The following is a 56,873-nucleotide window of genomic DNA, read 5'->3' on the forward strand; positions in this document are numbered from 1 at the left end:
CGCAAAACAGGTTTCAGGATACGTATTGAGCATTATATTGCTCATGTCACCATTTTTCAGCAAAATGAACGCTTACTGCCTTTCTGATGTGAACTCCTGGAAAAACAATGAACGCAAAACAACGCAGCCTGGCCTCGGTCGTCATCCCCGTGGGCCTGCTGTTGATCGCCATGGTGTCGATACAAAGCGGCGCCTCGCTGGCCAAGTCGCTCTTCCCCGCTGTAGGCGCCCAAGGCACCACCACCTTGCGCCTGGTGTTTGCCAGCATTCTGATGGTCCTGATTCTGCGCCCGTGGCGAACCACGTTCACCGCCAGCTCGATGAAATCGGTGCTTATATATGGCATCGCCCTGGGCGGGATGAACTTCCTCTTCTATATGGCTATTCGCACCATTCCGCTGGGCATCGGCGTGGCGCTGGAATTCACAGGCCCCTTGGCCGTTGCGTTGCTGCATTCACGCAAGATCACCGACTTCATCTGGATCGCCCTGGCCGTTACGGGCCTGGCCTTGCTGATTCCCATGGGCCAGGCAGACAGCCTGGATCTGACAGGCGCCCTGTATGCACTTGGCGCCGGTGTCTGTTGGGCCGCCTACATTCTGTTCGGGCAAAAGGCCGGTGCCGACCACGGCGTACAGACCGCCGCGTTGGGCGTGGTCATCGCTGCGATCTTCATCGCACCGCTGGGCGCTGCCCACGCCGGCATGGCATTGCTGGACCCCGCACTGATTCCCATCGCCTTGGGCGTCGCGATCCTTTCCACCGCGCTGCCCTACACCCTGGAAATGATTGCCCTGACCCGCATGCCGGCCCGCACCTTCGGAACCCTGATGAGCATGGAGCCGGCTATCGGCGCGCTGATGGGCCTGACCTTCCTGCACGAGACGCTGTCGCTGACGCAATGGCTGGCCATCGGCGCAATCATCGTTGCCTCCATTGGCGCGACACTGACGACCAAGCCGGAACCGGCCGCTCTGGTACCTGCAGACTGACCGGGTATTTTGCCTTCGTTACACGATGTCACTAGCATTTGTAACGCCGTTGCGCCATGTTTACACCCGAGCCCTTCTCCACCTTGTGGATTGCACCCGGAAGGGCATGGCTGTTGGCTTCAGGTAAGCTGCGCGAATTCAGGCTAGAGACTGAACGGGAAAAGCCCGGTCAGGTAAGGAAGTGAATGAAGTACATTTCAATAATACTGGCAATGGTGGTCATGACCGGATGCGCGGCCACCTCCAAGCCAGTCAAGAGCAAGCGGGGCCTGCACATCAACTGCTCCGGCCTTTCTTCTTCCTGGGACAAGTGCTATCAGATGGCGACCGACTCCTGTGAGTCGCGCCAGTATCGGGTCATCGCCAAATCGAACGACGTCGATGAGGATCCGGGGGATTTCCCGCTAGGCCTTAATCCTGCCGGCTACACCAGCCGCAGCATGATCATCGTCTGCAAAAAACCGCAGCCCTGATCCGATGAAACAATCCTGACCTGCACTCACGACAGGTCAGGATCACTGCAAGCCGCCACCTTACAGACAGCGGCGATTCTTCATACAGCCGCCGTGCGGGTTTCCAGCCAGGCCAAAGCGGCGCCTTCCACCAGCGGGCTCAGACGGGTTCTGACCTGGGCGTGATAGCCGTTGAGCCACTCGCGCTCTTCCTGCGTCAACAAGCCCGTTTCCAGACAACGCGTGTCGATCGGGCACAAGGTCAGGGTTTCGAATTTGAGAAACTCACCAAACTCGGTCTTGCCCGCGTGCTGGTTGATCACCAGGTTTTCGATGCGCACGCCCCACTGCCCCGGACGGTAGGTACCCGGTTCGATTGAGGTGATCATCCCCGGCTGCATGGCCGTCTGCGGCGTGGCCGGGGCCTGGTAGGCGATCACCTGAGGACCTTCGTGCACGTTGAGAAAATAGCCCACGCCGTGGCCGGTGCCATGCCCGTAGTTCACGCCTTCGGCCCAGATTGGCGCCCGGGCGATGGCGTCCAGCAGCGGCGAGAGAATCCCGCGCGGGAACTGAGCACGGGACAGTGCAATAACACCCTTGAGAACACGGGTGCAGTCGCGCTTCTGCTCGGCGGTCGGCGTGCCCACCGGGACCATCCGCGTGATGTCGGTGGTACCACCCAGGTACTGGCCGCCGGAGTCGATCAGCAACAGCCCGTCGCCTTCGATCTGCGCGTGCTCTTCTTCGGTGGCGCGGTAATGCGGCATGGCGCCGTTGCCATTGAAGCCTGCAATGGTCGCGAAACTCTGGGAAACATAGCCGGGACGTCGGGCCCGTGCGGCGCTCAGTTTGTCATCGATGGTCAGCTCGCTGACCGGCTCATGGCCCAGTGCCGAATCCAGCCAGGCGAAGAATTCGCACAAGGCCGCGCCGTCCTGTTCCATGGCCTGGCGAATGTGCTGTGCATCAGATTCACTTTTCTGCGACTTGAACAGCGTGGTCGGGTTCAGCCCTTCCACCAGCGTCACCTCGCTGGGCAGGTAATCGAGCAGCCCACAGGTCACCCGCGCGGGATCGACCAGCAAGCGCGCATCGCGCGGCACTTCGCGCAGCGCAGCGCCGATGCCGGTGTATTCGCGCAGGGTGATGCCTTCGCCTTCGAGCGTGCTGCGCAGCTCGGCGCTGACCTTCTCGGGTGCAACGAACAGGCTGACGCTGTCAGGCCCGATCAGCGCAAAGGAAATGAACACTGGATTGTAGGAAACGTCTTCGCCTCGCAGGTTGAACAGCCAGGCAATGTCGTCCAGCGTGGCCAGGAAATGCCAGTCGGCGCCCCGCTCCGCCATCACGCTGCGCAGCCGCGCGAGCTTCTCGCCCCGCTCTTGAGTGGCCTGGGGAGCGACGTGCTCATAAATTGCCTGGATCGGCAAGGCCGGGCGATCGGTCCAGAGCTGGGTCAGCGGATCCAGGTCCGTACGCAGCCGCGCACCACGCGCATAGAGATTGCTGGCCAGCGTTCGCGAAGACGCGACCGCCAGTACGGCGCCATCGACAGCCACCACCGAATCGGCCTTCGCCTGATCGGCCAGCCACTCCAGCGGGCCGGGTTGACCGGGCTGCAGCTTGACCAGTTCGATGCCGCTGCCGGCCAGCTCCTTGGTGGCCTGCTCCCAATAGCGGCTGTCTGCCCAGACGCCCGCGAAATCCTGGGTGATGATCAAGGTCCCGACCGAACCATGGAAACCTGACAACCATTGGCGCCCCTGCCAATAACCCGGCAGGTATTCGGAAAGATGAGGGTCGGCCGATGGCACCAGCCAGGCATCGATACCTTCACGACTCATCAGGGTGCGTGCCTGCGCCAGGCGTTGCGCCACCACTGCACTGGTTTTCGACTGCGTATTCATTGGTTCTCCTGCTAACCCGGATTTTTTTCTTTGTACCCGGCAGATGATGGAGCACTGCCAAGGCCGGAGCAACCGTGCAGGCGTGTCGGGCGATGACGGCCAGCGCCCTGCATATCGCGGTCTAAATAACGAACACCAATAGCCAAGTAAGCCGATGCTCACTTGAACTTGTCAGCTTTCGCTGACACCGCTAATTAGCAAGTATCAAACTCCCACTCACTGGCCAACTAACAAAGCTAAAAATACGTTCAATTAATGAGCGCCATAAAATTGTTCGCCCTGATCGCTGCCTGACTTCTGACGCTGGAAAATCGTCTTTATGGGCTCCAGGCCCTGCTCACGGGCCTTACAGCCCATCGCCTGAAAAGCGTCAACGCACCGGATGGGGGCACTGATGTTTTTTTGACTTCCATATAAATCAACAAGTTAAACTACCCAGCACCCCGTTTATCAAAAATTTAACAGAATGTTGGCGAAATCGTTTGACAGGGAAAGCGCTGCCGTCGATATATATGCGTGTCCAATGTTTTCCTGTTTCAGCCGCGTAACCCTAACGCTGCGCGCAGAAGACATTTCGACTTTTCCGGTTCTGTTTTTGCCAACGAAGTTAGTGAACACCACGGTGCGTTTCTTGCGCCGGTGGGCATCTGTTGGCCTGAAGAAACTTTTCTCACGTTACTGAAAGTGCTCGGTAGGGCGGTAGCTTTGCCCGACGATTCCTTGAGCCCTTCGCGTAACCGACAGCGAAACGCGCGGCAGGATCTGCAGATTCGGGCGGTAGCGTGCCTGAACCCCGAACGACAATCCGCCGTGCCCCCTTCCACTTTCAATGGGGCGCAACGCAATGCCTTTATCTTTCGACATGGATGAGCGGCTGGTCCAACGCCTGGCTGACGAAATCGATACCAACGGCTTTGCACAATTGAGTGGCGCGGTCACGCCGACCGATCTTGAGCAACTGCGCAGCTGGACCGACGCCCAGGCGCAAAAGCATCAAGGCGAATACTTTGCGTACCACGGCCAGGACATGCTCGGTGAAAGCCTGCTGGCGCAGTACTGGTCCGATATGCGCTTCAGGCTGTTGCTGGCAGGCCTCTATAAACATGCCGCCGGCAAAGATGCCAGCAGCGACCGGATCTTCCCGGTACTGCGCTGCGTACAAGGCAACCAGGGGACGCGCGAGTCCAATGCATTTCACTACGACGCCAGCCTGGTCACCGCACTTATCCCTGTGTTCATCCCCAGCGAAGGTGAACAACGCGGCGATCTGATGCTGTTTCCCAATATTCGTCGGGTGCGCAACTGGGTGTTCTTCAACGTCATCGAGAAGGCGCTGCTGCAGAACAAGTTCACCCGCAGCTGGATCGTCAAGGGCATGGACCATAGGTGGCTCAAGCCCTACATCCTGCGCCTTGAGCCTGGCAACGTTTATTTCTTCTGGGGCTATCGCACCCTGCACGCCAACAAACCCGTAGGCCCCGAGGTCAAGCGCGCCACCGCGCTGTTTCATTTCGGCGACCCACACACAGGAAGCCTGGCCACTCGGCTGATCCTGCGGATCAACCAGGGCCGGGCACGACGAATGAGCAATAAAGCCGGCAACCGTCCTTCTGCCTCCCCCCGAGGCTAGGCCGCTCTTTCAGGTCAGGCCCGCCAGCCGCTGCAAGCCTTCACCGCATTGCGTCAGACATGGAGATCACGATGATTAACGTAACCAAGACCTACCTGGGCGATATCGACAAGTTCAAGAACTACGTCGAAGGCATCTACGCGCGCGGCTGGCTGACCAACCACGGCCCACTGGTGTGCGAGCTGGAGCAGCGCCTGAAGGATTACCTGGGCGTCAAGCACGTGCTCCTGACCAACAACGGCACCCTGGCCCTGCAAGTGGCCTACCGCGCCCTGGGCATGACCGGCAGCGCCGTGACCACCCCGTTCAGCTTCGTGGCCACCAGCAGCTCGCTGCAGTGGGAAGGCATTCGTCCGATCTTCGCCGACATCGACGCCCAGACCTGGAACATCTCGCCTGAGCACATCGAAAGCCGCATCGTTTCCGACACCACCGGTATCGTCGGCACCCACGTGTTCGGCAACCCCTGCGCAGTCGAGCGCATCGAGGAGATCGCCCGTCGGCGCAATCTGAAAGTGGTGTACGACGGTGCCCACGCCTTCGCCGCACGCCACGCCGGGCAGTCGGTGCTCAACTGGGGCGACATCAGCACCCTGAGCTTCCACGCCACCAAGCTGTTCCACACCATCGAAGGCGGCGCGATCATCACCAACGACGATGACCTGGCCCGCCGCGTCTATCTGCTGTGCAACTTCGGCATCGCCGACGTCGACAAGATCGATGGCATCGGCATCAACGCCAAGCTCAACGAGTTCTCGGCGGCGATGGGCCTGTGCATTCTCGACGACATCGACAACATCCTGGCGCAACGCGCCGAGATTGCCGAGCGCTACACCACCGCCCTGCGCGACTACGTTCAGCTGCAACAGCCCGAAGCGGACAGCCAGTTGAACAACAGCTACTACCCCATCGCCCTGCGCGACGAGCAGCAGCTGCTGAATCTGCGCGGTGCGCTGAACACCAACGGCATCAACCCGCGCCGTTACTTTTATCCGTCGCTGGACACCCTGGAATACCTGCAGCCGCAGGCGGCCCAGACCGCCTCGCGCTCCCTGAGCGAACGGGTGCTGTGCCTGCCGATCTACCCGGGCCTGTCCCGCGAGGATCAGGACCGCGTGATCCAGACCGTGCTCGCCGAGTGCAGCCCAGCCAGCGCCACGTATCAGAGCCCGAACCTGGCCCGTGTCATCTAATGAGACAGGACGTACGGACATGCAAAACAGGCGCTCAGTCATACGCAACACTGCGTTGAGCTACGCGGGACAGGCCTACGCGCTGCTGGTGGGAATCCTGATCATGCCTTTCTACCTCGGCCACATGGGCGCCGAGGCGTATGGCCTGATCGGGTTCTTTTCGGTGCTGCAGGCCTGGTTGCAACTGCTCGATGCCGGCTTGTCACCCAGCCTGGTACGGGCCGTGGCCCATCAGCAGGCGAGCGACAGACTGGATCACTTCTCCGGCCGCCTGCTGCGTTCCTTCGAGTTGATCTTCCTGCCGCTGGCCAGCCTCTGCTGCGTGGCGATGTACCTGGGCAGCGACTGGATCGCAGTGCACTGGCTCAATGCCAAGGAGCTGTCGACCCAGACCCTGGTGCAGTGCATCAGCCTGATGGGCATCGTGGTCGCGCTGCGGTTGTTTTCCACGCTCTACAAGAGCGGGATTCAAGGCCTTGAGCAGCACGCCTGGCTGAACATCGCCAACGTGGTGATCGCCACGCTGCGCTACTTCGGCGGCCTGCTGCTGGTGAGCACGATCTCCAGCGACCCGGTGACGTTCTTCGCGTTTCAGGTGCTGGTCGGCCTGATCGAGACGTTGATCTTCGCGGCGCGCGCCTACAAACAGATGCCGACGCCGAAGTGGCTGACCGGCTTCGACTGGAAACTGGTCAAGCCGATCGTGCCGTTCGCTGCCGGCATGTCAGGCACAGCGGTGTTGTGGATCGTGCTGACCCAGATCGACAAGGTGGCGCTTTCAAAACTGCTGCCGCTCAACGAATACGGTTACTTCTCGCTGGTGGCGCTGATCAGCACCGGCATCCTGATGTTGAGCAACCCGCTGGCGCAGACCCTGTTGCCACGCCTGACGGTGCTGATGGCCGAGGGTCGTCGCGACGACATGCACAACCTGTTTCTGGCGGCCAACCGTTTTGTCTGCACGTTTCTGTTTCCGCTGGCGGCACTGATTGCCCTGCACGCCTACGACATGGTGTACGCCTGGTCCGGCGATCAGGCGGCCGCCCAGTGGAGCCGCTCGATCCTGCCGTGGTACTCGCTGGGCAGCGCGATCATGGCGGTCAGCGCCTTTCAGTTCTACCTGCAGTACGCCTATGGGCAGATGCGTCTGCACGTCTGGTACAGCTTGGTTTCCACGCTGATCACGGTGCCGGTGATGCTGCTGGCGATTCACTACCAGGGCGCGCTGGGCGCTGCCGTCGCCTGGTTCGTGTTGCGCGTGGTGTCGTTCGCCATCTGGCCGGCCATCGTGCATCAGCGTCTGGCACCGGGGATTCACGGCCAATGGCTGCGCGACATCATCCGCATCAGCGTGATGACCGCTGCGGGTCTTGCGATCAGCGAGCCCGTGCTGCGGCTGATCGCCAGCGACAACCGCTTCAACACGTTCATGGGTCTGGCCGTCAGCGGCCTGATCACGCTGATGGTGGTAGCAGCGAGCTACAAGCCACTGGTGACGAAGATTTCCGTCTTGTTCAGCAAACCGAGTATTTGAGCCATGGATGCTTCCAGCAATAAGGCTAACGCCTCGTCAAGCAGTACTCCTCTGGTCAGCATCGTCTGCCCGGCCTACAACCAGGAAGCCTACATCGCACAAGCGCTGGACGGCTTTCTGATGCAACAGACGACGTTCGACTTCGAAATCCTGGTCAACGACGACGCGTCCACCGACGCCACCACCCGCATCATCGCTGACTACGCCGCGCGTTATCCGACGTTGATCCGCACCTTCTTTCACGAGACGAACCAGTTTTCGCAAGGCAAGTCGTCGGTGCCCGGCCTGTTCGGCCAGGCCCGTGGCCGCTACATCGCCTATTGCGAAGGTGACGATTACTGGACCGACCCGCGCAAACTGCAGATCCAGGTGGACTTTCTCGAAAGCCACCCCGATTACGTGCTGACCTACCACGACGCCATCCCCTTCGACACCAACGGCCAGTACGGCATCCAGTTGCAGGGCAAGCTGCGCGCAGACGCCTCGGCGCTGGAGCTGCAGAAGACCCGGCCGATCTCGACGCTGACCACGGTGTTTCGCAACGTCTTCGACTCGCTGCCCAAGGAGCTGGTGGCCGCACCGCTGAACGACCTGGTCTGGTGGTCGCTGCTGGGCGCCTACGGCAAGGGCAAGTTCATGGCCGAGATCAAGCCTGCGGCCTATCGCCTGCACCTGGGCGGGATCTTCTCCATGCGGTCGAGCAAGCGAAAACTGCACATGGCGCTGCAGACGTCCGGCGCCCTGGCCAACTACTACCACCGCCTGGGCAACCAGGAACTCTACGAGCACTTTCTGATGGAAATGGTCGGTTACTCGCTGTCGGCGATCACCCCGCAGCGCAAGATCCTGACGCTGCTGCAAGTGGCGCGCAATTTCAGCTTCAACATCAGCAAGCGGCTGATGTCGACCTTCAGCAAAGGCCATGTTCAGTAACGTCCTGGTGGTCTGCGTCGGCAATATCTGTCGCAGCCCCATGGCCGAAGCGATGCTGCTACAGCGCGTACAGAATCCCAATGTCGCGATCTCGTCGGCAGGCACCCACGCCATGCTCAGCTCAACCATGGATCCTCTCGCCCGCGCCGTGTTGCAAGTCAACGGCGTGGAGGCGCACCGCCATCGTAGCCGGCAAATGGTCCGGCAGATGCTCTACGACGCGGACCTGATTCTGCTGATGGAACACCGGCAGATGCAAAGCGTGCTCAAGCTCGCGCCCGAAGTACGTGGCAAGACGTTTCTGATCGGCAAATGGCAACAGGACATGGAAATAGCCGACCCGTATCGGCGCCCGAAATTAGCCTTTGAACAGACCTACGAGTTGCTCTCGCGTTGTGTCGACGACTGGCTTCCTTATCTTCAGTCAGGAGATCCGAGATAAATGACCGCTATGAACCGCACTTCCCTGGAAGAAGTCCAGGACTCCCGGATCGACCTGGCGACCATCCTGCGCACCCTGTTCGATCACAAGGTCATGATCTGCTCGATCATGGGCGTCTGCATCCTGCTCGGGCTGACCTACGCCATCCTCGCCACGCCGATCTTCCAGGCCAACGCGATGATCCAGATCGAGCCGAAGAAAATCGGCATCGAGGGCCGCACCGAGATCAGCAGCAAACCGCTGTCGGTGTCCCAGGCGACCACCGAAATCGAGCTGATCAAATCCCGCGCGGTGCTGGGCAAAGTGGTCGATGACCTCAAGCTCAACATCATCGCCAAGCCCAAATACGTGCCCGGTATCGGCGGCTACATGGCGCGCCACTTCAAGCCCGACCACGAGGGCGAACTGGCCTCGCCGCTGTTCGGCCTGGACAGCTACGCCTGGGGCGGCGAGAAGATCGACATCTTCCAGCTGGAAGTGCCTGACGCGCTGCTCGGCGACAAGATGACCATGGTGGTGGACAAGCCTGACACCTTCAGCCTGTACGACAGCGACCACAACAAGCTGCTCAGCGGCCCGGTGGCGCAGACCGTCGAAGGCAGCGGCGTGAAGATTCAGGTCGCCGCCCTCAATGGTCGCCCTGGCACCGAGTTCACCGTGATTCGCCAACGCACCCTGACCTCGGCGCTGGACTATCAGGACCGCCTGAAAATCCTCGAAGCGGGCAAGGATTCCGGCATCGTCTACCTGTCGATCCAGGACCCTGATCCGGTCAAGGCCAAGCGCATCCTCAACGAAGTCAGCCGCCTGTACGTGCGCCAGAACGTCGAACGCAGCTCGGCCGAAGCGGCTCAGCGCCTGGAATTCCTGCGCTCGCAACTGCCCGCGGTGCGCAAACAGCTGGAGCAATCGGAAATTGCCCTGAACAATTTCCAGACCAGCGCCAAGTCGGTGGACCTGAGCGTGGAAACCAAATCGGTGCTCGATCAGGTGGTCAAGCTTGAAGGCACGCTGTCGGACCTGAAGATGAAGCGGGTCGACGTCGAACGCCTGTACACCCCGGAACACCCGACCTATCGCGGTTTGATGACGCAGATCAGCCAGGTCGAAGCGCAGAAGGCGGCGCTGCTGAAAAAGATCGAAACCCTGCCCGCCACCCAGCAGGAATTGCTGCGCCTGACCCGCGACATGCAAGTGACTTCGCAGACCTACACCCTGCTGCTGGACAAGAGCCAAGAGCAGGACATTCTGCGTGCCGGCAGCATCGGCAACGTGCGCATCATCGACAACGCCGACGCCAACGTCGAAGAGCCGGTCAAGCCGATGCGCAAAATCATCGTGCTGGTCGCCGCCCTGGCAGGTCTTCTGCTGGCCGTGGGTGCCGTGTTCGTTCGCCAGGCCTTCTATCGCGGGGTGGATAACCCGGACGTGATCGAAAACCTCGGCATGCCGGTCTATGCCTCGCTGCCGTTTTCCCGTCAGCAGGAGCGCATGGACAAGAGCAGCCAGGCCCGCGGCGCCAACAAGGAACCGCGCCTGCTCAGCGTCAGCGCGCCAACGGAACTGGCGATCGAGTCGCTGCGCAGCCTGCGCACCAGCCTGCACTTCGCGATGCTGGAGGCGCGCAACAACGTGCTGATGATTTCCAGCCCGACCCCGGGCGTGGGCAAGTCGTTCGTCTCCAGCAACCTGGCGGTGATCATTGCCCAGACCGGCAAGCGCGTGCTGCTGATCGATGCCGACATGCGCCGTGGCTACCTGCACAAGACGTTCAACCTGACGCCCAAGCACGGGCTGTCGGACACCCTGGCCGCGCGGCTGAAAAGCAAGGAAGTGATCAACCACACCGAAGTGCGCAACCTGGACTTCATCTCCTGTGGTTTCGCGGCGCCCAACCCGTCGGAGCTGTTGATGCACGACAACTTCAACAAGCTGATCACCGACCTGTCGCCGCTGTATGACCTGGTGATCGTCGACACCCCGCCGATCCTGGCGGTCACCGACGCCACGCTGGTGGGGCGTCAGTCAGGCACATGCCTGCTGGTCACCCGCTTCGGCCTCTCCACCGCCAAGGAAATCGAAGCCAGCAAACGTCGCCTGATGCACAACGGCATCCTGATCAAGGGTGCAATTTTCAACGGTGTACTGCGCAAGGCCTCGACCGCCGATTACGACTGCGCAGCCTACGGCTACGACTACACCACCGTGCGCAAGTGAGCCACGGGGCAGACCTCGGCCTTCGATCAATCCGGCCCCAGAGCCAGACAACATGACAGGAGTTAGAGATGGCCCGGACCATAGCAATGATGCAGCCCTACCTGTTTCCTTACCTGGGTTACTTCCAGTTGATAGCCGCCGCAGATGTCTTCGTTCTGGGCGATGACCTGCAATACATCAGGTCCGGTTGGGTCAACCGCAACCGGATCCTGTGCAACGGCGAAGCGAAACTGATCACCTTTCCGCTGAAGAAGGACCGCTTCGAACTGCCGATCAACCAGCGCCAGCTGTGCGACAACTTCACGGCCGAGGGCGAGCGGCTGATCCGGCAGATCTCGCAGAACTACCAGAAGGCGCCCTACTTCGCCCAGGTGATGCCGCTGATCGAACGGCTGATCCGCTTTCCACAGCAGAACATTGCGCTGTACGCCGAGCATGCGATCCGCGAACTGTGCGCCTATCTGCACATCGTCACGCCGATCATGCGCGGCTCGGACCTGAGCGTGGGCACGCCGACCGACAAGCAGGACCGGGTGATCCGCATCGTCCAGACCTTTGCCGCCACCACCTTCATCAACCCTGAAGGTGGCTCGGTGCTGTACGACCGCGAGCTGTTCGCCCAGCACGGCATGAAGGTGCATTTCTTCCGCATGGACCCGGTGGTCTATCGGCAGTTCAAGCATCCCTTCGTCGCAAACCTGTCTATTATCGATGTGCTCATGTTCAACTGCGTCGAGCAGATTCAGCAGATGCTGACCAGTTTCACGCTGGACAAGGGTGACGAGCCACAGGGAAAAGGTTTTCTGTTTGAGATGCTCAAGCACCCGAACGTTGTGTTGACGGGTCAGAACCGGATGGCAGTGGAGTGAAGGATTATGTCTCAGACCGATTGCACCTCAAGCCTGGCACGCTGGTATTTGATCCAGACCAAACCCCGTCAGGAAGCGCGCGCGCAGGAACACCTGCAACGCCAGAGTTTTGAATGCTATCGCCCGGTCAAGCAGGGTGAAAAGAAACGCGGCTCACGGGCTGCGGCCGAGGAAGAGCTGTTTCCCGGTTACCTGTTCATCCGCATGGACCAGACCCACGACAACTGGTACCCGATCCGCTCCACCCGGGGCGTTGCGCGGATCGTGACCTTCGGCGGCATGCCGATCCCGGTCAAGGACCAGCTGATCGAACAGATCCGCGAACGCCTGCTGGCGCCGCCGCCCAAGGAGCCCTTCCAGCACGGCGAAGCGGTGCGCATCACCGCCGAAGGTTTCAACGACGTCGAAGCGATCTTCCTCGCGGCCGACGGCGACGAACGCGCGGTGATCCTGCTCAACCTGCTGCACCGTGAACAGAAAGTGACCTTGCCGGTCAGCAGTTTGTCGCGGATGCAGGTGCAGGCCTGAGTCCAGCGCGAGCCCTGTGTGAATAAACGATCTGTGGGAGTGAGCTTGCTCACGAAGGCTTAGGTCCATTCGCTACGTATTCGTGAGCAAGCTCACTCCCACATTCAATCGCAACCACTCTCACATCCAGGTTCACAACCCAAGACGCTTTCGGGGCTGACGCTTTCAGCCTCTTGACCCCTCTTCGCCCGGAAACTCACCATGACCCGAAAAACGACGCTGGTGACGCTCACCTATGGTGACCGTTTCAACTACCTGCACACGCTGGTCAGCCGTTCGCTGGAAAGCCCGCTGATCGACCGCGTGATCATCGTCAGCAACGCCTCCACCGCGCCGCTGGAAACCCTGCGCCGCACCTGGCCGGACGAAGTCAGCGTGATCTATCTGCACCAGAACACCGGTTCCGCCCGGGGTTACTCGGTGGGCATCCAGGCGGCGCTGGACGCCGGTGCCGAGCACATCTGGCTGATGGACGATGACAACGCGCCGACCATCAACGCCATCGCCACGCTGCATGAAGTGCTCGAAGAGCGCAAACGCGTCGACGGCGAGGAAAAGGCCGCGGTGCTGGGCTTTCGCCCCACCCATCAGGCCGACATCGCCGCCGGTGTGCCCAAGCGCTTCGCCATTCAGCGCCGCTCCAGCTTCTTCGGCTTTCACATCGCCCAGCTGCCGTACAAGATCTGGCGGCGCCTGCCCTGGGGCGCGCCACAACGCTCCCAGGACAAGATGGGCATGGTGCAACTGCCGTTCGCGACCTACGGCGGGCTGCTGGCCCACCGCAACCTGTACCGCAAGATCGGCCTGCCGCTGGACGCCCTGCTGCTTTACGCCGACGACAGCGAGTACACCTGGCGTATCACCGCAGGCGGCGGGCGGATCTTTCTGGTGCCGGACGCGGTGCTCGATGACCTGGAGAACTCCTGGAACATCAAGGCGCGCACCAACAACATCTACGAGAGCTTCCTGTTGGGCGGCTCGGATCTGCGCGCCTACTACGGGGCGCGCAATCAGGCCTGGTTCGACAAGAACGTCTGGGCCAACTCGTCGCTGCTCTACAGCCTCAACCGTTGGGTGTTCTTCCGCCTGTTGCGGCTGATCGCCAAACGGCGCGGCGCGCAAGAGCGCCTGAGCCTGATCGAAAAAGCCATCCGTGACGGTGAGTCCGGCGTCCTGGGCCTGAATCAGTCGTATCCATTATGAAAATCCTGTTCATCAGCAGCCTGTATTCACCTCACGTCGGCGGCGGCGCGGAGATCATTCTCCAGCGCACCGTCGAAGGCCTGCAACAACGCGGCTGCCAGGTCAGCGTGCTGGTGACCGGACCCGATGCGGGCCTTAACGCCGAGACTGTCAATGGCGTGAAGGTCTACCGCGCAGGGCTTCATAACTTCTACTGGCACTTCGGCGCCAAGCGTCCCGGCCGCCTGCTGCGTCTGGGCTGGCACCTGCGCGACCGCTACAACGGCGCGATGCGCAGCTATGTGCGGGACGTGATCAAAAGCGAAGAGCCGCAACTGGTGGTCTGCCACAATCTGGCCGGCTGGTCGGTGTCGGTGTGGGACGAAATCAGCGCCGCCCGCCTGCCCATCGTCCAGGTGCTGCACGACATGTACCTGATGTGCCCGAGCAGCAGCATGTTCAAGCGCGGCGTCTGCTGCCAGCAGCAATGCAGCAGTTGCCAGTCGTTTCGCAAGGGTCACGACGCCCGCTCCGCGCAGGTGTCGGCGGTGGTCGGGGTGAGCCAGTTCATTCTGGAAAAACTGCAGAAGCGCGGTTACTTCAGCGCGGCCAAAGGCTACGTGGTGCACAACGCCAGCCCCTACGCGCCGGCACGCACTTCACGCAGCAAACAGCGTGAGCTGGACCCGTCGATGAAGAACACGCCGCTGCGTTTCGGATATATGGGCACCTTGTCCGAGCAGAAAGGCGTACGCTGGCTCATCGAACAGTTTCAGCGTCTGCCGTTCAACGCCACCCTGCAGATCGCCGGGCGCGGGCAAGCGGACGACGAAGCTGCGTTCAAGGCGCTGGCCACGTCGCCCAACATCAGTTTCGTCGGCTACCAGAAGCCCGAGGCCTTCTACAGCCAGATCGACGTCGCGGTGGTGCCGTCGCTGTGGAACGAACCTTTCGGCATGGTCGCCGTCGAGGCCTGCGCCCACTCGGTGCCGGTGATCGCCAGCCGCATGGGCGGTTTGCCGGAAATCATCCAGGACCCGCTCAACGGCCTGCTGTGCCGGCCCGACGATCCTGATTCGCTGGGCCACGCGATGCTCCGGCTGCACCAGCAACCGGACCTGCTGGCCCGGCTGAGCAGCCAGGCGCGCGTCAGCGTCGCGGCGCTGTTGAACCTGGAGCTGATGCTCGACAGCTACGAGAGCATCTTCGACCAGACCCTGCTCGATAACATTGCGCACCGTGATACGACGGTCTTGCCTCATACAGTTTGAAGACGTGCGGCCCAGGCGTGGAAGGGGCCGCTTTCATTTGCCAACGGCCCGAGACCAAACTGAGCGAGCGCTCCGGACCGTGCCTCTTCACTGAGACAAGCCATGCCCATCACGCGCCTGACGAGGTTACGACGACCCTTATCGGTCCTGCTGCTGGGTCTGTTGATCAGCAGCTCAGGCTTTGCCGACGAGTCGTTCATCATCGGGGTCGACACCCACCTGATGAACAAGAATTCGACGTCGGCCAAGGCGCTGCAATTGCTGGAGGCAGCCGGCGTGGATTCAGTACGCGATGACGCCTACTGGTCCAGCGCCGAGCCCCGACGGGGCTTGATGAGAATCGAACCGGCCTGGCAGGCCTATCTGAGCAAGGCGCAGGAGCATCATCTGCGCCCGCTGCTGGTGCTCGGCTACGGCAACCCGTTCTACGACAACTACGCCAAACCGCGTAAACCCAACGTTCGCGATGCCTATTCGAACTACGTGAGCTTCGTCACGCGCCAGCTCACCGACAGCGTGGACTTCTACGAAATCTGGAACGAGTGGGACAAGGAAAATCCGGTCGACCCGGCCTTCGCCAAGGACTACAGCACACTGGTCGAAGAAGCCGCCCGACGGATTCGCGCCAACCAGCGGCCCATGGTGATCCTGGCAGGCGCCGTGACCAGCCAGGGCATGGACCTGGGGTTCGCCGACCGGCTGGTGGAGTCCGGCATTCTCAACCATGTCGACGGTCTGTCGTTGCACCCTTACGTGCACTGCCGCTCGGACGAACGCAACACGCCGGAAAACTGGATCGCGTGGCTAAGAAGGATCAACGAGGATCTCAAGGACAAGACCCGAAACAAGACCGAGGTTCCGCTGTACCTGACCGAGATGGGCTGGCCCAGCAATGACGGGCGCTGCGGCGGTGACGAGAAGACCCAGGCGGCGTTTCTGGCGCGCAGTTTCTTTCTCGCCCAGACCATGCCCAACATCAAGGGCATGTGGTGGAACGGCCTGCTCAACGACGGCCCCGACCGCACCGACCCGGAACAGAACTTCGGGCTGCTCGATCAGGACCTCACGATCAAGCAGGCGTACCTGACGCTCAAGGCCATCAGCCCGACGCTGCATCAGTTTCGTTATGACGCCGAGAAGAGTCGTGAAATCGACTCGCAGTACCTGCTGCGCTTCGCCCGTGGCTCGGACCAGATCATGGTCGCCTGGACCGCCGGGCTGCCGCGCTCGATCAAGATCGACTCCAGCAGCGTGCTGCGCGGCAACGTGCAATACATCGACACACGGGAGCCTGCCAACGGCCAGGTCGACAGCGGCATCCCGTGGAATTGCAACGAGGGCCGCTGCTCGGCGCAAGTGCCGATCGACGAGTTCCCGAAAATCATCAGCCTGGGCACCCGCCCGGCGCTGTTTGCCTTGCCCTGATTAACGTTCACCGCTCGCCCCGTAGCAGCACGGCTTGCCGGCGGGACGGTGTGTCTGTGACAGATGTATCGGCTGACACACCGCTCCCGCCGGCAAGCCGTGCTGCTACGTGAGAACGGATTGGATTCGAAACCCCGGACTTCACGACCCCCTCATCTCTTCAACAGGTCGCCCACAATGATTGTGATCAATGCACGTTTTCTCACCCAGGAATTGCGTGGCGTTCAGCGCTTCGCGGAACAGACGTGTCTGGCCCTCAAACAGCTGCGCGACGATGTGGTGTTCGTCGCGCCCCACGGCATCAAGATGCACGACTCGGCCCGCGCGCTGGACGTGCAATGCATCGGTCGCCACTCGGGCCATCTGTGGGAGCAACTGGATCTGCCGCTGTACCTGCGCAGCCAGGGCAATCCGCTTCTGGTGTCGCTGTGCAGCACCGCGCCACTGCTCTACGGCAATCAGATCGCGACCCACCACGACGTCACCTACGTGCGCCATCCGGAAAGCTACACCCGCCTGTTTCGTCTGCTGTACCGGACCATGACGCCGATCATGCTCTCGCGGATCAAGGCGCTGCTGACGGTCAGCAACTTTTCCCGGGGCGAGATTTCGCAGTTCTACAACTACCCGGAAAAGAAGATTTTCGTGGTGCCCAACGCAGTCAGCGGCGAGTTCCAGCCGGGGCCGCCGCTCAAAGATGAAGCGCAATACCTGCTGGCGGTGTCCTCCCCCAGCGCGCACAAGAATTTCAGCCGGATGATTCAGGCCTTCCTGATGCTGCGCAATCACGACGATTTGCAACTGCACATTGTCGGCGGCGCCAGCGACGTGTTCGCCGATGACAACCTGCAGCGCCTGGCCAGCCGCGATTCGCGCATCAAGTTTCTCGGCCGGCTCAGCGACGACGAGCTGATCGCCCAGTACCAGGGCGCCACCGCGTTCGTGTTTCCGTCGCTGTACGAAGGCTTCGGCATTCCGCCCCTTGAAGCCCAGGCCTGCGGATGCCCGGTGCTGGCGGCCAACGCGGCGTCGATTCCGGAAGTGCTGCAAGCCAGCGCGCTGTACTTCGACCCGCTGGACATCACCCACATGGCCTCGGCCATGGAACGCATTCTCACCGATCTGCCGCTGCGCCAGTCCCTGCGCCGGCGCGGCCTGAATAACGTGGCGCGGTTTTCCTGGGAAGAGTCGGCACGGCGGGTGTCGCACCGCATCGATGTCTTGCTCAACCAGCCCCGCGACCGTCGCGCCAGCCCGCCTGCGGGCACCGACGGCCTGCGGCGTGAATCGTCCAGCAAGCTGTGAGGCACGCCCATGAAACGTCTGGCCTATCTCGACGCGCTGCGTGGCATCGCCGCCTTGATGGTGGTGTTCACGCACCTGTATCTGCCGGTCATCGGGCATGTCTGGGTGTTCGATGCGCTGATCGACCCGGGCAAGCTCGGCGTCCTGTGGTTCTTCATGATCAGCGGCGTGGTGATTCCTTACAGCCTCAAGCCTGTTCCCGACGGCGCGCGGCGCTTTCTGATCTCGCGTTTCATGCGCCTGTATCCGGCGTACTGGCTGTCGCTGCTGGTGTTCGTGCTGCTGCTCAAGCTGACCGGCGCGCCGCTGCCGTCACTGGCCCAGTTCGTCGCAAACCTGAGCATGGTCCAGGCCGCACTGGGGTTCGATGACGTGATCGGGCTGTACTGGACGCTGTTCATCGAGCTGGTGTTCTACGGGCTGTGCCTGGTGCTGTTCATCGGCGGCAAGCTGTACGACCAGACCTTTCGCGCGCGCTGCTCGCTGGGGTTTCTGCTGGTGGCGCTGGCGATGAGCATCGTGCGCGCGGTGACTGACCGCAAGTTGCCGGTGGCACTGCCGCTGGCCCTGTCGCTGATGTTCTTCGGTTCGATCTGGCGCCAGTGGCTGCTGGCCGAACACAGCCAGGAGCTGACGCGCAATCTCAAGATGCTGCTGATCGCCTTCGCTGTAGTCCTGCCACCGACGCTGATCATGGCCTACAGCAAGGACATGGGCACCGGGGAAACCTGGGGGCGCTACTGCTTCACCTACGCAGTGGCCATCGCAAGCTTCCTGCTGCTGACCCGCAGCGTTCGCCTGGACCACCCGGCGCTGGTGTGGCTGGGCGCGGTGAGCTACTCGCTGTACCTGCTGCACCCGACCATGGGCATGCTCGCCCAATGGTTGCTGGAACCGACCGGCGCCCCGGCGCTGGTGGTCGCGGTATTCGCCACGGTGCTGACGCTGGGCGCGGCGCACCTGTGCTTTCACTGCATCGAACACCCGTTCATCGAGCTGGGCAAACGGCTCAACAATCGCAAGGCAAGGACGCAGCCAGTCAGTATTTGAAGTCGGCCTGCGCAAATGAAACCGCTTGGGGCCCGCGCGAGCTTCGCTCGACGTGCGGGGTCTTTCAAAGCCGTTAATGCAGAGAACTCCAATGAAAATCGCAATTGTCCACGACTGGCTGGTGACGTACGCCGGTGCCGAAAGGGTTCTGGCATCGTTGATCAATATCTGGCCCGAGGCGGATCTGTTTTCCGTCATTGATTTCCTCAGCGATCAGGACCGCGCGCAACTGGGCGGCAAAGTGGCGACCACCACTTTCATTCAACGCCTGCCCCAGGCCAGGACCCGCTATCAGCGTTATCTGCCGCTGATGCCGATGGCCATCGAACAGCTGGATCTGTCCGGCTACGACCTGATCATCAGCAGCAGCCACGCGGTGGCCAAAGGCGTGCTGTGCGGCCCTGACCAGCTGCACATCAGCTACGTGCACTCGCCGATCCGCTACGCCTGGGACCTGCAGCACCAGTACCTGCGCGAAGCCAACCTGAGCCGCGGGCTCAAGGGCAAGGTCGCGCGCATGATCCTGCACTACATGCGCATGTGGGATCAGCGCACCGCAGCCGGCGTGGATGACTTCATCGCCAACTCGCACTTCATCGGCGCACGCATCACCAAGGCCTACCGCCGCGAATCGACGGTGATCTACCCGCCGGTCGACACCCGCGGCTTCACCCTGCAGGAACACAAGCAGGACTACTACTTCACCGCCTCGCGCATGGTGCCCTACAAGCGCATGCCGATGATCGTCGAAGCCTTCGCCGCGATGCCGGACAAGCGTCTGGTGATGGTCGGCGACGGCCCGGAAATGGACAAGGCGCGCGCCGCCGCAGCCCACGCCCCGAACATCCAGCTGCTGGGTTATCAGCCCTTCAGCGTGTTGCAGGAGCACATGCGCAACGCCCGCGCGTTCGTGTTCGCCGCCGAAGAAGACTTCGGCATCAGCCCGGTGGAAGCCCAGGCCTGCGGCACACCGGTGATCGCCTTCGGCAAGGGCGGCGTGCTGGAAACCGTCTGCGGGCTGGACCACGCCTACCCCACCGGCGTGCTGTATCAGGAGCAGAGCGTGGCGTCGCTGATCGACGCGGTGCAGACCTTCGAGGCCAACAGCCCGCGCATCACGGCCCAGGCCTGTCGCGCCAACGCCGAGCGTTTCAGCCAGGCGCGCTTCGAGCAGGAAATGCGTCAGTTCGTCGAACTGCGCCTGAGCGCCAGCCGTCAGGCCCGTCAACCAGAGCCGGCAAGGCCTGCGCAAGTCGCGCCAGTGGCGCAAGTAGCACCGAATGTGGCAGCCAACGAGCTCTCCGCCCGCGTTGTTCCGATCAAATCCGTCTGAGCGAGCATTAACCATGAGCACACCTCTTCGCGGCATTTTGCACGCTCATCAATCGTCACTGTCTGTCGCTCACCGTTTGCTGGACCTGGCCGTTATCATGCTGTGCGGCTACGGCGTCAACCTGTTGTCCGACGCCGGCATGAGCACTGAAATCTGGATGCAGATCCTGCTGGCCGCCGTGGCGTTTCACTGGCTGGCCGAGTACCACCAGCTGTACGGCTCCTGGCGCGGCGAAAGGATCCTGCGCGAACTGATCAAGGTCTCCAACTACTGGGGCCTGGCGTTCGTCCTGCTGCTGTTCGTCGATTACCTGCTGCTCAAGCCGGCCAACCTCGCCGACAACAGCCAGATGGCGTGGTTTGCTGCGGTGCTGGTGGCGCTGTGCGGTTATCGCCTGGCGATCCGCAGCCTGTTGCACAGCTTTCGCGCCCGGGGCTTCAACACCCGCCGCGTGGCCATCGTCGGCACCGGCCATTGCGGCGAGCGCCTGGCGATGTCCATCGAAAGCGCACCGTGGATGGGTCTCAACCTGCTGGGCTTCTACGACGAAGACCCGCAGCAGATGGACCTGGCGCAGATCGGCCGGCGCATCCCGGTGCTCGGCGATCTGGATCAACTGATCAACGACGCCCGCGACGGCAAGATCGACAAGGTCTACATCACCCTGACCCTGGGCGCCCAGGCGCGTCTGCAGGAGCTGATCAAGGGCCTGTCGGACACCACCGCGTCGGTCTACGTGATCCCCGACGTGTTCATGTTCGAGCTGCTGCACGCACGCAGCGAGAGCATCAACGGGCTGCCGAGCATCAGCATTTTCGACTCGCCCATGGACGGCGCCTGGAGCGTGGTCAAGCGTCTGGAAGACATCGTGTTGTCGAGCGTCATCCTGGCGATGATCGCCCTGCCGCTGATGGTCATCGCGGTGGCGATCAAGCTCACCTCCAAGGGACCGGTGCTGTTTCGCCAGCGTCGCTACGGCCTGGATGGCCGGCCGATCATGGTGTGGAAATTCCGCAGCATGAGCGTGCAGGAAAACGGCGCCGTGGTGACCCAGGCCACCCGCAACGACAGCCGCATCACGCCCTTGGGCGGCTTCCTGCGGCGCACCTCGCTGGACGAGCTGCCGCAGTTCTTCAACGTGCTGCGCGGCGAGATGTCCATCGTCGGCCCGCGCCCGCATGCGGTGGCGCACAACGAGCAATACAGAAAGCAGGTGTCGGGCTACATGCTGCGGCACAAGGTCAAGCCGGGCATCACCGGCTGGGCGCAGATCAACGGCTGGCGTGGCGAAACCGACACGCTGGACAAGATGCAGAAACGCGTGGAATTCGACCTGCAGTACATCGAGCACTGGTCGGTCTGGCTGGACATGAAAATCATCCTGCTGACGCTCTTCAAGGGTTTCGTCAACAAGAACGCTTTCTAGTGTTGCCTCGATAACAACAACGATCTGCCAATAAAAACAACTTGGGCCGTAGCAGCTACGCTCGGCAGGAGGTGCGTGAGTGTTTGAGCGATTGTGATCCGACGTACGGTGTAAGTAAGGGATGCAACGAAATCACTGCGGTGCCAGTACGCACCTTTTAGGATTAGAAGGAACATTCATATGAAAGTAACGTTAGCGGTAGTGCTGCTTTCCAGTCTGGTTTTGCAAGGCTGCGCATTCGCCCCAGGCCAGTACATGTCCCTCGATGACGTAACCGAAAAAGACCCGGACGGCCCCGCGGTCACGCTCGTCAATATCACCCCGGCCACCCTGGCTCAACAGCAGAAGGTTGCGGCGGCTGCGGCCAAACCGTTGCCACCGGAGCTGCTGACCTACAAGACTCCGGAATACGTGGTCGGGCCAGGCGACACCTTGCTGGTGACCGTGTTCGAGCACCCTGAACTGACCGCCCCCGGTTCTCAGGATCAGCTGGACGCCAACACCCGTGAAGTGCTCAACGACGGCACCGTGTTCTTCCCGTATGTCGGCCGCATCCAGGCCGCCGGCAAGACCGTCGCGCAGATCCGCGAGCAACTGCGCATGGGCCTGTTGCCGCAGTACACCGAGGTCAAGGTTGACGTTCGGGTGCTGCGTTACAACAGCCAGCGCGTGCTGCTCTCCGGTGCGTTCAAGACCCCCGGCACCCAGCCGATCACCAACATTCCGCTGAGCCTGGTTCAGGCCATCAGCCAGGCCGGGCTTGACCTGACCGACGCCAACCTCGCGGGGCTGACCCTGCGCCGGGACGGCAAGGACTACGTGATCGACGTCGACTCGCTCAACCGCAAGGATTCGCAACTGAGCAAGATCTACCTCAAGGACGGCGACTACCTGCACCTCAACAGCAACTCCAAGAACAAGATCTACGTGTTGGGCGAAGTTCAGCGCCCTCAGGTGATCCCGTTCAGCGTCACCAGCATCACGCTGCTTGAAGCGCTGGGCTCCTCCGGAGGCCTGAGCCCTGATGCCGCCGATGGTAATGCCGTGTACGTGATTCGCGCCCAGGATGCGACTCACTCGGCCACCGTGTACCACCTCAACGCCAAGAAGCCTACCGCTTATGCGCTGGCCAAGGGCTTCGAGCTGTCGGCACAGGACGTGGTGTTCGTCGGCCCTGCCAACATCACCCGGTGGAGCCGTTACGTGAGCCAGTTGCTGGGTTCCAACAACATCATCCAGACGGGTGCGATGTTCCGGAACTGACCGTGGCCGCTGCAAGCTTCAAGCGGCAAGCTACAAGTTAAAAGCAAGATCAAAATCCTCGCAGTGGCCGGCTGCGGGGATTTTTTTTGCCTGCGATTCGAGTGTTTCCATGGCAACAGTGAATCAACAGTTGTTGGCGTTTTCGGCAAGCGGCAACCCACCGTGCAGGCTTTGCACTGCGGTTTTGCGGGGCTGCTGCGGCTGGCACGCATGCTGCTTTGCAAGGGCTACAGGGTCTCTTTGCCCATTTCATTCGCGTGGTACGCGGCCTGCACGGTGCCCTTTCGCACCTCGGGTGACTGACCCAAGGAATCAGAACATGTTGGTGGTTTCAATTTCAGGCAGCCCTTCGACCCGGTCGCGCTCAGGGGTGGTACTCAAGCACGCGGCGCAGTGGCTGAGCGATCAAGGCGTGGGCGTCAAGGCTGTGCGCATTCAGGATTTCAACGCGGAGGACCTGCTCTACGCACGTTTCGACAGCCCGGCGGTGATCGCCTTTATCGAAGCGGTGGCCAAGGCCGACGGTTTGTTGATCGGCACGCCGGTGTACAAGGCGTCGTTTTCGGGAGCACTGAAAACCTTGCTCGATCTGCTGCCCGAGCGCTCGCTGCACGGCAAGGTGGTGCTGCCGCTGGCCACTGGCGGCAGCATCGCCCACATGCTGGCGGTGGACTACGCGCTCAAGCCGGTGCTCTCGGCCCTCAAGTGCCAGGAAGTGCTGCACGGGGTGTTCGCCATAGACAGCCAGATCAGCTACGGCGAAGGTGAGTTGGGTGGCGAGCTGGACGAGTTGCTGACCCAGCGCCTGCATGACGGGCTGGATCATTTTCTGCTGGGGTTGCAGCACCGCACGAACGCGCGACACAAGGAGGCTGGCGGGCATTTGAAGCTGGCGCTTTGAGCCCTATGCACACTGGATTTAGGTTCCAGTGTGTCCAACACCGTCCCGTAGCAGTCCGGCTTGCCGGCGATCGCCCGCAAGCCAGAGCCAGTTTTTTTCGGACCGCGTTGAGATCCGAGGCTGTGGTTGGGGCATATGCCACTTCAAGATCAAGAGCGCTCTTCCTAACGTCAGATCTGTTTCGACTTCGTCGAGTTACTTGAAAGGACCAAGTAACCAAGTCCTTGTGCTCCTGGTTTGGCCCGACTTCGTCGGGTTCCCTCGCTCCGGTCCCGCTCCGTGGGCCCGGCGCGAAAGGGCCATCCATGGCCCACGCGCCTCTCGCCGCATCCATGCGGCTCGACCCACTCCACGAGACCTCCGTTCGGCCTGCACCCAAGTCGCGTTTTGTGGTGTCTGAGCTATCGCGCATGGCGATCAACATCAAAAGCCAGATCAAGAGCATGAGGGCAATGCCCTCCGTAGCAGCCGAGCTTGCTCGCGGGTCGCCCTCAAGATCGCCCCGCCGGCAAGCCATGCTGCTACGGACGGTGTCGTTCAATCGCTTTTGATCTGCCTTTGATGTTGATCTTCATGCGCGATAGCCCAGACACCACCAATCGCGACTTGGGTGCAGGCCGAATGGAGGTCTCGCGGAGTGGGTCGAGCGGCATGGATGCCGCGAGAGGCGTGTGGGCCATGGATGGCCCTTTCACGCCGGGCCCACGGAGCGAGGCCGGAATGAAGGTAGTCCGACGAAGGAGGACCCAAACCAGGAGCAAGACCCCTTGGTTACTTGGGGGTCTTTTCCAAGTAACTCGACGAAGTCGAAACAGATCTGAGGTTAGGAAGAGCGCTCTTGATCTTGATCTTGATCTTGATCTTGATCTTGATTCGACGAAGTCGAAACAGGTCTGACGTTAGACGGCTTGCCGGCGGGGCGATCCCAGGAACGCCATCGCCGGCGATCAATGCTCAAGAAGCGGATACAACGACAACACCAGCAACGCCGCCATCACCCCGTTGAACACCCGCAACCACAACGGATCGCGCAAGACGTTGCGCAGCAGGCTGCCGAACCCCGCCCACATGCCCACCGCCGGCAGGTTGACGATGCCGAACACCAGGGCGATCACCGCCACGTTGGTGAAATAGCCGTTCATGGGCGTGTAGGTGCTGATCGCGCCGACCGCCATCACCCAGGCTTTGGGGTTGACCCACTGGAACGCCGCCGCGCTGAGGTAGCTCATCGGCTGGCCCTTGCTCTCGGCGCCACTGCCCACCGGCCCGGACGTGGCGATCTTGTACGCCAGGTACAGCAGATACGCCGCGCCCGCGTAACGCAGGATGGTGTAGAGCACTGGATACGCCTTGAACACCGCGCCCAGCCCGAAACCCACCGCCAGCACCATCAGCGCGAAGCCGCAGCTGATGCCGAGCATATGAGGAATGGTGCGGTTGAAACCGAAGTTCACGCCCGAGGACAACAGCATGGTGTTGTTCGGGCCTGGCGTGATCGAGGAGACGAAAGCGAAAAGAACGAAGGCAAGCAAGAGGTCGGCAGTCAGCATGATGCGGGTCCACGGTATGTCATGTTTTACGGCTGTCACGCTATCGAAAGCGGCGGCCGAAACACATGGACAGTGAGGCTGACTTTTACCCGTACAGTTCAGTGATATACGTATCACACATGAAACTGTTATCCCGAACAGTCTGACTCGAAAGGCTCAACCCTGACGGGATTTCGAAGCAGCGCTGACCTCGGCATTCACCTCGCCACGGCTATCGAATTCGCGGGCTTGCTGCAGTTGCGGCTCGGCCATCAACTGGGCTTTGCGTGCCTGATATTCGTCGTAGGACAGGCCGCGACGGTTCAGATCCTCGAGGGCCAACTGATGGGTTTCTTCAGCGGTGTAAGGGCGCAATTCAGGATGATTGCCAGCGGCACAGCCGGAAAGAACAGCGACTGAAAACAGCATGGCGAGGGCGAGAAGACGATTCATGGGAGCCTCCATTCGGCTCGTTTCTGGAATGAAGCCAAGGCTACGCGCCGGGCCTTTCCAGCAGAAATCAGTCGTCTTGATAGTCGCTATCGGCGTTGGAAAGTGATGAAGATCCAGAGGCAGATCATCAACCTGTGGGAGCCGGCTTGCTGGCGAATGCGTCGGATCAGACATTGCAACAGTGAATGAAACATCGCATTCGCCAGCAAGCCGGCTCCCACAGGTCACGCGTTGTGCTTTAAACCAACCAATGCCACAACAGCGACGTACCGATCAGCCCCACCACCGAGACGATCGTCTGCAGCACCGACCAAACCCAGAGCGTCTGCTTGAGCTGCAGGCCGAAGTACTCGCGCACCATCCAGAAGCCGGCGTCGTTGACGTGGCAGAAGAACACCGAACCGGCGCCGATCACCAGCGCTACCAGCGAGGCCTCGACCGGGGCCAGGCCTGCCATCATCGGCGCCAGAATGCCTGCAGTCGTGGTCGTGGCCACAGTCGCCGAACCGGTCGCCTGACGCAGTGCCACGGCGATCAGCCAGGCCAGCAACAGGTAGGGCATGTGCGCGCCTTCGGCCACTTTACTGATGGTCTGGCTGACACCGGCGTCCAGCAGCGTCTGCTTCAGGCCGCCACCGGCACCGATGGTCAGCAGCAGCACGGCAATCGGCGCCAGGCTCTTGCGCAAGGTGCCACCGACCTGCTCGCGGGAAATGCCATTGGCCCAGCCCAGGCACACCGTGGCCGCCAGCACCGCGATACCCAATGCCACCAGCGGCTCGCCGAGGAATTTCAGGGTCAGCGCCGCGCTGCTCTCAGGCTCCATCGCCACTTTGGCCAAGGTGCTGCCGAGCATCAGGATCACCGGCAACAGGATGATCAGCAGCGAGATACCAAAACCCGGCTGCCGCGCCACCGTGGACTTGGCGGAAAACAGCTCGCCCAGTTCGGCAGGCGCTTCGATGTGCAGGCGTTTGGACAGCCAGTTGCCGTACAGAGGCCCTGCCAGAATTACCGCCGGAATGGCCACGCACAGGCCCAGCAACATGGTCAGGCCCAAATCGGCGTGCAAGGTGCTGACGGCGATCAGCGGCCCCGGATGTGGAGGCATAAGCGCATGCAGGGTGGTCATGCCCGCCAGCGCCGGAATGGCGATCTTGAGCAGCGGCAGGTTCGACTGGCGTGCCATGACGAAGATGATCGGCACCATCATCACCAGGCCCACTTCGAAGAACAGCGGCAGGCCGATGACCATCGCCACCAGTGCCATGACCCACGGCAGCGTCCTGCCCTTGCCCAGCCCCAGCAGCGTCGAGGCAATGCGGTCGGCAGCGCCGGACTCGGCCATCAGTGCGCCGAGCATCGCCCCCAGCGCGATGATGATCCCCGCCTCCCCGAGAATCCCGCCCGCGCCCTTGCTGAACGCCTTTGCAACCGCCTCCGCTGGCAGCCCCGCTCCAATCCCTGCGATGAAAGTACCCACCAGAATCGACAGAAATGGCGGAAGTTTGGTGGCACTGATCAGCACGATGATGGTGGCAATGGCGATCAGGCAGCAGATGATGAGCCGGGTGTCATGGAACACCCAGGCAGCAGACGACAAGTCCAAGCGGAACCCCTTTCGTTCGATTTTTATAGAAGGATGATCTGAAACAATTTGTTTCAGATGGCCGAACGATACCGGATGCGGCAACTCGTCGCAGTGATTTTTTTACAGAAAGTGGCCGAAAAGGCGTGTCATTCATCCATTCATGTAAATGAATCAGCCGTCGCACTCGCGGTCGCGCACTCGATCAACACATCGCGCAACGCCTGTGCTGCGGCAGACAATTTGTGGTCGGCCAGGGTCATCAAGCCAATGCGTCGCTCAATGCGAGGCCCTTCAAGGGCGATGCAGCGCGCGCCCAGTTCCTCCATCTGCTGAATGCACAGTGACGGTACCGCACTGACACCCAGGCCGTTGGCCACCATGCGCCCCACCGTCGACAGTTGATGGCTTTCGAAGGCCACCGACAGCTTGCCGTGTTGGGTCTGCAGATCCTGCTCCAGCAACAGACGCACCGCCGACGGCCGCTGCAGGGTGATGAAGTCGTGGTGCAGCAGTTCGTCCCAGTTCACCGTGCCTTGCTCGGCCAGGGGCGATCCCTGGGGCACCACGGCGACGAAACGGTCGGTGTAGAACGGCGTGAACGTCAGTTGGTTGCTCGATTCCGGCTCGAAGCCGATGCCCAGTTCGACCCGCCGGTGATCGACCATCTCCAGCACCTGCTCGTTGATCACGTCGTGCACCGCGACGTTGACCCGCGGGTAGCGTCCGCGAAAGACCTTCAGCGCGATCGGCAACAGGCTGCCGGCAAACGACGGCATGGCGGCTATAGAGACCTTGCCCATCTGCAGGGTGAAGCGCTGGCGCAGCACTTCTTCGGCGTTGTCCCAATCGGCCAGCAGCTGCCGCGCCAGAGGCAACAGCGCCTCGCCTTCCGGAGTGAGGCTGACGCTGCGGGTGGTCCGCGTCAGCAACTGCCCGCCCAAGTCATCTTCCAGTGCTTTAATGGTCAGGCTGAGCGCCGGTTGCGACAGATGCAGCCGCTCGCCCGCCTGGGCAAAACTCAGGCACTGGGCCACGGCGAGAAACGCGCGAAGCTGCTTCACGTTCATATATTTGTATTACTTATCAATTCATGAAAAAAACAAAATTAACAAATCACTGACCTCGGGAGAAGATGCGGACAACGCTCTCCGACAGCCCGATTGTCGGACACAACTACAACGAAGCGGGGATAGCACCATGGCCGGACTCGACAAACGCGTCGCAACCTACGAAGAGGCCCTTGCCGGGCTGACGGACAACATGACAGTACTGGCGGGCGGTTTCGGCCTGTGCGGTATCCCGGAAAACCTCATCGCGCAGATCAAGCGCATGGGCGTGAAGGGCCTGACGGTGGTATCCAACAACTGCGGCGTCGACGGTTTCGGTCTGGGCATCCTGCTCGAAGACCGGCAGATCCGTAAGATGATCGCCTCTTACGTCGGTGAAAACCGCTTGTTCGAAGCTCAGCTGCTGGCCGGCGAGCTGGAAGTCGAACTCACCCCCCAGGGCACCCTGGCGGAAAAAATGCGCGCAGGCGGTGCCGGCATCCCCGCCTTCTACACCGCCACCGGCTATGGCACCCCGGTTGCCGAAGGCAAGGAAACCCGCCAGTTCAACGGCCGCAACGTGATCCTGGAAGAAGCCATCACCGGTGACTTCGCGATCATCAAGGGCTGGAAAGCCGACCATTTCGGCAACGTCGTCTATCGCCATACCGCGCAGAACTTCAACCCGGTCGCCGCCACCGCCGGCAAGATCACCGTGGTCGAGGTTGAGGAAATCGTCGAGCCCGGCGTGCTGCTGCCGACCGAGATCCACACCCCCGGCATCTATGTCGATCGCGTGATTCTGGGCACGTTCGAGAAACGCATCGAACAGCGCACCGTCCGCAAACCCTGAGCACACCGCGACCCCGTAGCAGCCGGGCTTGCCCGCGGTAGCGCCAGAGGCAACACCGCCATACGCAAGCCGGACGCTAACGACAACGGCCACCGAACAGAATAAAAGAGACCCAAACCATGGCACTCTCCCGCGAACAAATGGCACAGCGCGTTGCGCGCGAACTGCAAGACGGCTTCTACGTGAACCTGGGCATCGGCATTCCGACCCTGGTCGCCAACTACGTTCCCGATGGCATCGACGTGATGCTGCAATCGGAAAACGGCCTGCTGGGCATGGGCGCGTTTCCCACCGAGGACACCATCGACGCCGACATGATCAACGCCGGCAAACAGACCGTGACCGCACGGGTCGGCGCGTCGATTTTCTCCTCCGCCGAATCCTTCGCCATGATCCGTGGCGGCCACGTGGACCTGACCGTACTGGGCGCCTTCGAAGTCGACGTCGAAGGCAACATCGCCTCCTGGATGATCCCCGGCAAGCTGGTCAAGGGCATGGGTGGCGCGATGGACCTGGTGGCAGGCGCCGACAACATCATCGTGACCATGACTCACGCCTCCAAGGACGGCGAATCCAAGCTGCTGCCGCGCTGCAGCCTGCCGCTGACCGGCGCCGGTTGCATCAAGAAGGTGTTGACCGATCTTGCGTACCTGGAGATCGAGAACGGCGCCTTCATCCTGCGCGAAACCGCACCGGGCGTGAGCATCGAGGAAATCGTCGCCAAGACCGCCGGCAAGCTGATCGTGCCGGATGATGTCGTCGAAATGACGTTCTAAACGAACCTGTGGGAGCCGGCTTGCTGGCGAATGCGGTGGATCAGACAACACGATATTGAATGAACCACCGCAATCGCCAGCAAGCCGGCTCCCACGGCCTTCAGCCAGAAGCGGAGCCATGCCGGCCTGATGCATCAGCGTCGCACCTGGCCGCCACCCCGCCCCTTCAGCAATGAAGGGGCTTTGCCGTATCTGGCCCCGACGCTTTTTCTGCAGCACCGCCAACACACAATAACGATTCCAACAGCACCTAAAAATAATTCCAAGAGGTACAACAACGTGGCAGCCGATATCGAAGAAAGCCGCTCCGCCCGATTTGCCCTGCGCTGCGCGAAATGGGCCGAACGCTGGTTCCCTGATTCCTGGGTGTTCGCCGCCCTGGCCGTGGTCATTGTGACCCTGGCCACCCTGGCCATCGGCGCCAAACCCGCCGACACCGCCAAGGCCTTCGGCGACGGGTTCTGGAGCCTGATTCCCTTCACCATGCAGATGGCCTTCGTGGTCATCGGCGGCTATGTGGTCGCCAGCTCCCCGCCTGCGGTGAAACTGATCGACCGCCTGGCGCGCATTCCCAAGAACGGCCGCTCGGCCGTGGCCTGGGTCGCGCTGATTTCCATGGTCGCCTCCTTGCTCAACTGGGGTCTGTCGCTGGTGTTCGGCGGTTTGCTGGTGCGCGCACTGGCCCGCCGCACCGACCTGAAAATGGACTACCGTGCCGCCGGTGCCGCGGCCTATCTGGGCCTGGGCGCCGTCTGGGCGCTGGGCCTGTCGTCGTCGGCCGCGCAACTGCAGGCCAACCCGGCCAGCCTGCCGCCGTCGATCCTGGCGATCACCGGGATGATCCCGTTCACCCAGACCATCTTCCTCTGGCAGTCGGGCGTGATGCTGCTGGCGCTGGTGGTGATTTCGATCATCGTCGCCTATGCCACCGCCCCCGGCCCGGCCAACGCCCGTGACGCAAAGGAATGCGGTATCGACCCTGCGTTCAGCCCGCCACCGCTGGCACCGCGCACCCGCCCGGGCGAGTGGCTGGAATACAGCCCGCTGCTGATCATCCTGATGGTGGTGCTGGCGTCCGGCTGGCTGTACAACGAGTTCACCACCAAGCCTGCGATCACTGCGATTTCCGGCCTCAACACCTACAACTTCCTGTTCATCATGGTCGGCGCCCTGCTGCACTGGCGCCCGCGCAGCTTCCTCGACGCTGTGGCCCGCGCCGTGCCGACCACCACCGGCGTGCTGATCCAGTTCCCGCTGTACGGCTCGATCGCCGCGCTGCTGACCACAGTCAAGGGCGGTGACGCGCAGACCGTCGCGCACCACATCTCGACCTTCTTCACCAGCATCGCGTCCCACGACACCTACGCGCTGCTGATGGGCGTGTACTCGGCGATCCTCGGCTTCTTCATTCCGTCCGGTGGCGGCAAGTGGATCATCGAGGCACCTTATGTGATGCAAGTGGCCAACGATCTGAAGTACCACCTGGGCTGGGCGGTGCAGATCTACAACGCCGCTGAAGCGCTGCCGAACCTGATCAACCCGTTCTACATGCTGCCGCTGCTGGGCGTGCTGGGCCTGAAGGCGCGGGACCTGATCGGCTTCTCGTTCGTGCAGTTGCTGGTGCACACGCCGCTGGTGCTGTTCCTGCTGTGGGCGTTGGGGGCGACGCTGGCCTATATTCCGCCTGTGATACCTTAAGCGACGGACCCAGCTGGGTCGGCTCGGTGCACTCGATAACACCGAGCCAATACCTGTGGGAGCCGGCTTGCTGGCGAATACGGTTGGCCATTCACTGTTGTGGTGTCTGACCTGACGCGTTCGCCAGCAAGCCGGCTCCCACGGCCTTCGGCCAGAAGCTATTTGTCACTGGCCACATCACCCTTCACAATCCCCTGCCCTTCTTCACGCGGCAGACCGGTTCACATGAAAAACATCGCCTATTTTGCCTTCGCCCTGCTGGGGCTGATCTGGGGCACCAACTTCATGTACATGAAGTGGGCGGTTGAGTGGATTTCCCCACTGCAGGTTGTGCTGCTGCGCTCGTTCTTCGGCTTTCTGCCGATCCTGATCTATGCGCTGATCACCCGCTCGCTGAGCATCAAACACATCCGCCACCTGCACCATTTCGTGGTCATGGCGCTGCTGGCCACGGCGGTCTACTACTACTTCTACGCCCGTGCCGCCACGCTGATGCCGTCCGGTATTGCCGGCCTGCTCAGCGGCGCGATTCCGCTGTTCACCTTCATCTGCGCGTTTCTGTTCCTGCGTGAAGAAAAGCTCAACGCACGCATGGCCCTGGGCACACTGATGGGTTTTGGCGGGGTGATGTTGATCGCCCGGCCATGGGCCACCGGCACCGAGTCGATCTCGCTGGAGGGTGTGCTCTACATGGCGCTGGGCTCGATCAGCATCGGCGGATCCTTCGTCTACGCGCGACGCTTTCTCACCGGCCTGAACATCCCCGCCGCCGCCTTGAGCACCTACCAGATCGGCCTGGCGCTGCTCATCCTGCTGCTGGTCACCGACCGCACGGGCATGGAACACATCCTCGAAAGCCCGAAAGCCTTGATCGGCGTCTCGCTGGGCCTGGGTCTGGCGGGCACCGGGATTGCCTTTATCCTCTATTACTTCATCGTCGAGCGACTGGGTGCGCTGGTGGCGGCGTCAGCGACCTACCTGCCCTCGGTCATCGCCCTGCTGATCGGTATCTTCGTTGCGGGAGAACCGGTGCACGCACTGGACTTGGTGGCCATCGTCGCGATCCTCGGTGGAGTGTTCGTGTTGCAGAGCGGGCGCCGAAAGGCCGAGCGGCCGGAGCCGAAACAGGCTGCCAAACAGTAATCCCTTCAGGCGCTAGATCGGCGCCTGAAGGAGCCCAACCTGATCTCAGGCCTGATAGCTGTAATTACGTTCGACCCTGACCACCCGCGTCGTGCACTGCCGATACCAGCTCGATCGGCCCTGTTCACGAATCGCTGCGTGTTCAGGGTCGTGCTTCCACGCCAGGATCGCGGCTTCGCTGGCCCAATACGAGACGGTAATCCCCAGGCCATCTTCGCCGCGCGCCGATTCCACCCCGAGAAACCCGGGCTGTTCACGAACCCGCTCAAGCATCCGCTGCGCCGCACACTGATAGCCGGCGTCATCTTGCACCGTGCGAAGCGAGGTGAAGATCACCGCGTAATAGGGTGTGGCGAAAGTGTCTGCCATCATGCCGATCACGCCCGTCTCTCCCTGCACGCGTTGACGAACGCCTTGACCAGCGGCGGTGTGATGCCTTCCAGCGCGGCACGCTCGGGCTGAAACAGGGCGGCGAGGAAGAACGGGTGACCGTCCAGCTCCATCGCCCGGATCTCGCCGTCAGGGTCATAGCCACTGACCTTCATGGGCCCGGCGAACACCTGCGCCTCCAGCGCCTTGCGCAGGCCGTAGCGGCATCGATAGCGCTCTTGGGTCTGAGCGGCGCCGTAGGCCGCTTCGATTCGCGAACCGGGCAGCAAATCGATGGGCGCGAAGGCTTCCACCAGCGAGCAACTGAGCGGCGTGATGATCGCCTGCTCGGAGTCCGGCGCCGTCTCGGCGTGCTCGGCATCGGCCCAGCCCAGAAGGTTGCGCGCGTACTCCAGCAGTGCGTGCTGGAAGCCGCCGCAAGTGCCGAGAAATGGCACCCGCTGCTCACGCGCAAAGCGGATGGCGGTCAGCGCGCCGTCCATGTCGCGGTAGGGGCTGGCGGGCACGCACCAGATACCGTCGAATGCGTGCAAGCCTTCGCCGCTGCCGACTTCCTGGGTCGGCAGCCAGTGAAACTCGACGACCGTTCCAACCTCCCCCGCCACCCTGTCCAGCGCCACCGGAATCGCCTGGTGGGCGGGCACTTGCTGGTCATAGTCTCCGACCAATGCGATGCGAATCACCTGTTTGTCTGGCATGTCTGCTCCCTGAAATTCAAACGCTTTGCGCAACGTGCGAGAGGGACTATAAGCTTGTCGTTACGCAATCAGAATGGGCGTTCAGGCAAGTGAACCATGCAGCAGCGCAATATAAAATCAGCCATCCGGACCTGTCCCTGATCCTCGCGCTGGTGCGCGGCCGGACCTTGGCCAGGGCCGCCGAACAGCTCAAGGTCGATGTCTCTACGGTGTTTCGCGCGGTGCGCCGCCTGGAGAAATCCCTTGGCATCGCCTTGTTCGAGAAAAGCCGCGCCGGCTATCGCCCCACCAGCGCGGCGCTGGTGCTGTCGCAGCAAGCCGAGAGCGCCGAACAGGCTTTGGCACTGGCGCAGATCGCGCTGGAACAGGACCGGGAAACCGTGAGTGGCAGCGTGCGCCTGACCTGCACCGAAGCGGTGTTGCAAAGCCTGCTGCTGCCGGCCTTGACGCGCTTCATGCCGGACTACCCCGCCCTGCGCCTGGAGCTGAACACCTCGGACACCTTCGCCAACCTCAGCCGCCGCGACGCCGACATCGCCCTGCGTCTGACCGACGCGCCACCGCAGCATCTGGTGGGCACGCAGCTGGCAACGGTGTCGTATCGGGTCTATGCCAGCGAGTTGTATCTGCGACGCTGCGAAACCACCGAGCTGGAAAAGATGGACTGGATCGCCCCGGACGATTTCCTGCCCGATCACCCCACGGTCAGCTGGCGCCGCCAGCAATGGCCGCAGATCAACCCGACCTACCGCTGCAGTTCGATGCAGACCGTGGCGCAGATGGTCCGCGCCGGGATGGGCGTGGCGGCGTTGCCAGACTTCATGTTGCAGGCCGGTGAACTGACGCCGCTGAGCGAACCGTTGCAGGGCTACGACACGCAACTTTGGTTGCTGACCCGGCCGGATTGCCGGGCGCTGCGTTCGGTGTCGGCGTTGTTTAGCGAGTTGACCCGGGCGATCAGGATGGCTTGAAGCTATTCGCCAGCAAGCCGGCTCCCACAGGTGTGCGGCTCGCAAGCTCGCGCCTTTTATGTGCGCTCACGCCTGAACTGCCCCGGCGGCATGCCGTGGGCCTTGCGAAAACGCCGTGAAAAGTACGCCTCGTCGGTGAAGCCGCAGACCTGGGCGATGTGGCTGAGCGGCTTGTCGCTGTTCATCAACTGGGTTCGCGCTAGGCGCATGCGTCGCTCCAGCACCAGCTCGGAAAAGGTGTTGCCGGTTTCCTTGCGCAGCAGGTGAGTCAGGTAGTTGGGCGACAGAAACGCGGCCGCCGCCGCATCGGTCAGGGTCATGGCCGGGTCTTTGATGTGATCGCGAATGTAGGCCATGACTCGCCCCATGGCATCGCGCCGCCCGCGCCGCTCGGCCTTGTTCGCCGACAGCGCGCGCAATTGCGGCTCGAACAGGTTGCAGACCTTGCCGATCAACTGCAGCAGATAGCCCCGCAGAATCGCCGCGCAGCCCAGCTGGCGGGTGCGATCGGCCTCGCGCATCAGGTCGAGCAGCGTGGTCACTTCGGCGAAGTCGGCGTCGCCGAGGATGAAGTCCAGATGCTCCTGAAACCGGAACGGCGCCAGCTCCGGCGCATCGGTCAGGGGGATGTCCTCCAGGTCCATCGGATCGCACTGCACGTGTTGCAGGAGAAACTCCTGGGCGAAGTTGATCAGCACGAAGCTGCCGTCTTCGGGATGGGGGATCACGTGCAGACGATGGGGCAGGATGAACGCCAGGGTGTTGCGCGGAAACGGCCGGATCGCGCCGCCGATGTGCTGGACCGTGTCGCCGCCGAGGTTGATCTGAATCTGGAAATAATCGTGGCGATGGGGCGTAGTCAGCGCCGGACGGCCCGACTTGTCACGGATGTAGAAATCCATGCGGTCGCTGCGTTGATGCATGCCGTAGGTCTGGATGCGGGACGTGTTGGCCATTGCGTGACACCTGAACTCACCGAAGCTGACTGGCGCATGTTAGGGGCGCCAGCCAGTTGCAGCAACTTGGCGTCAGGCGATCGTGACGCTCAGCTCGGCAATGCCATCGATGCCGGCGGTCACCACATCGCCGCGTTGCAGCGCGCCCACGCCTGCCGGGGTTCCGGTGTAGATCAAGTCGCCCGCTTTCACGCCCACCGACTGCGACAGGTAAGCGATCACATCTTGCACCGCCCAGATCTGGTCGGCCAAGTCGCCCTGCTGACGGGTCTCGCCGTTGACGTTCAGCCAGATCGAACCGCCGCTCGGATGGCCGATCTTGCTCACTGGCAACAACGGCGTGGCCGGTGCCGAGGCGTCGAAGGCCTTGGCCCACTCCCACGGACGGCCCATTTTCTTGGCCTGGGCCTGCAGGTCGCGACGGGTCAGGTCCAGACCCACGCCATAGCCCCAGACATGGCTCAGCGCGTCTTCAGGCTGAATGTCGACCCCGTCCTTGCCGATGGCCACGACCAGCTCGATCTCGTGGTGCAGGTCGGCGGTCAGCGGCGGATAGGCGATCCGGCCTTCGGCGGGGACCACGGCATCGGCGGGTTTCATGAAGAAGAACGGCGGTTCGCGGTCCGGATCGTGCCCCATCTCGCGGGCGTGCTCGGAGTAGTTACGACCGACGCAGAACACGCGGCGGATGGGAAAGCGGCTGGTGGTGCCTGCCACGGCCAGCGACGGCGTGGCGACCGGTGCGATGACGAATTCGCTCATGGTGATGTCCTCAAGTGACGGGTGACGGCTTGAGGACAGTGTGCGCCGCAGGCGGCGGGCCGGGTTGGACAGATCCCTCGACGTTATGGACGAAACAAAGGACTTCAGAGCCGTCATGATTTCACGTCGTACACGCCCCCTGTGGGAGCCGGCTTGCTGGCGAATACGACCGTTCAGACACCTGAATGGTCAATGGCACCACATTCGCCAGCAAGCCGGCTCCCACAGGTACGACGCTCGCAGGCTCGCACTCTCTAATTCAACCACGCCCCACAAACGGCATGCTGTTGGCCATCACCGTCATGTTCAACACGTTCGCCGACAGCGGCAGCGAGGCCATGTAGCTCACGGCATCGGCCACGTGCTGCACATTCATGGTCGGTTCGACCATCAGGCTGCCGTCGGCCTGGGGCACGCCCTTGGTCATGCGGTCGGTCATGTCGGTCAGCGCGTTGCCGATGTCGATCTGGCCACAGGCGATGTTGAACTGGCGACCATCCAGCGAGGTGCTTTTGGTCAGGCCCAGCACCGCGTGTTTGCTGGAGGTGTACGGCGAGCTGAACAGGCGCGGGGTATGGGAAGAAATCGAGCCGTTGTTGATGATTCGCCCGCCCTGCGGCACCTGCCGGCGCATCAGGCCGAACGCACCGCGCACGCAGAGGAACATGCCGGTGACGTTGGTATCGATCACGTTCTGCCACTGCTCCACCGACAACTCGTCCATCGGCACAGCAGGCGCGCCGATGCCGGCGTTGTTGAACGAGACATCGAGCCGGCCGTAGGTGCTTTCGATCGTGTCGAACAGCGCCTGCACGCTGACCGCGTCACGCACGTCAGTGGACACCGCCAGCGCCTGACGCCCGGCCGCCTTCGCCTGCTCGGCCAGTTCCACCAGCGGCTCCAGACGACGGCCCGCCAGCACCACGGCATAGCCGTCGTCCAGCAACTTGAGCGCCACGGCCCGGCCGATACCGCTCCCGGCGCCGGTGACCAGCGCGACTTTCAATGCAGACATGAGAACCTCCTGTTGTTATTGGATTTGAATTCAACACGGCCCCGTAGCAGCACGGCTTGCCGGCGGTTGCGTCGGATCAGTCACGAATGTATCGCCTGACACACCGCTCCCGCCGGCAAGCCGTGCTGCTACGAAGGCGAAAAGCTGCGATCAGTTGAATACCGGCGTCAGCACCGGCTTCCCGGCATAAAACGCCAGCAGATTGTCCGCCACCCTTTCCACCGTGGCGCGGGACGCTTCCGGCGACAGGCCACCGACATGGGGCGTGAGCACCACATTGCTCAGGGACTTCAGCACATCCGGCACTTGGGGTTCGTCATCGAACACATCCAGCGCCGCCCCGGCCAGGCGACCGTGCTGCAACGCATCGACCAATGCTTGAGTGTCCACCACACTGGCGCGGGCGATATTGAGCAGAAAGCCCTCCTCGCCCAGCGCCTCGATGGCGGCCTTGTCGATCAGATGTTGAGTACCGCTGCCGCCGGGAGTGGCGACGATCAGAAAGTCCGACTCGGCCGCCAATGCCTGCGGCGTGGCGCAGTAGTTGAAATCCACATCGGCGCGCGGCGAGCGGTTGTGATAAGCGATGCGCATGTCAAAGCCCAGCGCCCGTTTGGCGATGGCCAGCCCCACCGCGCCCAGGCCGAGAATCCCCAATGTCTTGTGGGTAAAGGAAGGCCGCGTCACCTTGCGCCACTCACCGCGCCGTACCGACGCATCCGCCAGCGGAATGTCGCGCACCAGCGACAACAGCAAGGCCATCGCGTGATCGGCCACGGTCGGCGCATTGACCCCGGCACCGTTGGTCACGGTGATCCCTCGCGCCTGCGCCGCCGGCAGGTCCACCTGCTCGTAACCGGCACCCAGCACGCAGATGATCCCAAGCTTTGGCAACGACGCCATCTCCGCCGCCGTCAGCCCCAGCGGCCCGCGGGTCAGCACCGCATTGATCTCACCGCCCCGAGTTGCCACCGCCTCCGCCCGGGTCGCCGGGGTCGGCGCCAGAATCAGCCGGAAACCCGCGTCCTCCAGAATCGGCAAATACTCGTTCACGCTCTCGACCAGCACCAGCACCGTCTTCGTCATCATCACGTCTCGAAATGTCCAGAGGGACAGACAGTAGCGCGAGTTAGAGCGGTTGTGCAGGGGCTGGCGGGAAATCGAAAGAGTAAAGGGTTCCTTCTTCATCTGGCACGGGTCAAATCTTGTAGCAGCTGCGTCATGGCTCGGCGCCCCGATTTACGTTCAACTCCCCCCACGCTGTAGGCGATTTCTGAAAGTTGCTCGGGCCACGCCTTGCTGGTGGCAGCCGCACGAAGCGAGGCGTAGACTCAAAAACCTAACAGATGGGTTATTGAATGAAAGTATGCAGTCATAAAGGATATGTGATCGCGGTTTTCACCAGGGACGAGCATTGCCCTCCCCACGTTCACGTCGGGACTCACGACTGGGATGCGCGGTTTGTGTTCAGCTTCTGGCACAACGGCATTCGTTTATGGGACGTGACACCGTCGAAAAACGAACCCTGTGCCAGGGTGCTGGAGGAGCTGCGTCAGGTGATCAAGCGCCGGGCCAACCTGCGCAAGGCGCGCGAATGCTGGTGGAAAAGTCAGCAAACCTTATGTCTGGATAACCAGGCGTGGGATCTTGAAACCGGAGAAGTGGTAGCCCCGCGCTACGGCCGATTGAGTATCTCGCCGATTCTCTATGCCCTGTTTGACACCACGAACTACAAGACCCAACTGCATCTGGCCGGCTACTCGGCCCCATTGGAGATCGAGTTATGAAATCGCTGAAAGCCCGCGAACACGATGACGAGGTCGTCAGCCAGGGCGTCCTTGAGCAGGCAACACAGGCCGGACGCAGCCGCTGCGTTCTAAGCGCCAGCACCTTGCAGTTCCTGAGTTCATTTCATGCGCTGGTCATCGGCTTTGCCGATCAGAGCGCGGTGTTGCTGCCTGTCGCCAACTACCCTGAGTTGCGCGAATTGTCGCCTGCAGAACTTGAGCAAATGGAACTCGGGTTCGGCGGCAGCGCGCTGTGCCTTGAATCACGGGATCTGCACATTTCCCTCGCGACCATGATCGGCGCCAGCGAGCCCTTGATGGCGATGGCGGCGAGCCTCGTCGCTTCGCGAAACGGTCGGCGCAGCAGCCAGGCAAAGGCCAAGGCCTCGAAGGCCAATGGCCTGAAAGGCGGCCGCCCTCGCAAGAGTGTCAGTGCGTAGACCGCTCACCCCTGAAACCGATTTCCCCCACCCTTCTTGGCGCTGTACATCGCCTCGTCGGCATGGCGGAACAGCTGCGCGAGGTCGGTGGCGTTCTCGGGGTAATTGGCGATGCCGATGCTGGGCAGGATCTGCCAGTCGTTGCCTTTGAGGACCATCGGTACGTTGAGGGCCTTGCAGATCTTTTCGGCGACCTTGGCCGAGTCTTCGGCGTTGTTGACGCGATCGAGCAGGATGACGAATTCGTCGCCGCCGATCCTGGCCACGGTGTCGGTCTCGCGCACGCACTGCTTGACGCGATGGGCGACCTCCTGCAAGAGCAGATCCCCCGCGGCGTGGCCGAGGGTATCGTTGACCTGCTTGAACTTGTCCAGGTCCAGATACAGCAGGGCCATCCGCCCCTGGTTGCTCTTGGCCCGTTCGAGGGCCTGTTGCAAACGTTCGTGGAGCAGCATGCGATTGGGCAGCTGGGTCAGTTGATCGTACTGCGCCATGCTTTTTAGGCGGTCGTACAGCTGCTTGCGCTCGATGGCGGCGGCGACTTGAGTGGAGACGAACTGCAGCAGTTCCTTGTCGCGCTCGTCATAGTGCGGGCAATCGGCGTGGCTTTTGACCAGCAGTGCACCAATGATGCCGTGCTGGGTTTCCAGCGGCGCGCCGAGCCAGCACAGACCGTCTGCGTCGAGCTTTGCCTTGAGGTAATCCGGTGCGCCCTGGCCGCCTGGCTGTGCCTCGCTGCCGGGGCTGACCAGCAGCGTGCGTCCGCTGCCGGCCACTTCGGTGGCCAGCGCGTCAGCCATGGGCCGCTGCAGGGTCGGGTCCTGCTCATCGACGTGGTAGGAAAAATTCAGCAAGCCGCTGTATTTGTCGCGCAGGGCGACAAAGAAATTGCGCGCCGGCAACAGATCGGCAATGACGCCATGGATGTCCTTGAACAACGCCTGCAGGTCACTGGCCACGTGGGCCGCTTCCGAGATGCGAAACAGCGCCGCGCGCATCGACTCCAGGCGCCTGCGCTCGGTGACGTCCCGGGCCACCGCGATACGCAGGTTGTGCGCCTGCGACCAGCGCGCCGACCACATGATGTGAACGATGCGCCCATCCTTGCGAACGTAGCGGTTCTCGAACCCCAGGTTCGGTTGCCCGGCCATGATCTCGCCGGCCGCGGCCAGCGTGCGCTCGCGATCTTCGGGGTGCACCAGCTCGATCATTCTTCGCCCGATCAGCTCTTCTGGGCTATAACCGAAGATCCGCTCGGCGGCCGCGCTGACGAACACATAGCGCCCTTCTGTGTCGACCACACAGATGGCGTCCAGCAACATGTCGACAAATTCCGTCAGCGCCGCGTAAGTGTTTGTTTCCATGCGAAAAGCACTACCTGCCGAAGTCAACCGTTACGCGCCCGAAGATATAACGTCATGAAAAATGACAAAACCCGTGGTCATAGTGCCCAAACCCATCGCATTCGGCCATCGGCCGATTCAACGACTCACGCACAAAAAAGGAACGAGTTGATTATGTTCAAAGGAATTTCCAGAACGTTGAGCAGCGCCGCACTGGCAGGCCTGGTGTTGTCGGGCGGGTCGGCCGTGGCCGCCGATGCGCCGGGCAAGGCACTGGCGGCAAAAATCGGCGTGCCGTGGCCGGCGGTCATCGCCCACCGCGGCGCCTCGTTCGACGCCCCCGAAGAGACCGTCCCCGCCTACACCCTGGCCCGCGAACTGGGCGCCGATTATCTGGAAATGGACATCCAGCGCACCAAGGATGGCGTGTTGATCGCGCTGCACGATGACACTCTGGAGCGCACCACCAATATCGCCCAGGTGTACCCCGATCGGGTGAAAGACCCGCTGAGCAGCTTTACCCTGGAAGAAATCAAGCGCCTGGACGCAGGCTCATGGTTCAACAAAGCCCACCCTGATCGCGCCCGCGCCAGCTATGCAGGCTTGAAAATCCTCACCCTGGATGAAGTGATCGACATCGCCGAGGGCGGCAAGAACAAACCAGGGCTGTACATCGAAACCAAAGTGCCGACGCAGTTTCCGGGCATTGAGGAAGACTTGAAGAACAAGCTTGCACAGCGCGGCTGGCTGGGCCAGCGCCCTGCTGCCGAGAAGGGCCATGTGAACGTCGCCCATAGCAACGGCCGCGTGGTGTTGCAGACGTTCGAGAAATCCAGCCTGGAATTGCTGCAGAAAGCCATGCCGGACACGCCGAAAATCCTTCTGCTGTGGCTGGGTGACGGCTCCATTCCGGCCAAGTCGGACATCAGCTTCAAGGAGTCGGGGGCCAAGGACAAGGCCGCGTTCTATGCGACCCAAGAGGTCAAATCCCGGGAAGATTTCGCGCAGTGGATCGACTGGGCCAAGGCCCATGGCGCCATCGGTACCGGCCCTGCATCTGCGCTGAAAAATGGCGGAGATCAAAGTTACATGGACCTGGTGCAGCCGTGGATGAACAAGATGACCCACGAGCGGGGCATGATCATCCATCCGTACACCGTGGATGATGCCGTGGACTTCAAGGCCATCAGCGAGCGCGGCGTCGACGGGTTCTTCACCAACCGTGCTTCTGAACTGTTGAAGTTCTACGGGCGGCCGTCTAAGGAAAGCAAGGATTCGATCTTGAAGCGCAGCGGGTTCTAAGCGATTGCGCTCCCGTCGACAAAACGCCACGCCCCCGTAGCAGCACGGCTTGCCGGCGGGCGCGGTGTGTCAGCGACGATTGAGGTGACTGACACACCGCCCCGCCGGCAAGCCGTGCTGCTACGGGGCGCGGGGTCAGTTACTGCGACTCAGGCCAGCTGCGCAACCACGTCAGCCAAGGCCTTGGCAGGATCGGCGGCCTGGCTGATCGGGCGGCCGATGACCAGGTAATCGGAGCCTGCATCCAGTGCCTGACGCGGGGTCAGAATGCGGCGCTGGTCGTCCTGGGCGCTGCCGGCCGGGCGAATGCCCGGGGTCACCAGTTGCAGCGAAGGGTGGGCGGTTTTCAGGGCTTGGGCTTCCAGCGCCGAGCACACCAGCCCGTCCATGCCGGCCTTTTGCGCCAGTGCCGCCAGGCGCAGTACCTGCTCCTGAGGCTCGATATCCAGGCCAATGGCGGCCAGATCCTCGCGCTCCATGCTGGTCAGCACGGTCACGCCGATCAGCAGCGGCTTCGGACCGCTGCGCTGATCCAGCACATCACGGCAGGCCGCCATCATGCGCAGGCCGCCGGAGCAATGCACGTTGACCATCCACACGCCCATCTCGGCAGCGGCCTTGACCGCCATCGCCGTGGTGTTGGGAATGTCGTGGAATTTGAGGTCCAGGAACACTTCGAAGCCCTTGTCGTTCAGGGTTTCGACGATGCCCGAGGCGCTGCTGGTGAACAGCTCCTTGCCCACCTTGACCCGGCACAGTTTCGGGTCGAGCTGATCGGCCAGTTTCAACGCGGCTTCGCGGGTGGGGAAATCCAGGGCGACGATGATGGGGGTCTGGCAGGCGGACATGAGCGGGTTCTCTGGTAAGTCGAAATCGGCGCGCATTGTAGCTGAACATGTCGGCGCGCGGGACCCGATAATCGGCAAGTGCCCGGCAAAGCCCGGCAATCGGTCATCGTAATATTCGAACCACCAGGCGTCCCCTACAATGGAACCTGTGGGCAGCACCATTGCTCAAACCGTTATCACAATAAGGAGTGAGCCTCATGCCCTGGTACGCATGGTTAATTCTGGTCGTTGCAATCGGCTCGATCGTCGGTGGTTTGCTGATGCTCAAGGACTCAGCGAAAAAACTGCCCCTGACCGAAGAACAACTCAAGCGGGTCCATGAGCGCAATGCCGAAATGGACGCCAAGGAAGCGCGCGACCGCTGATCCCGTCGGGCGGTGGAGGCTCCGCCGCCCGCCTACCCTCTGCTATTAATCCCGCGCGTCGTCCAGCGCCACCGAGTGATGCTCGGCCTGCGGCGTCACGGCAATGCGAAACGGCTGGAAAATCTTGAACATCTGGCCGTTCTCACGCAATTGACGCAGCAGATCGCTGAACGCCTCGCCGCTGATCGGCGCGCCCGGACGCAACAGCGCGAAGTGGCGATAAATCTGGTCCACCTTGTCCGAGGCCATGAACTGGCCGGCATCCTGTGGGTTGTTGGCCAGGAAAGTACTCAGGTAAGAACGCGTCACCAGCGCAATATCCGCGCGATCGCGTAGCACCATCGCCAGGTTGCTGTCGTGGGAATAGGTCAGCGTGGCGTTGTAGTTTTCGGCAAGGTATTTGGGGTCGGCATTGAAGTTGGCGAATGCATAGTGATAGCCACTGAACAACGCCAGGCGCTTGCCGTGCAGGTCATCGAAGTAGCTTTGCGTGCGGCCGTCCAGGCGATGGGCGACGAAGATTTCCGCGTCTTCCAGGCCCATGTCGACGTCTTCATGGGGAATGTCCTTCCAGCCCCAGCCCGGATTCTCGAAAATCGCCATGTCGAAGCGTGCCTGCTGGAAATCCCGGAAACGCCGCGGAATGGACGTTGGTACCATCTCAAAGTGGTACTTGCTCTGCATTGCATTGAGCGCCTCGACCATCTGCGGCAGCAAACCGGTGTCTTCACCACGCTCGGGGCGGATCGTATAGGGCGGGAAATGCGCGGCGCCGATCCGCACGACCTGCGCCGCGCTCGCCTGCCAGGCAGAAACGGCGGTCGCAACCAGCAGCAGCGTTTTCAGAGCCATCCGCGTTGGCGTAGACATCAAGACAAGGCACCCCTGACGAATCGAAGTACGTAAGCTATGCGTTTGCACACCATTAGACAACGGTCAAACCACTCGCTGTCGAATTTATTGTTCATATGGATGCCCGCTGCACGGCTGGCGAGGGTTTAGCGAATCATTTGGATAGTGCGGCGAGCATCGGGCATCACCACTTCTTATCCTGCCACGAAATCTACATTTACAAATCGGCCGGGCGCGCCGCAATTTATGCCCTGCGCGTCAGCCAGGCAAGCGCGTGACTACGGATTCCAGACGTATGCCCGATGAATTTTCAGGTACCGCAGCAAACCATCGGCCTTCCTGCGAGTCCCAATGAACAGCTACGCTCCATGATGGCGCCACGGATTTGAAGACTGGAGTTGGAAATGCCCCACTGGTTGGTGATAGATCTGGAGGCCACCACCGAAGAGGGCGGATGGCCGGTGGCAGAGATGGAGATCATTGAGATCGGTGCCTGTGTGGTCAATGCCGACGGGCGCGAGGTCGATCATTTCGAGCGTTTCGTGCGCCCGGTCAGGCGGCCGTTGCTGACGACGTTCTGTCGCGAATTGACCCACATCCAGCAGGCGCAGATCGACGCGGCGCAGCCCCTGCCCGCGATCTGGCCGCAATTCGAGCGATGGCTGGGCCATCACAGCGAGCGGCTGCAGGGCTGGGTCAGTTGGGGCGATTACGATCGCCAGCAATTCGAGCTGCAATGGCAGCAGCATCAATTGACCAGCGAATTGAGCGGCCTGGCCCACGTCAATCTCAAGCAACGCTTCGCCAAGGCGCGGCAGCTGCAGCGGCCCTGCGGGCTGAACACGGCGCTGCAACTGGCGGGCATGCACTTCAATGGCCAGCAACACCGGGCGCTGAGCGATGCGCGCAACACGGCCAGGCTGCTACCACTGGTGATCCCGGCATGATGTGACGCATTTATCAAAGCGGATGACGTCCTTTTATACGTTGGGCATACTGTCCGGCCTTTTTCAGCCCTTTTTCCAAGGAATCCGCCATGTTCAAGGTCAACGAGTATTTCGACGGCACCGTCAAGTCCATCGCCTTCCAGCAAGCCGAAGGCGCAGCCACCATCGGCGTCATGGCCCCCGGAAAGTACAACTTCGGTACGGCTGATCGCGAGATCATGCACGTGGTATCCGGTTCCTTGAAAGTGTTGCTGCCGGGCAGCAGCGACTGGGAAACCTTCAACTCGGGTGATCAGTTCCGCGTGCCGGCCAACAGCAAGTTCGACCTGGAAGTGAGTGTCGAGACGGCTTATCTGTGTGAGTATCGCAAGGACTGAGTCTGGCTCTTTTGATTGCCGTTGCGGTTTAGAGCGGCATTCATATCCGTTTCTTGTGGCGCTGCCGATTAGTTCTGGCTAACGCCAGACCTGTTTCGACTTCGTCGAGTTACTTGATAACCCCAAGTAACCAAGGGTCTAGCGCTCCCTGTCCGGCCCCTCCTTCGTCGGGGTCCCTTCGCTCCGGTCCCGCTCCGTGGGCCCGGCGTGAAAGGGCCATCCATGGCCCACACGCCTCTCGCGACATCCTGTCGCTCGACCCACTCCGCGAGACCTCCACTCAGCCTCCCAAAGTCGCAATTTGTGGCGTCTGAGATGTTTGCGTACGGAAACACCACACCTCCCCGTAGCAGCACGGCTTGCCGGCGGGGGCGATCTTGAGGGCGACCCGCGGGCAAGCCCGGCTGCTACGGGGACGGCGTGAGCCGGTCGCTTTTGATCTGGCTTTTGATTTTGACTTTCATGCGCGATAGCCCAGACGACGCAAAACGCGACTTGGGTGCAGGCTGAATGGAGGTCTCGCGGAGTGGGACGAGCCGCATGGATGCGGCGAGAGGCGTGTGGGCCATGGATGGCCCTTTCACGCCGGGCCCACGGAGCGAGACCGGAATGAAGGAACCCGACGCAGGAGGGCCAAACCAGGAGCAAGACACCTTGGTTACTTGGGTGTCTTTTCCAAGTAACTCGACGAAGTCGAAACAGATCTGACGTTAGGAAGAGCGCTTTTGATCTTGATCTTGACCTTGATTCCTACCGCTCAAACCTCAATGTTGAATTGAAGCGCCGCCAACCTCGCATACAACGCATTCCCCGCAATCAACTCCCGGTGCGTCCCCACCGCCACCAACCGTCCCTGATCCATCACCGCAATCCGGTCCGCGTTCTGCACCGTGGCCAGGCGGTGAGCGATCACCAACGTCGTGCGGCCTTTCATCAAGGTCGGCAGGGCCTGCTGAATCAAGTGCTCACTCTGGGCATCCAGCGCGCTGGTCGCCTCGTCGAGCAACAGCACCGGCGCATCAGCCAGCAGCGCCCGGGCAATCGCCAGGCGCTGGCGCTGGCCGCCCGACAAGCCCATCCCGCCATCGCCCAGATGCGTCTGATACCCCTGCGGCAGCAACTCGATGAACTCATGGGCATGGGCAATCCGCGCCGCCGCCTGAATCTGCTCAAGGCTGGCCTCGGGGCGCCCGTAACGAATGTTGTCTTCCACGCTGCCGAAAAACAGCGCCGGCGTCTGCGAGACCCAAGCAAAACAGCGGCGCAAATCCAGCGGGTCCAGGCGCTCGGCCGGCAAGCCTTCGATGCGGACCTGCCCCTGCTGCGGATCGTAGAAACGCAGCAGCAAATCGAACAGCGTCGACTTGCCCGCCCCCGACGGCCCCACCAACGCCAGGGTCTCCCCCGCCTCGATGCTCAGGCTCAACCCTTCGACCGCATTGCGCTGCGGTCGTGAGGGATAGGCAAAACTCACGTTCTCCAGTTCCAGCCGCCCGCTCACTCGTTCAGGCAGCACAAGCAAGTCATCCACCGGTGCGGTGATGTCGCTGCGCGCCTGCAACAATTCAGTGATGCGCTCTGCCGCGCCGGCCGCCCGCTGAAGCTCGCCGATCACTTCGCTGAGGGTGCCGAACGCGCTGCCGACGATCAGGCTGTAAAACACGAACGCTGCCAACTCGCCTGCCGAAATCCGCCCGGCGATGACGTCCATGCCCCCGACCCACAGCATCACGGCCACCGCACCCAGCACCAGCACGATCACCAGCGTGATCAGCCAAGAACGCTGCAATATGCGCTTGCGAGCGGTTTCGAAAGCGCCTTCGGCGGTCTCCCCGAAGCGCCGCCGATCCTGCTCTTGGTGGTTGTAGGCCTGCACGGTCTTGATCTGGCCGAGGGCTTCGGCGACGTAACTGCCGACATCCGCCACGCGGTCCTGGCTCTCGCGGGACAGGCTGCGCACCCGGCGTCCGAAGACCAGGATCGGCGCCACCACCAGCGGCAGTGCGACGACCACGATGCTGGTCAGCTTGGGGTTGGTGAAAAACAGCAGGATCACCCCGCCGATCACCATCAGCGCATTGCGCAGGAACATCGACAGCGACGAGCCGATCACTGACTGCAGCAGCGTGGTGTCGGCCGTCAGCCGCGACTGGATTTCCGAACTGCGGTTGTTCTCGTAGAACCCCGGGTCCAGGTTGACGAGGTGATCGAATACCTGTTTGCGCAGGTCGGCCACCACCCGCTCGCCAATCCACGACACCAGGTAGAAGCGGGTAAAGGTGCCCACCGCGAGTGCCAGAATCAGCAGCATGAACAAGCCGATGGTCTCGTTGAGCAAGGTCGGCGAGCGGGTCATGAAGCCCTGATCGACCATCAAACGGATGCCCTGCCCCATCGACAACGTGATGGCTGCCGTGACGATCAACGCCACCAGCGCGCCGATGGCCTGTTTGCGGTAGGGCGCGAGCATGCGCATTGCCAGACGCAGCGCGTGGCGTTGACGTCCCGATAACACTGATGCCATGAAAATCACCTGATGAACGGCTCAAGGCGCAGAGCCTACACCGCTCCCTCGAAGCACGCTCGTCGACTTGCGCTGAACTCGACGATCCAGGGCCAGTCGATCAAAAGGTAACCACGCAATGCCCGCACACTCATATGCATGGGATCAGGGCGCGTTATGACATCAGGCAGGGAGCATTAGAGTGGATCGGTCTAACGATGCGGTGGCGATTTGCACCGCCATCTGTTGCACTGAAAGAACGCTGCAGCGTGTCGGATGAAACGACAGGGACATGTCACGGTGCGGTCATCGAGCGTGAATAACGTGAAACGCATAACCTGATGAGGAGAGAGGCCATGAGCTTGCAACAGAGCAGTCACGAACCCGTCGTACGCCCCCAACCGGAGTTTCAACTGGGGGGCGCGATTCTTGACAAAGACGGAAAGGAAATCCTGATTACTGAAGAAATGGTGCAGGCCGCGTGTCAGGAATGCGAAAAGTACTGGGTCAAACCTGAAAAACAAGACTGATGGACAGACTTCCTTGAAACCCGGCGCCAACGCCGGGTTTTTTATGGCCGCGTTAAACATCCGGCAATAAACAACCCTCAATTCCCTCTTGAACGTTCGATTTGCTTGCGATTACGTCCTGGGCTTCAAACAGTCCAAGTGACTCAATCCAAGGAAGATCGTTATGTCCGCTACACATTACAGCTACACCACTCAGGAACTGAATACCGCCTACGAGCAATTGGAGGAGACGCTGTTCAGCGTGCGCAAGGACATCGGCGACGATGGCCTGCCCGCGCCGAAGATTCTGGTGGTTGCCGGGGTGCAGGGATCCGGCAAGACCTACATGTTGAACAACACACTACTCAAGGAGAGTCGCTACGCCAATTACGTACGCCTCTACCAGGAAAGTTTTCGCGAACTGCACCCGCGCTATGCCGAGTTCGCCGAGCAGGACGTGCTCAGCCGCTACAAGCACACTGAATCCTTCATCTGGGAGCTGTGCGCGAAGGTTTTCGAGCATGCCCACCAGAACAAGTACAACATCATCATGGAGACGGCGCTGGACACCAAAGCCTTCGCCACGGTGATTTCGGACAGTACCCTGGCCGATTATCAATTCGACGTGCACCTGATCGGCTGCAAGAAGGATTTCGTTCACCTGTCGACGATCAAGCGCGCGCTCAATGCGCTTGAGCAAGGCACGCTGGAACGTTTCGTCGATATCGCGACCATCGAAACCAGCCTGGAAAACGCCGAGGTGATTCTCAACGCCTTCGAGACCGCCTGCATGCGTGTAAGCGGTTCGACCATCAGCATGTACGAACGCGGGTTCGGCGAACTGCGGGACCGGAGAAAGCTGTGCAGCAGCCGGTGCGAGCGGATCAATACCCTGACGCCGCAGATCTTCAACGATAAGGCCGGGGGCGAGATAACGGTGCAGGAGCAAAGCCACCGCATCGTGCGCAGCGAAGCGTTGCCAGTACCCTGCAGCTACGCAAGCTTTGTGGCTATGACTGAGGCGCCGGTCACCGGCGCCAATGATCGACGCGAAGCCTGGCAGCAGGCGTACAGCGCTCTGGGCCGCATGCGCGACTTCTGGAAACAGATTCCGCCGCGCCTGCCCGAAACCCTCTGGGGTTACATCAAGAAATACACCGAGTGAGCGGCTGAAACACCGGCTCACTCATTCGTCGACCAGCACCGCTCCCAGCGCTTGAACGATTTGCATCAGCGCTGCTGATTGGCCCTTGATGTCGACGCGCAGGCCTTCGATTTCCCGACGCGGTGGATACTGCTTGCGCAGGGCGTCGAAGGCCTGTTTCTGTTGCGTGGCGTCCGGGAACAGGCTGCGACGAAAATCCGCATCGTCGCGGCGCGGGTCGTAGACGCCGCGGCACAGCATGTTCAGCGCCCAGACCGGATCGGTTTCAGCGTCCAGCGTGACCTGCGCCAGCCACTGCTTGGGCAACAGGTCTTCAAGGCGAATGCTGGCGGGCTGCCCCAGATGTGCACACAGCGCCTGATAGATCTGCGCCGTGCCACGCTGGCGTCCATCGAGGCTATAGCCGGCGATGTGCGGCGTGCCGATGACGCACAGGTCGGCCAGTTCCGCGTCCACCTGCGGCTCGTGCTCCCAGACGTCCAGCACGGCTTGCAGGTCTTCGCGTTCGAGCAGCACGTCGCGCAGCGCCAGGTTATCCACGATCGGCCCGCGGGCGGCGTTGATCAGCCACGTACCCTGTTTGAGCCGCTGCAGGCGCGAGCGGTCGAACAGGTGCCAGGTGGGCGAATCGCCTGACCTTTCCAGCGGCGTGTGCAGGCTGATGACATCGCAGCGCGCGATGATTTCGTCGAGGCTGACGTATTCACCGCCCTCGGCCGCCTGACGCGGCGGGTCACAGACCAGCACGTTCCAACCCAGGCCCTTCAATACCTTGATCAACCGGCCACCCACTTGCCCGGCGCCCACCACGCCATAGGTACGACCCGCCAGGTCCGCGCCTTCGATTTCCGCCAGGGTCAACAGGCTGCCGAGCACGTAGTCCACCACCCCGCGCGCGTTGCAGCCAGGCGCGCTGGACCACTGGATGCCGGTTTCGTTGAAATACTCCACATCCAGATGATCGGTGCCGATGGTGCAAGTGCCGACAAAGCGCACAGGCGTGCCTTCGAGCAGCTCGCGGGTGACTTTGGTCACCGAGCGCACCAGCAGGATGTCGGCGTCGGCCAGGGCCGCGCGGTCGAGGGTCCGCCCCGGATAACGGCGAATCTCGCCAAAACCCTGGAAGAAAGCGTCGAGCAGTGGAATGTTTTCGTCAGCAACTATGCGCATGGTGGGCTCCCTGAAGTGGCCGCAGTGTAGGCGCTGAGGCGCGAGGGAGCCAGCGCGGCGGCACCTGTGTCAGTGCAACAGCGCAGCGGGAGGTGGGCAATCAGCCGAGCTTTTTGCGAATCCAGTACAGGTAAACGCCTTCGCCGATCTGCTTGTCGACCAGCTCGTGATCGAGGAACACGCAGAACTTGGGGATATCGCGCTGGGTCGAGGGGTCGGTGGCGATGACCTTGAGCAGACCACCCGCCGGGAGGTCACGCACCTTCTGGTGCAGCATCATCACAGGCTCAGGGCAATTGAGGCCGGTCGCGTCCAGGACAGCGTCAACGGCAAGGCTTTCGAGGGAATCAGACATGGGGCACTCCGGAAACTGGCGGGCATTGTCGCTTAAATGAGGGGAGACGCCAATGTCATCGGTCCTGAGGCGTTGGGTTGAATGCGCCGGCCAATCGCGACCCTCGTTACCTCGGATTGCTCCTACAGGTGCTGTGTCGTCGCTGCCATTCCATGTAGGAGCGAATTCATTCGCGAAAATCTTCCGGGCGACGGAGATGTATTGAATGTACCGGCCATTCGCGAATGAATTCGCTCCCACAGGAATCCGCGTTGACCCCTGTTTCACATCGGTCAACTACGCTGCTGCCTACAGAGTTTGTAGGATTCTGCGACATCTTGACGTTTGGTGATACACAACCCGGCACGTATGATCCTTGACATTCATTCGCAGATTAGAAGCCTATGTCCCTGATAGTTCTACTTCTTCTGCCTTTCATCGGCAGTTGTCTGGCGGCGCTTTTGCCGCACAACGCGCGCAACACTGAATCCCTTCTGGCCGGCCTGATAGCCCTGATCGGCGCGGTGCAGGTCGCCCTCTGGTACCCGCAGATCGCCCATGGCGGGGTCATTCGCGAAGAGTTTTTCTGGGTGCCGAGTCTTGGGCTCAATTTCGTGTTGCGCCTGGATGGCTTCGCCTGGCTGTTCTCGATGCTGGTGCTGGGCATCGGCACGCTGGTGTCGCTCTACGCCCGGTATTACATGTCGCCGAACGATCCGGTGCCGCGTTTCTTTTCGTTCTTTCTCGCCTTCATGGGGGCGATGCTGGGCCTGGTGATGTCCGGCAACCTGATCCAGATCGTGTTTTTCTGGGAACTGACCAGCGTCTTTTCCTTCCTGTTGATCGGCTACTGGCACCACCGCGCAGACGCCAGGCGCGGCGCGTATATGGCGTTAATGGTCACCGGCGCCGGCGGGCTGGCGCTGTTGGTAGGCGTCATGCTGCTCGGTCATGTGGTGGGCAGTTACGATCTGGATCGGGTGCTGGCCTCGGGCGATGCGATTCGCGCCCACGCGCTGTACCCGGTGCTCTTGACCCTGATTCTGCTCGGCGCCCTGAGCAAGAGCGCGCAATTCCCCTTCCACTTCTGGCTGCCTCACGCCATGGCGGCGCCAACCCCGGTATCGGCCTATCTGCACTCGGCGACCATGGTCAAGGCCGGGGTGTTTCTGCTGGCGCGGCTGTGGCCTGCGCTTTCCGGCAGCGAGCAGTGGTTCTGGATCGTCAGTGGCGCCGGCGCCTGCACGTTGGTGATCGGCGCCTATTCGGCGATCTTTCAGACCGACCTCAAGGGCCTGCTGGCCTACTCAACCATCAGCCACCTGGGCCTGATCACCCTGCTGCTGGGGTTGAACAGCCCACTGGCCGCCGTCGCTGCCGTGTTCCACATCCTCAACCATGCCACTTTCAAAGCCTCGCTGTTCATGGCCGCAGGCATCATCGACCACGAAAGCGGCACCCGGGACATCCGCAAGCTCAGCGGCCTGATCAAGTTGATGCCCTACACCGCGACCCTGGCCATGGTCGCCAGCGCGGCGATGGCCGGCGTGCCGCTGCTCAACGGTTTTCTCTCCAAGGAAATGTTCTTCGCCGAAACCGTGTTCATCACCTCCACCGCCTGGGTCGAGGCCGCATTGCCGGTGATCGCCACGGTGGCCGGGACTTTTAGCGTGGCCTATTCCCTGCGTTTCACAGTGGATGTGTTCTTCGGCCCGAAAGCCACTGACTTGCCCCACACGCCCCACGAACCGCCGCGCTGGATGCGCGTGCCGGTGGAGCTGCTGGTGCTGGCGTGCCTGGTGGTCGGGATTTTCCCCGCACAGTCGGTGGGCCCGCTGCTGGCCGCTGCCGCGCAACCTGTCGTTGGCGGCGAACTCCCTGAGTACAGCCTGGCGATCTGGCACGGCCTGAATGCACCGATGATCATGAGCCTGATCGCCATGGCGGCGGGCATCATTCTGTATCTGTCGCTGCGCGGCTCGTTCAAGCGCGATCGTTTCATCGGCCCGCCGCTGATCTGGCGCCTGAACGGAAAGCGGCTGTTCGAGCGGGTACTGGTGCTCAAGCTGATCGCCGCACGCAATCTGGAAAACCTGCTGACCACCCGCCGCCTGCAGGCGCAGTTGTTTCTGATGGTGTTCGTCTCGCTGGTGGTGGGTTTCGTGCCGATGTACGAAAGCGGCCTGAGCTGGGGCGAGCGGCCGAAGATTCCGGGCTCCGGGGTGTTCGTCATGCTCTGGCTGATCGCGATCGCCTGCGCGCTCGGCGCTGCATGGCAGGCCAAATATCACCGCCTCGCCGCCGTGACCATGGTCGGCGTGTGTGGCCTGATGACCTGTGTGACCTTCGTCTGGTTCTCCGCGCCGGACCTGGCCCTGACGCAACTGGCCGTGGAAGTGGTCACCACCGTGCTGATCCTGCTGGGCCTGCGCTGGCTGCCGCGCCGCAACGAAAACGTCGCCCCGCCGCCCACATCCCGCCATCGCGCAAAAGTGCGGCGGGTGCGCGACTTCATCCTGTCGGTGGCAGTCGGCGGCGGCATGGCCGTGCTGTCCTACGCCATGTTGACCCGCCCGACGCCCAACGCCATTTCCGAGTTCTACCTGAGCCGCGCGCTGGCCCAAGGCGGCGGCACCAACGCGGTCAACGTGATGCTGGTGGACTTCCGCGGTTTCGACACCTTCGGCGAAATCACCGTATTGGCGGTCGTCGCGCTGACGGTGTTCGCCCTGCTGCGCCGCTTCCGCCCTCCGAAGGAAAGCATCGCCCTACCCGCGCAACAACGCCTGCTGGCCCGCGATGTAGTCACTGATCTGGTCAACCCGCGCCACGCCACCGACACCGCACTGGGCTTCATGATGGTGCCGGCGGTCCTAGTGCGCCTGTTGCTGCCGGTGGCCTTCGTGGTCTCGATGTACCTGTTCATGCGCGGCCACAACCAGCCGGGCGGCGGCTTCGTCGCGGGGCTGGTGATGTCGGTGGCGTTCATTCTGCAGTACATGGTCGCGGGTACGCAGTGGGTCGAGGCGCACATGAGCCTGCGCCCGCTGCGCTGGATGGGCGCCGGTCTGTTCTTCGCACTGGCCACAGGGCTGGGCTCGATGGCCCTGGGTTATCCGTTCATGACCACCCACACCGCGCACCTGCATCTGCCGCTGCTGGGCGATGTGCACATCGCCAGCGCGCTGTTTTTCGACATCGGCGTATACGCGGTGGTGGTGGGTTCGACGCTGCTGATCCTCACCGCGCTGGCGCACCAGTCGGTGCGCAGCCATCGGCCGACCTCGCTGCCGCAGCCCATCGATCCGGCGCCCCCGGCCACCTCTCAAGGAGCCCTGTGATGGAAGAAGTCATCGCCATTGCCATCGGCGTACTCGCTGCCTCCGGCGTGTGGCTGATCCTGCGCCCACGGACTTTCCAGGTGGTCATGGGCCTGTGCCTTTTGTCCTACGGCGTCAACCTGTTCATCTTCAGCATGGGTAGCCTGTTCATCGGCAAGGAGCCGATCATCAAGGACGGCGTGCCGCAGGACCTGCTCAACTACACCGACCCACTGCCCCAAGCGCTCGTGCTTACCGCCATCGTCATCAGTTTTGCCATGACCGCGCTGTTTCTGGTGGTGCTGCTGGCCTCTCGCGGCCTGACCGGCAACGACCACGTGGACGGCCGGGAGGGCAGTGAATGAGTGTGATGAACCAACTGATCGTCACGCCCATCCTGCTGCCGGTATTCACCGCTGCGCTGATGCTGTGGCTAGGCGAAAAACACCGCCCGCTCAAGGCGCGCCTCAACCTGCTGTCCACTGCCGTAGGGCTGGGCATCGCCATCACCTTGATGATGTGGGTGCAGAAAACCGGCACAACCGGCTCTATTGGCGTTTACCTGCCGGGCAACTGGGCCTCGCCCTTCGGTATCGTGCTGGTGGTCGATCACCTCTCGGCGATGATGCTGGTGCTGACCGGCATCGTCGCTTTCTGCGCCCTGCTGTTCGCCATCGCCCGCTGGGATCGGGCTGGCGCCAGCTTCCACGCGCTGTTCCAGATCCAGTTGATGGGCCTGTACGGCGCCTTCCTCACGGCCGATCTGTTCAACCTGTTCGTGTTCTTCGAGGTGCTGCTGGCCGCCTCCTACGGCCTGATGCTGCACGGCTCGGGCCGGGCGCGGGTGTCGGCGGGGCTGCATTACATCACCATTAACCTGCTGGCCTCGTCACTGTTTCTGATTGGCGCGGCGCTGATCTACGGCGTCACCGGCACCCTCAATCTGGCCGACCTGGCGGTGAAGATTCCGCAGGTTTCGCCGGAAGATATCGGCTTGCTGCATGCAGGCGCGGCGATTCTCGCGGTGGCGTTTCTGGCCAAGGCCGGGATGTGGCCGCTGAACTTCTGGCTGGTCCCGGCCTACTCGGCGGCGAGCGCACCGGTGGCGGCGATCTTCGCCCTGATGACCAAGGTCGGTGCCTATACCCTGCTGCGCTTGTGGACGCTGCTGTTCTCGGGGCAAGCCGGAGATTCGGCGTTCTTCGGTGGCGAATGGATGATCTGGGGCGGCATGGCGACCCTCGCGGTGGCGGCGATCTGCATCGTCGCGGCGCAACGCCTGGAGCGTATGGCCAGCCTGTGCATTCTGGTGTCGGCCGGGATTCTGCTGTCGGCCACGGGCTTCGGTCAGCCGAGCCTGACCTCGGGTGCGCTGTTCTATCTGGTCAGCTCGACCCTGGCATTGAGCGCGCTGTTTCTGCTGGCCGAACTGGTGGAGCGCTCGCGCTCGGCCAACGACATCGCGCTGGACGATGACGCCGACCAGTTGCCCAAACCGCTGGAATCCCTGCACCCGGTGCCGGGCACCAACCTGGACGACGAACAGAAAGCCGTGGTCGGCCAAGTGATTCCCTGGACCATGGCGTTTCTGGGCCTGAGCTTTATCGTCTGCGCTCTGCTGATCATCGGCATGCCACCGCTGTCGGGCTTCCTCGGCAAACTCACGCTGATCAGCGCGCTGCTCAATCCGCTGGGGCTGGACGTGGCCAAGGACGAAGCCATTCGCGCCGACAGCTGGACCCTGGTGGCGCTGCTGATCATCTCCGGGCTGGCCTCGCTGTTCGCCTTCGTGCGGGTCGGCATCAAACGCTTCTGGACGCCACAGGAGCGGCCTTCCCCGCTGCTGCGCCGGTATGAGTGCATCCCCATCGTCC

The 56,873-nt window shown here is 61.9% G+C and carries 52 protein-coding genes (1 of these 52 running past the window's edge); 35 read left to right on the forward strand and 17 right to left on the reverse strand.

Annotated features, from left to right (window positions below):
* Positions 1–107: 107 nt before the first annotated feature.
* Positions 108–992, forward strand: a complete 885-nt coding sequence (gene rhtA / locus AC1MEK_RS24275; RefSeq protein WP_480398817.1) for a threonine/homoserine exporter RhtA — start codon at positions 108–110, stop codon at positions 990–992.
* A 185-nt stretch (positions 993–1,177) separates the two neighbouring features.
* Positions 1,178–1,465: a hypothetical protein gene (locus tag AC1MEK_RS24280; protein WP_480398818.1), complete on the forward strand. Its 288-nt coding sequence runs from the start codon at positions 1,178–1,180 to the stop codon at positions 1,463–1,465.
* An 80-nt stretch (positions 1,466–1,545) separates the two neighbouring features.
* Here the strand turns inward: AC1MEK_RS24280 and AC1MEK_RS24285 are convergent, their stop codons facing one another.
* Positions 1,546–3,354 (reverse strand): M24 family metallopeptidase, encoded by a 1,809-nt coding sequence (locus tag AC1MEK_RS24285; RefSeq protein WP_480398819.1) that lies wholly within the window; start codon positions 3,352–3,354, stop codon positions 1,546–1,548.
* Positions 3,355–4,198: 844 nt separating this feature from the next.
* Between AC1MEK_RS24285 and AC1MEK_RS24290 the strand changes: the two genes are divergently transcribed.
* From AC1MEK_RS24290 to ssuE, 17 genes are all read left to right on the forward strand, one after another.
* Entirely contained in the window at positions 4,199–4,984 is a 786-nt protein-coding gene (locus tag AC1MEK_RS24290; RefSeq protein WP_480398820.1) for a hypothetical protein, read from the forward strand.
* A 71-nt stretch (positions 4,985–5,055) separates the two neighbouring features.
* The gene (locus AC1MEK_RS24295; RefSeq protein WP_480398821.1) at positions 5,056–6,177 is read left to right on the forward strand and encodes a DegT/DnrJ/EryC1/StrS family aminotransferase; all 1,122 of its coding nucleotides are present in this window, start codon (positions 5,056–5,058) and stop codon (positions 6,175–6,177) included.
* 19 nt (positions 6,178–6,196) lie between these two features.
* Positions 6,197–7,711 carry a lipopolysaccharide biosynthesis protein gene (locus tag AC1MEK_RS24300; protein ID WP_480398822.1) on the forward strand — a complete coding sequence of 505 codons (1,515 nt, stop codon included), beginning with the start codon at positions 6,197–6,199 and terminating at the stop codon, positions 7,709–7,711.
* A 3-nt stretch (positions 7,712–7,714) separates the two neighbouring features.
* A complete protein-coding gene (locus AC1MEK_RS24305; RefSeq protein ID WP_480398823.1) occupies positions 7,715–8,644 on the forward strand; it encodes a glycosyltransferase family 2 protein in 930 nt (309 codons plus the stop codon).
* On the forward strand, positions 8,634–9,086 hold the full coding sequence (locus tag AC1MEK_RS24310) for a low molecular weight protein-tyrosine-phosphatase (RefSeq protein WP_480398824.1): 453 nt from the start codon (positions 8,634–8,636) through the stop codon (positions 9,084–9,086). The genes AC1MEK_RS24305 and AC1MEK_RS24310 overlap by 11 nt, the downstream gene beginning before the upstream one ends.
* On the forward strand, positions 9,087–11,303 hold the full coding sequence (locus AC1MEK_RS24315; protein WP_480398825.1) for a polysaccharide biosynthesis tyrosine autokinase: 2,217 nt from the start codon (positions 9,087–9,089) through the stop codon (positions 11,301–11,303).
* A gap of 68 nt (positions 11,304–11,371) precedes the next feature.
* Positions 11,372–12,172: a WbqC family protein gene (locus AC1MEK_RS24320; RefSeq protein ID WP_480398826.1), complete on the forward strand. Its 801-nt coding sequence runs from the start codon at positions 11,372–11,374 to the stop codon at positions 12,170–12,172.
* 6 nt (positions 12,173–12,178) lie between these two features.
* Positions 12,179–12,700 carry a transcription/translation regulatory transformer protein RfaH gene (rfaH, locus tag AC1MEK_RS24325; protein ID WP_480398827.1) on the forward strand — a complete coding sequence of 174 codons (522 nt, stop codon included), beginning with the start codon at positions 12,179–12,181 and terminating at the stop codon, positions 12,698–12,700.
* Between the two features lie 201 nt (positions 12,701–12,901).
* A complete protein-coding gene (locus AC1MEK_RS24330) occupies positions 12,902–13,903 on the forward strand; it encodes a glycosyltransferase (RefSeq protein WP_480398828.1) in 1,002 nt (333 codons plus the stop codon).
* Entirely contained in the window at positions 13,900–15,153 is a 1,254-nt protein-coding gene (locus AC1MEK_RS24335; RefSeq protein ID WP_480398829.1) for a glycosyltransferase family 4 protein, read from the forward strand. Before AC1MEK_RS24330 ends, AC1MEK_RS24335 begins: the two co-directional genes overlap by 4 nt.
* A gap of 102 nt (positions 15,154–15,255) precedes the next feature.
* Positions 15,256–16,578: a hypothetical protein gene (locus tag AC1MEK_RS24340; protein WP_480398830.1), complete on the forward strand. Its 1,323-nt coding sequence runs from the start codon at positions 15,256–15,258 to the stop codon at positions 16,576–16,578.
* Positions 16,579–16,755: 177 nt separating this feature from the next.
* On the forward strand, positions 16,756–17,883 hold the full coding sequence (locus AC1MEK_RS24345) for a glycosyltransferase family 4 protein (protein WP_480398831.1): 1,128 nt from the start codon (positions 16,756–16,758) through the stop codon (positions 17,881–17,883).
* 9 nt (positions 17,884–17,892) lie between these two features.
* A complete protein-coding gene (locus AC1MEK_RS24350) occupies positions 17,893–18,933 on the forward strand; it encodes an acyltransferase family protein (protein ID WP_480398832.1) in 1,041 nt (346 codons plus the stop codon).
* 91 nt (positions 18,934–19,024) lie between these two features.
* Positions 19,025–20,266, forward strand: coding sequence for a glycosyltransferase family 4 protein (locus tag AC1MEK_RS24355; RefSeq protein ID WP_480398833.1), 1,242 nt, complete (start codon positions 19,025–19,027; stop codon positions 20,264–20,266).
* Positions 20,267–20,279: 13 nt separating this feature from the next.
* On the forward strand, positions 20,280–21,692 hold the full coding sequence (locus AC1MEK_RS24360; protein ID WP_480398834.1) for an undecaprenyl-phosphate glucose phosphotransferase: 1,413 nt from the start codon (positions 20,280–20,282) through the stop codon (positions 21,690–21,692).
* A gap of 180 nt (positions 21,693–21,872) precedes the next feature.
* Positions 21,873–22,955, forward strand: a complete 1,083-nt coding sequence (locus tag AC1MEK_RS24365; RefSeq protein WP_480398835.1) for a polysaccharide biosynthesis/export family protein — start codon at positions 21,873–21,875, stop codon at positions 22,953–22,955.
* Between the two features lie 319 nt (positions 22,956–23,274).
* Positions 23,275–23,856: an NADPH-dependent FMN reductase gene (gene ssuE, locus AC1MEK_RS24370; RefSeq protein WP_480398836.1), complete on the forward strand. Its 582-nt coding sequence runs from the start codon at positions 23,275–23,277 to the stop codon at positions 23,854–23,856.
* A gap of 947 nt (positions 23,857–24,803) precedes the next feature.
* On the opposite strand, the gene AC1MEK_RS24375 is transcribed toward ssuE, so the two are convergent.
* From AC1MEK_RS24375 to AC1MEK_RS24390, 4 genes are all read right to left on the reverse strand, one after another.
* The gene (locus AC1MEK_RS24375; RefSeq protein ID WP_480398930.1) at positions 24,804–25,409 is read right to left on the reverse strand and encodes a LysE family translocator; all 606 of its coding nucleotides are present in this window, start codon (positions 25,407–25,409) and stop codon (positions 24,804–24,806) included.
* Between the two features lie 153 nt (positions 25,410–25,562).
* Positions 25,563–25,838: a hypothetical protein gene (locus AC1MEK_RS24380; protein ID WP_480398837.1), complete on the reverse strand. Its 276-nt coding sequence runs from the start codon at positions 25,836–25,838 to the stop codon at positions 25,563–25,565.
* Between the two features lie 238 nt (positions 25,839–26,076).
* Positions 26,077–27,447, reverse strand: a complete 1,371-nt coding sequence (locus tag AC1MEK_RS24385) for a GntT/GntP/DsdX family permease (protein WP_480398838.1) — start codon at positions 27,445–27,447, stop codon at positions 26,077–26,079.
* Between the two features lie 140 nt (positions 27,448–27,587).
* Complete coding sequence (locus AC1MEK_RS24390) at positions 27,588–28,496, reverse strand: LysR family transcriptional regulator (protein ID WP_480398839.1); 909 nt, start codon at positions 28,494–28,496, stop codon at positions 27,588–27,590.
* Between the two features lie 130 nt (positions 28,497–28,626).
* Here AC1MEK_RS24390 and AC1MEK_RS24395 point away from each other — a divergent pair, with 130 nt between their 5' ends.
* From AC1MEK_RS24395 to AC1MEK_RS24410, 4 genes are all read left to right on the forward strand, one after another.
* Positions 28,627–29,328 carry a CoA transferase subunit A gene (locus tag AC1MEK_RS24395; protein ID WP_480398840.1) on the forward strand — a complete coding sequence of 234 codons (702 nt, stop codon included), beginning with the start codon at positions 28,627–28,629 and terminating at the stop codon, positions 29,326–29,328.
* Between the two features lie 119 nt (positions 29,329–29,447).
* Positions 29,448–30,104: a CoA transferase subunit B gene (locus AC1MEK_RS24400; RefSeq protein ID WP_480398841.1), complete on the forward strand. Its 657-nt coding sequence runs from the start codon at positions 29,448–29,450 to the stop codon at positions 30,102–30,104.
* A gap of 279 nt (positions 30,105–30,383) precedes the next feature.
* Positions 30,384–31,802, forward strand: coding sequence for a short-chain fatty acid transporter (locus AC1MEK_RS24405; RefSeq protein ID WP_480398842.1), 1,419 nt, complete (start codon positions 30,384–30,386; stop codon positions 31,800–31,802).
* Between the two features lie 225 nt (positions 31,803–32,027).
* Positions 32,028–32,945, forward strand: a complete 918-nt coding sequence (locus AC1MEK_RS24410) for a DMT family transporter (protein ID WP_480398843.1) — start codon at positions 32,028–32,030, stop codon at positions 32,943–32,945.
* A gap of 45 nt (positions 32,946–32,990) precedes the next feature.
* Here AC1MEK_RS24410 and AC1MEK_RS24415 read toward each other — a convergent pair whose 3' ends face one another.
* Positions 32,991–33,317: an antibiotic biosynthesis monooxygenase family protein gene (locus AC1MEK_RS24415; RefSeq protein ID WP_480398931.1), complete on the reverse strand. Its 327-nt coding sequence runs from the start codon at positions 33,315–33,317 to the stop codon at positions 32,991–32,993.
* Positions 33,318–33,322: 5 nt separating this feature from the next.
* A complete protein-coding gene (locus AC1MEK_RS24420) occupies positions 33,323–34,033 on the reverse strand; it encodes a CTP synthase C-terminal region-related (seleno)protein (RefSeq protein WP_480398844.1) in 711 nt (236 codons plus the stop codon).
* An 89-nt stretch (positions 34,034–34,122) separates the two neighbouring features.
* Here AC1MEK_RS24420 and AC1MEK_RS24425 point away from each other — a divergent pair, with 89 nt between their 5' ends.
* Positions 34,123–35,004, forward strand: coding sequence for a LysR family transcriptional regulator (locus tag AC1MEK_RS24425; protein ID WP_480398845.1), 882 nt, complete (start codon positions 34,123–34,125; stop codon positions 35,002–35,004).
* 56 nt (positions 35,005–35,060) lie between these two features.
* Here the strand turns inward: AC1MEK_RS24425 and AC1MEK_RS24430 are convergent, their stop codons facing one another.
* The 4 genes from AC1MEK_RS24430 to AC1MEK_RS24445 all read right to left on the reverse strand — a co-directional run bounded on the left by AC1MEK_RS24430 (position 35,061) and on the right by AC1MEK_RS24445 (position 38,823).
* Complete coding sequence (locus AC1MEK_RS24430) at positions 35,061–35,960, reverse strand: helix-turn-helix transcriptional regulator (protein WP_480398846.1); 900 nt, start codon at positions 35,958–35,960, stop codon at positions 35,061–35,063.
* A gap of 72 nt (positions 35,961–36,032) precedes the next feature.
* Positions 36,033–36,722, reverse strand: a complete 690-nt coding sequence (locus AC1MEK_RS24435) for a fumarylacetoacetate hydrolase family protein (protein WP_480398847.1) — start codon at positions 36,720–36,722, stop codon at positions 36,033–36,035.
* Between the two features lie 259 nt (positions 36,723–36,981).
* On the reverse strand, positions 36,982–37,737 hold the full coding sequence (locus AC1MEK_RS24440) for an SDR family oxidoreductase (protein ID WP_480398848.1): 756 nt from the start codon (positions 37,735–37,737) through the stop codon (positions 36,982–36,984).
* 150 nt (positions 37,738–37,887) lie between these two features.
* Positions 37,888–38,823 (reverse strand): 2-hydroxyacid dehydrogenase, encoded by a 936-nt coding sequence (locus AC1MEK_RS24445; RefSeq protein ID WP_480398932.1) that lies wholly within the window; start codon positions 38,821–38,823, stop codon positions 37,888–37,890.
* A gap of 272 nt (positions 38,824–39,095) precedes the next feature.
* Here AC1MEK_RS24445 and AC1MEK_RS24450 point away from each other — a divergent pair, with 272 nt between their 5' ends.
* Together AC1MEK_RS24450 and AC1MEK_RS24455 are read left to right on the forward strand one after the other, a co-directional pair.
* Complete coding sequence (locus tag AC1MEK_RS24450; RefSeq protein WP_480398849.1) at positions 39,096–39,524, forward strand: DUF4160 domain-containing protein; 429 nt, start codon at positions 39,096–39,098, stop codon at positions 39,522–39,524.
* Positions 39,521–39,964, forward strand: a complete 444-nt coding sequence (locus tag AC1MEK_RS24455; protein ID WP_480398850.1) for a DUF2442 domain-containing protein — start codon at positions 39,521–39,523, stop codon at positions 39,962–39,964. The genes AC1MEK_RS24450 and AC1MEK_RS24455 overlap by 4 nt, the downstream gene beginning before the upstream one ends.
* Before the next feature lie 5 nt (positions 39,965–39,969).
* Here AC1MEK_RS24455 and AC1MEK_RS24460 read toward each other — a convergent pair whose 3' ends face one another.
* A complete protein-coding gene (locus AC1MEK_RS24460) occupies positions 39,970–41,328 on the reverse strand; it encodes a sensor domain-containing protein (RefSeq protein WP_480398851.1) in 1,359 nt (452 codons plus the stop codon).
* Between the two features lie 153 nt (positions 41,329–41,481).
* Between AC1MEK_RS24460 and AC1MEK_RS24465 the strand changes: the two genes are divergently transcribed.
* Positions 41,482–42,609 carry a glycerophosphodiester phosphodiesterase gene (locus AC1MEK_RS24465; protein WP_480398852.1) on the forward strand — a complete coding sequence of 376 codons (1,128 nt, stop codon included), beginning with the start codon at positions 41,482–41,484 and terminating at the stop codon, positions 42,607–42,609.
* Positions 42,610–42,758: 149 nt separating this feature from the next.
* Here AC1MEK_RS24465 and pyrF read toward each other — a convergent pair whose 3' ends face one another.
* Positions 42,759–43,457: an orotidine-5'-phosphate decarboxylase gene (pyrF, locus tag AC1MEK_RS24470; RefSeq protein ID WP_480398853.1), complete on the reverse strand. Its 699-nt coding sequence runs from the start codon at positions 43,455–43,457 to the stop codon at positions 42,759–42,761.
* Positions 43,458–43,654: 197 nt separating this feature from the next.
* Between pyrF and AC1MEK_RS24475 the strand changes: the two genes are divergently transcribed.
* Positions 43,655–43,822, forward strand: a complete 168-nt coding sequence (locus AC1MEK_RS24475) for a DUF2897 family protein (protein ID WP_093469957.1) — start codon at positions 43,655–43,657, stop codon at positions 43,820–43,822.
* A 45-nt stretch (positions 43,823–43,867) separates the two neighbouring features.
* Here the strand turns inward: AC1MEK_RS24475 and AC1MEK_RS24480 are convergent, their stop codons facing one another.
* A complete protein-coding gene (locus AC1MEK_RS24480) occupies positions 43,868–44,692 on the reverse strand; it encodes a substrate-binding periplasmic protein (protein ID WP_480398854.1) in 825 nt (274 codons plus the stop codon).
* 386 nt (positions 44,693–45,078) lie between these two features.
* On the opposite strand from AC1MEK_RS24480, the gene AC1MEK_RS24485 reads away from it, so the two are divergent.
* The gene (locus AC1MEK_RS24485; protein WP_480398855.1) at positions 45,079–45,621 is read left to right on the forward strand and encodes a 3'-5' exonuclease; all 543 of its coding nucleotides are present in this window, start codon (positions 45,079–45,081) and stop codon (positions 45,619–45,621) included.
* An 89-nt stretch (positions 45,622–45,710) separates the two neighbouring features.
* The gene (gene ppnP / locus AC1MEK_RS24490; RefSeq protein ID WP_480398856.1) at positions 45,711–45,998 is read left to right on the forward strand and encodes a pyrimidine/purine nucleoside phosphorylase; all 288 of its coding nucleotides are present in this window, start codon (positions 45,711–45,713) and stop codon (positions 45,996–45,998) included.
* Between the two features lie 757 nt (positions 45,999–46,755).
* Here the strand turns inward: ppnP and AC1MEK_RS24495 are convergent.
* Positions 46,756–48,522, reverse strand: a complete 1,767-nt coding sequence (locus AC1MEK_RS24495; RefSeq protein ID WP_480398857.1) for an ABC transporter transmembrane domain-containing protein — start codon at positions 48,520–48,522, stop codon at positions 46,756–46,758.
* Between the two features lie 335 nt (positions 48,523–48,857).
* Between AC1MEK_RS24495 and AC1MEK_RS24500 the strand changes: the two genes are divergently transcribed.
* Both AC1MEK_RS24500 and AC1MEK_RS24505 read left to right on the forward strand, forming a co-directional pair.
* Positions 48,858–49,031, forward strand: coding sequence for a PA1571 family protein (locus tag AC1MEK_RS24500; protein WP_480398858.1), 174 nt, complete (start codon positions 48,858–48,860; stop codon positions 49,029–49,031).
* Positions 49,032–49,194: 163 nt separating this feature from the next.
* On the forward strand, positions 49,195–50,175 hold the full coding sequence (locus tag AC1MEK_RS24505; RefSeq protein ID WP_480398859.1) for a zeta toxin family protein: 981 nt from the start codon (positions 49,195–49,197) through the stop codon (positions 50,173–50,175).
* A gap of 21 nt (positions 50,176–50,196) precedes the next feature.
* Here AC1MEK_RS24505 and pdxB read toward each other — a convergent pair whose 3' ends face one another.
* Both pdxB and tusA read right to left on the reverse strand, forming a co-directional pair.
* The gene (pdxB, locus tag AC1MEK_RS24510) at positions 50,197–51,345 is read right to left on the reverse strand and encodes a 4-phosphoerythronate dehydrogenase PdxB (RefSeq protein WP_480398860.1); all 1,149 of its coding nucleotides are present in this window, start codon (positions 51,343–51,345) and stop codon (positions 50,197–50,199) included.
* A 100-nt stretch (positions 51,346–51,445) separates the two neighbouring features.
* Positions 51,446–51,700 carry a sulfurtransferase TusA gene (gene tusA, locus AC1MEK_RS24515; protein WP_480398861.1) on the reverse strand — a complete coding sequence of 85 codons (255 nt, stop codon included), beginning with the start codon at positions 51,698–51,700 and terminating at the stop codon, positions 51,446–51,448.
* 383 nt (positions 51,701–52,083) lie between these two features.
* Here tusA and AC1MEK_RS24520 point away from each other — a divergent pair, with 383 nt between their 5' ends.
* The 3 genes in view from AC1MEK_RS24520 to AC1MEK_RS24530 are tightly spaced (each overlapping or abutting the next) and all read left to right on the forward strand, a layout consistent with a single transcriptional unit that may run on beyond the window.
* Positions 52,084–55,020, forward strand: a complete 2,937-nt coding sequence (locus tag AC1MEK_RS24520) for a monovalent cation/H+ antiporter subunit A (protein ID WP_480398862.1) — start codon at positions 52,084–52,086, stop codon at positions 55,018–55,020.
* Positions 55,020–55,364 (forward strand): Na+/H+ antiporter subunit C, encoded by a 345-nt coding sequence (locus tag AC1MEK_RS24525; protein WP_108237088.1) that lies wholly within the window; start codon positions 55,020–55,022, stop codon positions 55,362–55,364. Before AC1MEK_RS24520 ends, AC1MEK_RS24525 begins: the two co-directional genes overlap by 1 nt.
* Positions 55,361–56,873: the 5' portion of a monovalent cation/H+ antiporter subunit D gene (locus AC1MEK_RS24530; RefSeq protein ID WP_480398863.1), read on the forward strand. Its footprint extends 164 nt past the window's final position; 1,513 of the gene's 1,677 nt are visible here — the first part of the coding sequence; it begins with the start codon at positions 55,361–55,363; its stop codon lies off the right edge, out of view. Before AC1MEK_RS24525 ends, AC1MEK_RS24530 begins: the two co-directional genes overlap by 4 nt.

Source organism: Pseudomonas sp. 2 (assembly GCF_056627435.1).

Coding starts and splice junctions, on each gene's coding strand:
- AC1MEK_RS24445 (WP_480398932.1), bottom strand. CDS start 38,823: ATGACGAAGACGGTGCTGGTGCTGGTCGAGAGCGTGAACGAGTATTTG.
- AC1MEK_RS24520 (WP_480398862.1), top strand. CDS start 52,084: ATGTCCCTGATAGTTCTACTTCTTCTGCCTTTCATCGGCAGTTGTCTG.
- AC1MEK_RS24300 (WP_480398822.1), top strand. CDS start 6,197: ATGCAAAACAGGCGCTCAGTCATACGCAACACTGCGTTGAGCTACGCG.
- AC1MEK_RS24280 (WP_480398818.1), top strand. CDS start 1,178: ATGAAGTACATTTCAATAATACTGGCAATGGTGGTCATGACCGGATGC.
- AC1MEK_RS24340 (WP_480398830.1), top strand. CDS start 15,256: ATGCCCATCACGCGCCTGACGAGGTTACGACGACCCTTATCGGTCCTG.
- AC1MEK_RS24350 (WP_480398832.1), top strand. CDS start 17,893: ATGAAACGTCTGGCCTATCTCGACGCGCTGCGTGGCATCGCCGCCTTG.
- AC1MEK_RS24305 (WP_480398823.1), top strand. CDS start 7,715: ATGGATGCTTCCAGCAATAAGGCTAACGCCTCGTCAAGCAGTACTCCT.
- AC1MEK_RS24285 (WP_480398819.1), bottom strand. CDS start 3,354: ATGAATACGCAGTCGAAAACCAGTGCAGTGGTGGCGCAACGCCTGGCG.
- AC1MEK_RS24345 (WP_480398831.1), top strand. CDS start 16,756: ATGATTGTGATCAATGCACGTTTTCTCACCCAGGAATTGCGTGGCGTT.
- AC1MEK_RS24320 (WP_480398826.1), top strand. CDS start 11,372: ATGGCCCGGACCATAGCAATGATGCAGCCCTACCTGTTTCCTTACCTG.
- AC1MEK_RS24505 (WP_480398859.1), top strand. CDS start 49,195: ATGTCCGCTACACATTACAGCTACACCACTCAGGAACTGAATACCGCC.
- AC1MEK_RS24365 (WP_480398835.1), top strand. CDS start 21,873: ATGAAAGTAACGTTAGCGGTAGTGCTGCTTTCCAGTCTGGTTTTGCAA.
- pyrF (WP_480398853.1), bottom strand. CDS start 43,457: ATGTCCGCCTGCCAGACCCCCATCATCGTCGCCCTGGATTTCCCCACC.
- ssuE (WP_480398836.1), top strand. CDS start 23,275: ATGTTGGTGGTTTCAATTTCAGGCAGCCCTTCGACCCGGTCGCGCTCA.
- pdxB (WP_480398860.1), bottom strand. CDS start 51,345: ATGCGCATAGTTGCTGACGAAAACATTCCACTGCTCGACGCTTTCTTC.
- AC1MEK_RS24410 (WP_480398843.1), top strand. CDS start 32,028: ATGAAAAACATCGCCTATTTTGCCTTCGCCCTGCTGGGGCTGATCTGG.
- AC1MEK_RS24315 (WP_480398825.1), top strand. CDS start 9,087: ATGACCGCTATGAACCGCACTTCCCTGGAAGAAGTCCAGGACTCCCGG.
- AC1MEK_RS24400 (WP_480398841.1), top strand. CDS start 29,448: ATGGCACTCTCCCGCGAACAAATGGCACAGCGCGTTGCGCGCGAACTG.
- AC1MEK_RS24390 (WP_480398839.1), bottom strand. CDS start 28,496: ATGAACGTGAAGCAGCTTCGCGCGTTTCTCGCCGTGGCCCAGTGCCTG.
- AC1MEK_RS24450 (WP_480398849.1), top strand. CDS start 39,096: ATGAAAGTATGCAGTCATAAAGGATATGTGATCGCGGTTTTCACCAGG.
- AC1MEK_RS24485 (WP_480398855.1), top strand. CDS start 45,079: ATGCCCCACTGGTTGGTGATAGATCTGGAGGCCACCACCGAAGAGGGC.
- AC1MEK_RS24525 (WP_108237088.1), top strand. CDS start 55,020: ATGGAAGAAGTCATCGCCATTGCCATCGGCGTACTCGCTGCCTCCGGC.
- AC1MEK_RS24500 (WP_480398858.1), top strand. CDS start 48,858: ATGAGCTTGCAACAGAGCAGTCACGAACCCGTCGTACGCCCCCAACCG.
- AC1MEK_RS24310 (WP_480398824.1), top strand. CDS start 8,634: ATGTTCAGTAACGTCCTGGTGGTCTGCGTCGGCAATATCTGTCGCAGC.
- AC1MEK_RS24420 (WP_480398844.1), bottom strand. CDS start 34,033: ATGCCAGACAAACAGGTGATTCGCATCGCATTGGTCGGAGACTATGAC.
- rhtA (WP_480398817.1), top strand. CDS start 108: ATGAACGCAAAACAACGCAGCCTGGCCTCGGTCGTCATCCCCGTGGGC.
- AC1MEK_RS24480 (WP_480398854.1), bottom strand. CDS start 44,692: ATGTCTACGCCAACGCGGATGGCTCTGAAAACGCTGCTGCTGGTTGCG.
- AC1MEK_RS24395 (WP_480398840.1), top strand. CDS start 28,627: ATGGCCGGACTCGACAAACGCGTCGCAACCTACGAAGAGGCCCTTGCC.
- AC1MEK_RS24440 (WP_480398848.1), bottom strand. CDS start 37,737: ATGTCTGCATTGAAAGTCGCGCTGGTCACCGGCGCCGGGAGCGGTATC.
- tusA (WP_480398861.1), bottom strand. CDS start 51,700: ATGTCTGATTCCCTCGAAAGCCTTGCCGTTGACGCTGTCCTGGACGCG.
- AC1MEK_RS24460 (WP_480398851.1), bottom strand. CDS start 41,328: ATGGAAACAAACACTTACGCGGCGCTGACGGAATTTGTCGACATGTTG.
- AC1MEK_RS24430 (WP_480398846.1), bottom strand. CDS start 35,960: ATGGCCAACACGTCCCGCATCCAGACCTACGGCATGCATCAACGCAGC.
- AC1MEK_RS24415 (WP_480398931.1), bottom strand. CDS start 33,317: ATGATGGCAGACACTTTCGCCACACCCTATTACGCGGTGATCTTCACC.
- AC1MEK_RS24290 (WP_480398820.1), top strand. CDS start 4,199: ATGCCTTTATCTTTCGACATGGATGAGCGGCTGGTCCAACGCCTGGCT.
- AC1MEK_RS24495 (WP_480398857.1), bottom strand. CDS start 48,522: ATGGCATCAGTGTTATCGGGACGTCAACGCCACGCGCTGCGTCTGGCA.
- rfaH (WP_480398827.1), top strand. CDS start 12,179: ATGTCTCAGACCGATTGCACCTCAAGCCTGGCACGCTGGTATTTGATC.
- AC1MEK_RS24475 (WP_093469957.1), top strand. CDS start 43,655: ATGCCCTGGTACGCATGGTTAATTCTGGTCGTTGCAATCGGCTCGATC.
- AC1MEK_RS24380 (WP_480398837.1), bottom strand. CDS start 25,838: ATGAATCGTCTTCTCGCCCTCGCCATGCTGTTTTCAGTCGCTGTTCTT.
- ppnP (WP_480398856.1), top strand. CDS start 45,711: ATGTTCAAGGTCAACGAGTATTTCGACGGCACCGTCAAGTCCATCGCC.
- AC1MEK_RS24355 (WP_480398833.1), top strand. CDS start 19,025: ATGAAAATCGCAATTGTCCACGACTGGCTGGTGACGTACGCCGGTGCC.
- AC1MEK_RS24330 (WP_480398828.1), top strand. CDS start 12,902: ATGACCCGAAAAACGACGCTGGTGACGCTCACCTATGGTGACCGTTTC.
- AC1MEK_RS24295 (WP_480398821.1), top strand. CDS start 5,056: ATGATTAACGTAACCAAGACCTACCTGGGCGATATCGACAAGTTCAAG.
- AC1MEK_RS24465 (WP_480398852.1), top strand. CDS start 41,482: ATGTTCAAAGGAATTTCCAGAACGTTGAGCAGCGCCGCACTGGCAGGC.
- AC1MEK_RS24360 (WP_480398834.1), top strand. CDS start 20,280: ATGAGCACACCTCTTCGCGGCATTTTGCACGCTCATCAATCGTCACTG.
- AC1MEK_RS24455 (WP_480398850.1), top strand. CDS start 39,521: ATGAAATCGCTGAAAGCCCGCGAACACGATGACGAGGTCGTCAGCCAG.
- AC1MEK_RS24335 (WP_480398829.1), top strand. CDS start 13,900: ATGAAAATCCTGTTCATCAGCAGCCTGTATTCACCTCACGTCGGCGGC.
- AC1MEK_RS24435 (WP_480398847.1), bottom strand. CDS start 36,722: ATGAGCGAATTCGTCATCGCACCGGTCGCCACGCCGTCGCTGGCCGTG.